Source organism: Pseudomonas sp. TE6283, from assembly GCF_054060555.1.
This window is the reverse complement of sequence record NZ_JBSSDH010000012.1, coordinates 111,644-161,518: the sequence shown is the minus strand read 5'-3', so window position 1 is coordinate 161,518 and position 49,875 is coordinate 111,644. Positions and strand designations below refer to the sequence as shown.

The window sequence follows — 49,875 nt, the reverse complement described above, 5'->3', positions numbered from 1 at the left end:
CCGGCCTTGCTCCCGGGAGGACCGCGCTGCAGGGCCCATCCTGGGCCCCAGCGCTTGACGGGCATCCATGCCCGTCACCTCCCTCCGCAAGGCCTACGTTCGGCCTCCTGAAGTCGCGAAGGTACGGGCGGCGCCTGGGCTGACGCAGCTGTCGCTAGTGGGCTGTGGTGTTAATCTTCTGATCGCCAAAGCTAAAGCTAAAGCCAAAGCCAAAGCCAAAGCCAAAGCCAAAGCCAAAGCCAAAGCTAGCCCGTATGGCGTTCGGAAGATCAATACGCTTAAGCGCGCTCACCACAAAGATCCAGCGCGAACCAATGCTCCGCCGCCTGTACATCCAGCCCCGCGCCCAACAGCGCAAACAGCTTGCCCAGCGCGGCCTCGCGGGTCATGCCACCGCCACTGACCAGCCCGGTGTCACGCAGGCGGCTGCCAGCGGCATAGGTGTCGAATACCACCGAACCTTCCGGACACTGGCTGATGGCAACGATCATCACCCCACCCTGGCGGGCGTCATGCAGGACGTCGAGCAGCGCCTGGTCGTCGGACGGCCCGGTGCCACTGCCGTAGCACTCCAGCACCAGTCCCTGGATACCGCTATCGAACAGGCCACGCAGATGTTCGGCGGCAAGGCCAGGGAACACCGGCATGACCGCCAGCTTGACCGGCTGGCGTGGCTGACGGTAGTCCAGGCGGGTCGGCAGCTCAGAAGTGTGTTCGCCCTCGCGATGGCGGGGCAACACGGTAAAGGCGTCGAACGCCTCGCTGCGCAGCTTCGAAGCGCGGCAGCCGTGCAGCAGCTGACCGTGGAAGTACAGCTGCACGCCGTCCTCCAGGCCGTTTTCGAACAGGTTCAGGGCTCCGACAAGGTTGGCCCAGGCATCGCTGTCCGGCGCGCCGGCCGGTAGCATGGAACCGGTCAACAGCACTGGTGCTGGCAGGCCCAGCAACAGGAACGACAGGGCCGCGGCGCTGTAGGCCAGGGTATCGGTGCCATGCAGCACCAGCACGCCGTCGTGGCCGTCACGCTCGACCGCCTCGACGATGGCGTCGCGCATCGCCAGCCAGTTGGCCTGTTGCATGTTGGCGCTGTCAATCAGCGGGTTCAGCTCACACAGCGACCAGTGCACCTTCGGCGCATCGCCGCAGTTGGCGAAGTGGTCACGCATGCGCGCTTCGAAGCCACCGGCCGGCGCGAGGCCTTCGGCGGTCTGCAGCATGCCGATGGTGCCACCGGTGTAAAGGACGAGAAGATTCTTGACTGCACGCATGGGAATTTTCCGTAGCGATGTAGCGAAGGAAGAGGCAGCCGCCCACGAACGGGGCGGCTGGGGCAGGGGAGAATATCAGCGCTGAGCGTGCGCCTGAACGGCAGCTTTGTCAGGGGCTGTTTCAGCCTGCGGATTGGCCGGCCAGGCGGCACGGTCCAGGTCCAGGTCGGTGAACTTGCTGGAGTCGAACACCGGCTGCTTGATGCCGGCCTTGCGCTGTGCGTCGTAGTCGCGCATGACGCGCAGGCCGACCTTGAACAGCATGGCCAGGGCGATCAGGTTGACGAAGGCCAGGCAGGTCATGGTGATGTCGGCGAAGGCGAACACGGTCGACAGGTCCTGCGTCGAACCCCACACCACCAGCGCCAGCACCAGGCCGCGGAAGGTCATCAGCACGGAGCGGTTGCGGCTGAGGAACTGCAGGCTGTTCTCGCCCAGGTAGTAGTTGTAGAGAATGCAGGTGAAGACGAACAGCGACAGCGCGACGCTGACGAAGATGCGGCCCCAGTCACCGACCACGGCGGCCAGCGAGTTCTGGGTCAGGACGATGCCGTCACCTTCGAAGCCCGGAGTGTAGAAACCCGACAGCAGGATCAGCAGTGCGGTGCAGGTGCAGATCACGAAGGTGTCGAGGAACACGCTGAAGGCCTGGACCACGCCTTGGGCGCCCGGGTGCTTCACGGCGGCCACGGCGGCGACGTTCGGCGCGCTGCCCAGGCCTGCTTCGTTGGCGAACACGCCACGCTTCACGCCCATGACGATGGCGCTGCCGAGCAGGCCAGCGAACGCAGGGTCGAGGCCGAAGGCGCTCTTGAAGATGGTTTCCAGCATGGCCGGGACGTGTTCGATCTGGGTGCCGATCACGTACAGGGTCACGCCGATGTAGGCCAGGGTCTTGACCGGTACCAGCAGGTCGGACACTGCGGCGATGCGCTTGATACCGCCGATGAAGGTCAGGGCCAGCAGGGCTGCCAGGACGATACCGGTGTGTTTCGGATCGAAGGCAAAGGCGTTCTGCAGCGAGTGGGTCACGGTGTACGACTGCAGGCCGATGAAGGCGAAGCCGTAGGTGACCAGCAGCAGGATCGAGAACACGATCGCCATGCTTTTCAGCTTCAGGCCGTGCTGGATGTAGTACGCCGGCCCGCCGCGGTACAGGCCGTCGCCATCGGCGCGCTTGTAGACCTGGGCCAGGGTGCATTCGAAGAAGCTGCTGGACATGCCCACCAGTGCGGTGACCCACATCCAGAACACGGCGCCCGGGCCACCGAGGGTCACGGCGATACCGACACCGGCGATGTTACCGGCGCCGACGCGCCCGGCCAGGCTCAGCATCAGGGCCTGGAACGAGCTCAGTTGGCCTGCCTGGCCGCGAAGGGATTCCTTGAAGACACCGAACATGTGGCCGAAATGGCGGAACTGGACGAACCGCGAGCGGATGGTGAAGTAACCGCCGAGTCCGACGATCAGCACGATGAGCAGTTTCCCCGAGAGGAAATCGTTGAGTGCTTCGAGCATTGGGAAATGACCTCGATTCTTATTCTTCGCGTGGAAAGACCAGCGGGCGGCAGGCGCACCGCTTTTCATTGGGGGCGCATGGTTGGCTATGACAACTGTGGTTACAATTTCGCGGGTTGCTCCGTTTTGGTGCGACTTGATGCTAGAATGGCGTCACTCGCATCATCCGGACCTGCGCATCATGGGCGATCATTTCGCTATCAACCTCAAATTGGCCTGTAGCCACTACCGCTCTATCTCCGAGGTTTGCCGGCAGCTGTCGATCAATCGCGCGCAGTTCAACAAGTACCTGAGCGGTCAGAGCCGTCCGACGGCTTACAACCTCAAACGCATCGGCGATTTCTTCGGCGTCGAGGATTACGAGCTGGGTCTGCCGGCCGAACAGTTCGCCCGCTTGATCGGCGCACGCACCCAGGAACAGCGTGTCGGTCCTCAGGACGACCCGATCAGCGAACTGTTCAAGCCGCTGCATAAAGAAGCCGGCAACCTGTCGCGCTATTGCGGCTACTACTTCGAATATTCCAACTGCATGTCGGTGCCGGGCTCGATCCTGGTATCGCTGGTGCATCTGTGGGAGGAGCGCGGCAGCTTTTTGTTCGAGCGCCAGGAACGCCAGGAGCGCAGCAGTGGCCTCGACCAGCACGCCGAGGTGCGTTGCCGCTACCTGGGCGCGGCGTTCCAGCTGCAGGACCGGATGTTCCTGATCGACTACGAGTCGCTGACCTTCAACGAGATGAGCCAGACGATTCTCATCCCCAGCTTCAAGAGCCGCATCAGCCGCCTGAACGGCCTCAAGACCGGGGTTTCCAGCGGTGACCGGCGCAATCCGGCGTGCACCCGGGTGGTGTGGGAATACCTGGGCGAGGAGATCAACCGCATCAACGCCTACCGGCAGATCAAGCTGTACCGCCCGGACGATCCGCGCATCGATGACGACATCCGTGATCGGCTGAGCGCGGGGATGGTCAGCAACGGGTTGTTCGAGATCGAGTGAGTCATCATTGATGTCGCATTTATTGCGCAATGATGCGTGGGAACGGGCTTGCCCCGCGATGGCGTCAGCACGACCAACGATGGCGCCCGATCGGACGCCATCGCGGGGCAAGCCCGCTCCCACGCAAGTACAGCAGTCTTCGACCCACTTCAATCGAGAATGAACGCCGCCACCGCATCGGCCACCTGGTCCGCGACCTCCGGCCGGGCACGCAGGTGCGCGGCGATGCCGTGGTCGCAGTCGGTGAGCATCAGGCATTCCACATGGGGCGCCGGCACCGAGCGCAGCAACGCGTGGGTGACCTCCTCGGGAATCGGGCTGTAGCGCTCGACGCCCGCCAGCCGCCGGGTACCGGCCGAGGTGCCGGGCCCCTGGCCGTGGACCCTGGAGTTGAGCCCGTCGTATTCGCCGATCACCAGCAGCACCCGGCCCTGGAACTGGCGCAGGAAGGCGTAGCTGTCGCAGTCGAGGAAGGCATAAGGCTTGCGGATGGCCTCGCTGAAGGCCGGCCCGAAGGGCGCGGCATGGGCCGCGTCGGGGTAGACCGCCGGGCAGATCAGCACCAGCTTGCGCACGCTGGGACGCTGGGCGGCCAGCTTCAGGGCTATGGACGCGCCCAGGCTGTGGCCGACCAAGGTGTCGCTGCGCGTGTCCAGATGCCGGTGAAAGCGCAGGGCCTCCTGCAGGTTGATGTCCAACGAGGCGTCCTTGGCCCCTGGTTCGCTGGCCAGGCTGTGGCCGGACAGGTTGCCGGTCAACGAGCCGATGCCCTGCTGCTGGAGGCGGTAGAGCAACGGGTTGAGGCGGGTGAAGTCGGAGCGTGCGCCGCCGACCACGAACACCGTGGGGGCACGCTCGGCGTCTGGCAGCAGCAGGCGTGCCTGCTGGCGATAGTCGGCAAAATCCTCGTAGATGAACCGCTCCGGGCCGGGTGCGGGCTCGTCGAATTGCCATCTGGCGCGCTGTGCAGTGTTCAGTTCGGCATCCATGTTGATCTCCTTGAACAGGCCTGGCGCAGTATAAGTAGCTGTCGGCAAAGGCGGAATACCGCCCCGGCCGGTGCCAATCGCCACGCGGCGCGCGCCAGGCCTTGCCTGGGTTGGACTTCCCCTGTCGGAAACAGCAAAATGAACCCCTTTCCTCCATCGACCAGACCGGACCTGTTGACTCTATGCGTATGCGCCTGATGCTGTTGGGTGGTGGCAATGCCCTCGGGCAAGCGCTGATTCGTCTTGGGGCCGAGGAAGATATCGCCTTCCTGGCGCCTCGCCCGCCGGAAAACGGCTGGGATCCGGCCAGCCTGACCCTGTTGCTCGACGAGCAACGTCCGCACGCCGTGGTCAACCTGGCCTATTATTTCGACTGGTTCCAGGCCGAGTCCGTCAGCGAGCAACGCCTGGCCCAGCAGGAGCGGGCGGTGGAGCGGCTCGCCGAACTGTGCCAGCACCACGAGATGATCCTTGTGCAACCGTCCAGCTACCGTGTGTTCGATGGCTCGCGCGCCACCGCCTACAGCGAGAAGGACGAGCCGGTGCCGCTCGGCCTGCGCGGCCAGGCGCTCTGGCGCATCGAGCAGAGCGTGCGCGCCATCTGCCCGCAGCATGTGCTGCTGCGCTTCGGCTGGCTGCTGGACGAGAGCATCGACGGCGCGCTCGGGCGCTTCCTGACCCGCGCCGAACAGCCCCAGGAATTGCTGCTGGCCGATGACCGCCGCGGCAACCCGACGCCGGTGGACGACGCCGCTCGGGTGATCCTCTCGGTGCTCAAGCAGCTCGATTGCCAGGCGCCGCTGTGGGGCACCTACCACTATGCTGGCAACGAGGCCACCACGCCGCTGGTGCTCGGCCAGGCGATCCTCACCGAGGCCACCCAGTGGCGCAAGCTGGCCGTGCAGGCGCCGACCGCCCAGGCCCACGCCGCCCGCCCGGATGCCAGCGAGGAGCCACAGCACGCGGTGCTGGCCTGCAAGAAGATCCTTCACACCTTCGGCATCAAGCCCCGCGCCTGGCGCGCCGGCTTGCCGCCCCTACTGGACCGATTCTACCGACATGGCTGACGCCCCCATCCTGATCACCGGCGGTGCCGGCTTCATTGGCTCCCACCTGTGCGATGCGTTGCTGGAGAAAGGCTACGCGGTGCGTATCCTCGACGACCTGTCGACCGGCAAGCGCAGCAACCTGCAGCTCGGCCATCCGCGCCTTGAACTGCTCGAAGGCGATGTCGCCGACGCCGCCCTGGTGGCCCGTGCCGCCACTGGTTGCCAGGCGGTAGTGCACCTGGCTGCGGTAGCCTCGGTGCAGGCCTCGGTGGAAAACCCGGTGAAGACTCACCAGAGCAACTTCATCGGCACGCTCAATGTCTGCGAGGCGATGCGCTTGAACGGCATCCGTCGCGTGCTGTTCGCCTCCAGCGCGGCAGTGTACGGCAACAATGGCGAAGGCCAGTCGATTGCCGAGGACACGCCCAAGGCACCGTTGACTCCCTATGCGGTGGACAAGCTGGCCAGCGAGCAGTACCTGGACTTCTACCGCCGCCAGCATGGGCTGGAGCCGGTGGTGTTCCGCTTCTTCAATATTTTCGGGCCGCGCCAGGATCCTTCCTCGCCGTATTCGGGGGTAATCAGCATCTTCTGCGAGCGCGCCACCCAGGGTACGCCGATCACCGTGTTCGGTGATGGCGAGCAGACCCGCGACTTCCTGTTCGTCGGCGATCTGGTCCAGGTGATGGTGCAGGCGCTTGAACAGCCGGTGGTGGAAGAGGGCGCGGTGAATATCGGCCTGAACCAGGCGACTTCGCTGAACCAGTTGCTCAAGGCACTGGAGCAGGTGGTGGGCGGTTTGCCGGCGGTCAGCTACGGTCAGGCCCGCTCGGGCGATATCCGCCATTCGCGGGCGGACAATTCGCGCTTGCTGGCGCGTTTCGCGTTCCCTGAGCCCACGCCGTTCGTCGAGGGGCTGGCGCGGTTGCTCGGCAAGGTCTGAATCCCCATCGCGGGGCAAGCCCACTCCCACGCCGCCATGGGGGCTGGTGGGAGCGGGCTTGCCCCGCGATGACATCACGAATGCCGGACCACCCGCCGCCGGCAATCCTCCGGCCGCACCTCTCGCCCATCCCGGGCCCGCACCTGCAGCGTCTCCAGCCCTTGGCCACGATCATCGACCAGTTGCGAACGTGACTCCCCCGCCGTGAACAGGTAGCGCTCCCCCCACTGACGCAAGCCGATCACGATCGGAAACACCGAGCGCCCCCGCTCGGTCAGCACATATTCCTTGTAGGCACTGCCATCCGAGGCCGGCTGCTGCACCAGCAGTTCCGCCTCCACCAGCAGCTTCAAGCGCGAAGCGAGGATGTTCTTCGCCAGCCCCAGGTTCTTCTGCAATTCGCTGAAGCGGCGCAGGCCGTCAAAGGCATCGCGCAGGATCATCAGCGCCCAGCGGTCGCCGAGCACCTCCAGGGCGCGGGCCACGGGGCATTGCTGGTTGTTCTCGTCGAGCATGGCGCGATCCTTGGGTGTCTAACTGGTTGCATAATAAAACCACTTTTGTTAAAAGGCCAGTTATGTGGTTTTAAATTGAAACCAGAATTGCAAGGGAGTCTTCGATGTCGACGCTCACCCGTGGATTGACGTTGTTGCTGGCAGCCGCATGCGCACTGGCCGTGGCCACGGTGTATCTCGCCCAACCGCTACTGGAGTCGATGGCGGCGAGCCTTGGGGTGAACAGCGCCCGCGCCGGCCTGATAGTGGGGATGACCCAGGCCGGCTATGCCTTGGGGTTGCTGCTGATCGTGCCGCTGGGGGATCTGCTTGATCGCAAGCAGCTGATCCTCGGCCAATTGCTGGTCTCGTCCGGCGCCTTGCTGGCCGTAGCCTTTGCCGTGGACTGGGCCGTGCTGCTGGCCGCAATGGCCCTGGTCGGCCTGGCTGCGGTGGTGGTGCAGGTGATGGTGGCGCATGCCGCCACATTGGCCACGCCCGCCGAACAAGGGCAGGCGGTGGGCACGGTGACCAGCGGCGTGGTGCTGGGCATCCTCTCGGCGCGCTTGGTATCGGGCGCAGTGGCCGACCTGCTCGGCTGGCAGGGTGTGTATGGCGTGGCGGCAGTGCTTGCGCTGGCGATGGCGGGGCTGCTCGCCTGGCGCTTGCCCGCTGCCAGGCCGCAGGGGCCGGGGCAGCGCTATCGGGCGCTGCTGGCATCGGTGCTGCGGCTGTATCGACATGACCGGCTGCTGCGCCAGCGCGGCCTGTTCGCGGTGCTGGTGTTCGCGGCGTTCAGTGTGCTGTGGAGCGCGATGGTGCTGCCCTTGAGCGCCGCGCCACTGGCGCTGGATCACACGCAAGTCGGACTGTTCGGACTGGCCGGCGTAGTGGGGGCACTGGCGGCAGCGCGTGCCGGGCGTCTGGCCGATCTGGGGCATGGACGGCGGGTGACTGGCTGGGCATTGGGTCTGCTGACCCTGTCGTGGCTACCCATCGCCTGCCTCGAGCAGTCATTGCTGGCGCTGGTAATCGGGATACTGATGCTGGACCTGGCCGTACAGGCAGTGCATGTGACCAACCAGAGCCTGCTGCTGGCGGGGCGCGGCGAGATGGCCAGCCGGCTGATCGGCGCGTACATGTGCTGCTATTCGCTCGGCAGCGGGGTGGGGGCGGTCGTGGCGACCTGGGTTTACGGACAGTGGGGCTGGGTGGCTGTGTGCGGGGTGGGGGCGGGGACAAGCGCGCTGGCCTGGGGCTATTGGGGGTATCTCTGGAGTGTCGAGACGATGCGTGGCGCGCCCGCTCCAGAGGGAGCAGGCGCGCCTGCGGATCAGAACTTGTAGCCGATACCGACCATGTAGACCCACGGATCGACATCGACGTCGACCTTGGTCTTGCCGACGCCCAGGGCGCTCGGGCCGTCGATGCTGGCCTTGGTGTCGATGTCGACGTACCAGACCGCGGCGTTGAGCAGCAGGTTGTCGGTGAGCATGTAGTCCATGCCCAACTGGCCGGCGATACCGACCGAGTCCTTCAGCTTCATGTTGCTGAAGCCCTGGGCCTTGCGGTCGCTGGTCAGGTCTTCATCGAAGAACATCGTGTAGTTGATGCCCACGCCGGCGTATGGCTGGAACTTCGAGGACGGCGCCATCGGGTAGTACTGCAGCGACAGGGTCGGCGGCAGTTGCTTGATGTCGGCCAGCTTGCCGTCCAGGCCAGGGCCGAGGCCCTTGACGCCGACTTTGTGCTGGAACGGGGTAGCGGCCAGCAGCTCGAGACCGATGTGGTCGGTGAGCATGTAGGCGAAGGCCAGGCCCAGCTGGGTGTCGCTGTCCAGAGTCGCCTTGGTGCCCGAGACCTTGGCGCCGTCGAGCTTGATGTCGCCGCTGTTCTCGTTGGGCGCGGTGGTGATGGCGCCGGCGCGGAGGATGAAATCCCCCGCCTGGTGGGCGTGGGCGACAGGGGCTGCAAGCGCCAACGCGACGAGCGAGGCACCGAGCAAGGACTTGTTCATGGAAGCTCCCAGAGGACGTGAGTAATCGAGTAGTCCAATGGTACGAAGCTGACTAAACAGAAAGTTTGACCCAGCTCAAAGAAGCCGTGCTATCGGGGTGACGCAGTGCTCACTTCAGCTCATAAGCGTAGATTTTCTCTGCTTCCATCTGGTAACCGGCGTCCGCCAGTTCGCTGCTGCTGGCCTTGACCTGCATCGTGCCCTCGATCCAGTACGGTTGGTACAGGTCTTCGATGCGCACGCCCATCTCGCTGAAGATATGCACGATCTGGTTCGACGGCGGTGGCGGCACATGGATGCAGGCGCCGTAGTAGGGCACCAGGAGGAACTCGGTGGTGCGGCCTTCGTCGCTGACTTCCAGCGGCACTATGTAGCCGGGAATCTTCACCTGCTGGCCGTCCAGGGCTTTCACCACCGGCGCGTTGGGCGCCTGCTGGCGGGCGGCGGGGGCGGCCTCGGCGGACAGCGCGTCGCTGATCTGCGACAGATCGTGCAGGGGCGTCAGTTGTGGCGGGATGACCGGCGCGCCCTCGGGGATCAGGGCGGGCCAGTCCAGTTCGCGCGGGTCGGCGGCCCAGAGGGGCAGCGAAGTCATCAGCAGGATCGTGAGCAGCAGATACTGAATGATCGGTGTTGCCCTCTTCGCGGGTTTACCCGCGAAGAGGGTGGTGAAGTCTAGGATCATGTCTGTCTCTTAAAGGTGGATCGACAAGCCATCGGCCAACGACTGCCGATAGGCGCGCCAGGCCGGCACGCTACCCATCAGCAGCGCCGCGCCGAGGATGATGGCCAGCAACGTCCACTCGTGGGCGCTCGGCCAGGCCAGTGGCAGGTATAGCCCATAGTTGGCTTGCACATAGCCCTGGGCCAGGGCTATGCCTGCGTACAGCAACCCCAGCCCGGCGGCGATGCCTGCCAGCGCCAAGGCCAGCGCCTCGAGCACCAGCAATCCGGCGATATGCCAGGGACGGGCACCCACCGATCGCAGGATGGCCATTTCCCGGCGGCGCTCGTTGAGGCTGGTGAGAATGGCCGTGAGCATGCCGATCAGGCCGGTGAGCACAACGAACAGCGACACCACGAACAAGGCCTGCTCCGCCGTGCCCATCAGGCTCCACAGCTCCTGCAGGGCCACGCCGGGCAGGATCGCCAGCAGCGGTTCGGCGCGGTATTCGTTGATCTCGCGCTGCAGGCTGAACGTAGCGATCTTGCTGTTGAGCCCGAGCATGAACGCGGTGATGGCCGCAGGCTGCAGGCCCATGGTGCGGGCCTGCTCGGCGCTGATGCGCCCGGCGCCACGGGCCGGCACGCCGTTGTGCCAGTCGATGTGGATCGCCTCCATGCCGGCCAGGCTGATGTGCAGGGTACGGTCCACCGGGGTGCCGGTGCGCTCGAGCACGCCGACCACGGTGAACGGCTTGTCGTCGTGCTTGACCAGGCTGATGGCGGCTACACCATGCGCCAGGACCAGCTTGTCGCCGAGCTTGTAGTGCAGCGCCTGGGCCACTTCGGCGCCGAGCACCACCTCGAACGGATCGTCGGCGAACGCCCGGCCCTGGTCGAGTGCCAGGTGCTGACGGCGGCCGAACTGGTAGTGGCTGAAATAGTCGGTGGTGGTGCCCATCACCCGGTAGCCACGGTGCGAGTCGCCCAGGGAGATGGGGATCGCCCATTTCACCCGCGGGTCGCTGGCGTAGTGCTGGTAGCTGTCCCAGCGGATGTTGTTGGTGGCGTTACCGATGCGAAACACCGAGTACAGCAGCAGGTTCACCGACCCCGAGCGGGCGCCGACGATCAGGTCGGTGCCGCTGATGGTGCTGGCGAAGCTGGCGCGGGCCTCGGTGCGCACCCGCTCGACGGCCAGCAGCAGGCACACCGACAGGGCGATGGCGAACGCGGTGAGCAGGGCGGTGAAGCGGCGGTTGGCCAGGCTGGCCAGGGCAAGGCGAAGCAGGTACATCAGGCCTCCCGGGGCTTGGCGGCGCGGTTGAGCTCGGCCAGGGACAGGTGCCGGTCGAACAGCGGCGCCAGGCTCTGGTCATGGCTGACGAACAGCAGGCTGGCACCCGCGTCGCGGCATTCGTCGAACAGCAGGCGGATGAAGGCCTCGCGGGTGTCGGCGTCGAGGGCCGAGGTGGGCTCGTCGGCAATCACCAGCTCGGGCTGGCCGATCAGCGCCCGGGCCGCGGCAACCCGCTGCTGCTGGCCGATCGACAGGCTGTCGGCGCGGCGGGCGAGCAGCGCCGGGTCGTCCAGGCCCAGATGGGCGAGCAGTTGGGCTGCGGCCTGGTCGATGCTGCCATGGCGCTGGGCGGCGCGGGCCGCGCGGCTTTTCGAGAAGCGGCAGGGCAGTTCGACATTCTCCCGCACCGACAGGAACGGCAGGAGGTTGAACTGCTGGAAGATGTAGCCGGTGTGATCGACCCGGAAACGGTCGCGGGCACCCTGGCCCAGGGCCGCAAGGTCCTGGCCAAGCAGGCGGATGCTGCCTTGTCCGGGGCGGTTGACCCCTCCCAGCAGGCCGAGCAGGGTGGTCTTGCCGCTGCCGCTGGGGCCCTTGAGGAACAGCGCCTCGCCGGGCTCCAGGCGAAATGCAGGGATTTCCAGCAGCGGCGCCTGGCCGGGCCAGGCGAACACCAGGTCATGCAGTTCGATCAGCGGCTGGTTCATTCAGAACGCGACCACGGCCTTGGCGGGGGTGGCCTCGATGCCTTTCTGGCCGTTGGGGCCGATCAGTTGCACGTTGATCTTCTGGGTCTGCGGGAAGGTCTTGAACAGCGGGCCGAGGTCGATCTGAGCGAGTTTGCCCGGGGTGGTACAGGTCAATTGATAATGGGCGTTGACGTCGGCGTGGGCGTGACCGTGCTCATGGCTGTCACCATCCTCGTCGGCCTGGGCGGCGTCGCCGAACAGCGGGCTTTCCAGCTCCTGGGCGTCTTCCTTGCAGCCGGCGGCCGGGGCAACGCCGAACAGTTTCAGGGGCTGTTCGAGCTGCTGGCGGGCAGCGGCGACCTTGGCCTTGTCGGCATCGTTGCTGGCCACGTGCTCGAAGCCGACAATGTTCATCGCCGGGCTGTCCAGTTCCAGCTCGAGGGTGTTGCCGTCGAGCACCGCGTTGAGCTTGGCCACGCCATGCTCGTGGGCACCGAGGGAGCCATGGGCGTGGTCATGATCGTGGTCGTCGTGGGCATGGGCCACGGCCAGGGGCAGCAGGGCGAAGGGCAGGGCGAGCAACAGACGACGCATGGACGGCTCCACAGGCGGTTTGGAAAAGATTATGTGATGTTATAACAATTTTTCTTGGCCACGCCAGCCTGCCTGGCACAGGTTTCATGTTCGTGGGAGCATGGCGACATCGAGACTGGAGGCAGGGTACCTATTGTGAGAATTCGTGGACAGATCGGTGAATGGCCGGTGGACCTGACCATTGAGCTGGCGCCGGAGGAGTGGGCGCAGCTGGGGCGTCGACTGGAAGTGCCGGCGTCTGTCGAGGCGGTGCCGGTCACCACCAGCCCGGCACCTCGGCAGGATGACGGACAATGGGCAGCGGCGCGTGACGTGCTGCGCCAGGCGGGGCAGATGAGCGGGCCGGCGCTGCTGGAGCGCCTGGAGGGGCTGGCCGGGAGCGTGGCGGCGGGCAAGCGGCTGCTGGTGCGCTTGCGCCACAGCAGTGAGGTGAAGGTGGAAAGCGGCGTGGATGCGCCGGTTTATCGCTGGGTGGGGTGAGGGGCTGCAAAGCAGCCCCAACAGCCTCAGAACAGCGCAGCGGACAGCTTGCGGCGATACAGACTGACCAGCGGGTGAGCGTTGCCCAGCAGTTCGAACACCTGCAGCAGCGCCTTCTGCGGCAAGCCGTTCTCGTAGGCGCGGTTGCGCTGGAACAGCTTCAGCAGCCCATCCATCGCGGCTTCGTACTGCTGGCGCGCCAACTGCTGGATGCACAGCTGGTAGGCCGCCTCGTCGTCCTGCGGATTCTGCGCCAGACGGCTCTTCAGCTCGGCGGCTTCCGGCAGGCTGGCGGCCTGGCGCAGGAAGGTCAGCTGGGCCTTGGCGCCGGCCAGGGCGGCCTTGTGCTCGTCGGTCTTGACCGCGTCGAGCACCACTTGGGCCTCGCCCAGTTCACCGCGCTCGGCCAGGCAGCGGGCGTAGAGGATCAGTGCCTCGGCATTGCTGTTGTCTTCACCCAGCAGCACCTGCAGCAGGGCTTCGGCTTCGCTGAAGCGGCTCTCGGCGAACAGTGCCTTGGCCTGCTCCAGCGGCGCGGCGGCGGGCGGCGCGGGCATCTGCACATGGGGTTCGAGCATGGCGCGGATGGCTGACTCGGGCTGGGCGCCGGCGAAACCGTCGACCGGCTGGCCGTCCTTGAACAGCACCACGGTCGGCAGGCTGCGGATGCCGAACTGGGCGACGACCTGTTGCTCGACGTCGCAGTTGATCTTGGCCAGCAGCAGTTCGCCCTGGTAGCCCTCGGCGATCTTCGCCAGCAGCGGCATCAGCGCCTTGCACGGCGCGCACCACTCGGCCCAGAAGTCGACCAGCACCGGCTTGTGGAAGGAGTTCTCGATGACCAGTTGCTGGAAGGTGGCATCGGTGGCATCGAAGATAAAGGGTGTTTCCTGGCTCATCGTGACTCTCGCAAATCCGTGAATGCCTCCACTATAAGGGCTCGCGGCTGGCGTGGTACAGGCTGACCCGGCGGAATTCGTGCGGCTCGGCCAGATCAGGCAGGGTCAGCGCCTCGAGCACCCCGAGCGGGCGGTACAGCGGGTGGCTGAAATCGCGCACCCGCGAATCGGCCACCAGCGCCTGGCGACCACGGCTGAGGAATTCGTCCAGCAGCGGCAGGTTGGCGCGGTCGTAGAGCACATCGGCGACCAGGATCAGGTCGAAGCGGTTGGCCTCTGCGAAGAAGTCGCTGCTGTAGCTCAGCGTCACACCGTTCAGCGCGGCGTTGGCACGGCAGGCGTCCAGGGCCAGCGGGTCGAGGTCGCAGGCCACCACCTCCAGCGCGCCGGCCCGGGCGGCGGCGATCCCGGCGATGCCGGAACCGGCGCCGAAATCCAGCACGCGCTTGCCGCGCACCCACTGCGGGCGCTCGGCCAGGTAGCGCGCCATGGCCAGACCGCTGGCCCAGCAGAAGCTCCAGTAGGGCGGCTCCTCGAGAATGCGCCGGGTTTCCTCGCGGGTGAACTCGCGGTCCATGTTCTGGTCGTCGATCAACCAGAGCTTCAGGTCGCACCCAGGCAGCTCGCTGACGATCAGGCGCGCTTCGCCGATCAGGCCGCTCAGGGCCTGTTGCAGGATTGCCGGGGCCATCTAGGGTGCCTTTTCGAAACGCAGCGGGCCGGTGGCCTGGGTCTGGGCCTGGGCAATGCGCACCGGCGGCAGGTGCAGGATCAGCTGGCCGGAGCGGCTGGCGCGGCCGCGCAGTTCGACCCGGGCACCGGCGGGGAAGGCTTCGGGGTTGAAGCGCAGGCGGTAGGGCAGGGCCTGGCCGGTGCCGCTCAGGGTGCTGCTGGCCAGCAGTTGCTGTGGCCGGCCGCGCTCGTCGATCACCAGCAGGGCCAGCTCCACGTCGGCGCCCGCCGGGATTTCCAGCAGGGTGCCGCTCAGCTCGCGCTGGTAGGCCGGCAGCGGGCCCAGGGGTTCGGTTTTCTTCGCCACCTTGGCCGGCACCGGGGCCGGGGCCTGTTCCGGCTTGGGGCGGTCGCTGCCGCAGGCGGCGAGCAGGGCGGCGCAACACAGCACGACGAGCGCTCGAGGGTGCATGGGGTAGTCCTTCACGGGCAGATTTGCATGGATGGTAAACCCTTTGGCTTGTCTTGCCAGTGCAATGCGCTACCATGGCCCTCCCTTTTTTTGTTGCCTGCCACCATGCACTGTCCGTTTTGCGGTGCCAACGACACCAAGGTCATCGACTCGCGTCTGGTCGCCGAGGGCGAACAGGTGCGTCGCCGGCGCGAATGCGTCGCCTGCGGCGAGCGCTTCACTACCTTTGAAACCGCCGAGCTGGTCCTGCCCCGGCTGATCAAGCAGGACGGCACGCGCCAGCCCTTCGACGAAGACAAGCTGCGCGCCGGCATGCAGCGCGCGCTGGAGAAGCGCCCGGTCAGCGTCGAGCGCCTGGAAGCGGCGCTGGCGCATATCAAGAGCCGCCTGCGTGCCACCGGCGAGCGCGAAGTGAAGTCGCTGGTGGTCGGTGAGATGGTGATGGCCGAGCTGCGCAAGCTCGACGAGGTGGCCTACATCCGTTTCGCCTCGGTCTACCGGCGGTTCCAGGACCTCGACGAATTCCGCGAAGAAATCGACCGCCTGGCCCGCGAGCCGGCTAAAGAGTAAGCATGTCCAGCCAAGCCATTCTCGACGCCCACTACATGGCCCGCGCCGTGGAACTGGCCCGCAAGGGCCTGTACAGCACCCATCCCAACCCCCGCGTGGGTTGCGTGATCGTGCGTGACGGCGAGGTGGTCGGCGAAGGCTGGCATGTGCGTGCCGGCGAGCCGCACGCCGAGGTCCATGCCCTGCGCCAGGCCGGCGAGCGCGCCCGCGGCGCCTGTGCCTACGTCACCCTCGAGCCCTGCAGCCACCATGGCCGCACGCCGCCGTGCGCCGAGGCGCTGGTCAAGGCCGGGGTGGCGCGGGTGGTGGCGGCCATGCAGGACCCCAATCCGCAAGTGGCCGGCAACGGCTTGCAGCGCCTGCGCGAGGCCGGTATCGAAGTCGCCAGCGGCGTGCTCGAGGCCGAGGCCCGGGCGCTCAACCCGGGGTTCCTCAAGCGCATGGAGCAGGGCCTGCCGTTCGTGCGCGCCAAGCTGGCGATGAGCCTGGACGGCCGCACCGCCATGGCCAGCGGCGAAAGCCAATGGATCACCGGCCCTGCGGCGCGTGCCGCGGTGCAGCGCCTGCGCGCCCGCTCCAGTGTGGTGTTGACCAGCGCCGAAAGCGTGCTGTTCGACAATGCCCGCATGACCGTGCGCGGCGACGAACTGGGCCTGGATGACGCGCTCACCGCCCTGGCCCTGTCGCGCCCGCCGTTGCGCGTGCTGGTCGACGGACGCCTGCGCTTGCCACTGGACGCGCCCTTCTTCCAGGCCGGCCCGGCGCTGGTGGTGACCGCCGCCGGTGAAGACCCGCGCTATGCGGCCGCCGGTCATGAACTGATCAATCTGCCCGGCAGCGAGGGTCGCGTCGACCTGCCGGCACTGCTGCGCACCCTGGCCGGGCGCGGGGTCAACGAAATCCTGCTGGAGGCTGGCGCCGGCCTGGTCGGCGCCTTCGCCCGACAGGGCCTGGTCGACGAGTACCAGCTGTTCGTCGCCGGCACCTTCCTCGGCTCCGACGCCCGCCCGTTGCTGGACTGGCCGCTGTCGAAAATGAGCCAGGCGCCGCGGCTGAAGATCACCGAAATGCGCGCGGTCGGCGATGACTGGCGAGTCACTGCCATCCCCCTGCCGCCCCCCGGCGTATAATGCCTGGCTTGCCTCGCGCAGCCCGTATCTAGGAGAACACCATGTTCACCGGCATCATCGAATCCATCGGCACCATCCGCAGCCTCACCCCCAAGGGCGGTGACGTGCGCGTCTACGTAGAGACCGGCAAGCTCGACCTGGGCGACGTCAAGTTGGGCGACAGCATCGCGGTCAACGGCGTGTGCCTGACCGCCGTCGAACTGCCCGGCGACGGCTTCTGGGCCGACGTCAGCGTCGAGACCCTCAAGCGCACCGCCATGGTCGATCTCAAGAGCGGCAGCCGGGTCAACCTGGAAAAGGCCCTGACCCCCACCACCCGCCTGGGTGGCCACCTGGTCAGCGGCCACGTCGACGGTGTCGGCGAGATCGTCTCGCGTGCCGATAACGCCCGCGCCATCCAGTTCCGCGTGCGCGCGCCCAAGGAGCTGGCCAAGTACATCGCCCACAAGGGCTCGATCACCGTCGACGGCACCAGCCTGACGGTCAACGAAGTCGATGGCGCCGAGTTCGAGCTGACCATCGTCCCGCACACCCTGTCCGAAACCATCATGGCCGACTACCGCGCAGGGCGTCGGGTGAACCTTGAGGTCGACCTGCTGGCCCGTTACCTGGAGCGTCTGCTGCTGGGCGACAAGGCCGCCGAGCCGAGCAAGGGCAGTGGCATCACCGAAAGCTTCCTGGCCGCCAACGGCTTCTTGAAATCCTGATTGAGAAGGGGGTGCCGCGTGGCGCTCAACAGCATCGAAGAACTGGTCGAAGACATCCGCCAGGGCAAAATGGTCATCCTCATGGATGACGAAGACCGCGAGAACGAAGGCGACATCATCATGGCGGCCGAGTGCTGCCTGCCCGAGCACATCAACTTCATGGCCAAGCACGCCCGTGGCCTGATCTGCATGCCGATGACCCGCGAGCGCTGCGAAACACTGAAGCTGCCGCTGATGGCGCCGCGCAACGGCTCGGGCTTCGGCACCAAGTTCACCGTGTCGATCGAGGCCGCCGAAGGCGTCACCACCGGCATCTCCGCCGCCGACCGCGCCCGCACCGTGCAGGCCGCCGCCGCCAAGGACGCCAAGGCCGAGGACATCGTCAGCCCCGGCCACATCTTCCCGCTGATGGCCCAGCCCGGCGGTACCCTGGCTCGCGCCGGCCACACCGAGGCCGCTTGCGACCTGGCGCGCATGGCCGGTTTCGAGCCGAGCGGGGTGATCTGTGAGGTGATGAACGACGACGGCACCATGTCGCGTCGCGCCGAACTGGAGGTGTTCGCTGCCGAGCATGGCCTGAAGATCGGCACCATCGCCGACCTGATCCACTACCGCATGATCCACGAACGCACCGTGCAGCGCGTTTCCGAGCAGCCGATCGAGAGCGAGCTGGGCCAGTTCAACCTGGTCACCTACCGCGACGCGGTGGAAGGCGACGTGCACATGGCCCTGACCCTGGGCAAGATCTGCGCCGAAGAGCCGACCCTGGTGCGCGTGCACAACATGGACCCGCTGCGCGACCTGCTGATGGTCAAGCAGCCGGGCCGCTGGAGCCTGCGCGCGGCCATGAGCGCCGTGGCCGAGGCCGGCAGCGGCGTGGTACTGCTGTTGGGCCACCCGCTGGACGGCGACGTGCTGCTGGCGCATATCCGCGAAAGCGCCGGCGATGCGCAGCCCAAGGCACCGACCACCTACAGCACCGTCGGTGCCGGTTCGCAGATCCTGCGCGACCTCGGCGTGCGCAAGATGCGCCTGATGAGTTCGCCGATGAAGTTCAATGCGATATCCGGATTCGATCTGGAAGTTGTAGAATACGTGCCCTCCGAGTGACTTGAGGCGGCCTGATCGCCCATAGACTCGAGTCAAAACCCTCCCGAGGCCGCCACAGCGCGGCCTCGCTCTTGAAGATGAGAACTCCGGAATGACCCTGAAGACCATCGAAGGTACCTTCATCGCCCCCAAAGGTCGCTATGCTTTGGTGGTTGGCCGCTTCAACAGCTTCGTCGTCGAAAGCCTGGTAAGCGGTGCAGTCGATGCCCTGGTACGCCACGGCGTCAGCGAAAGCGACATCACCATCATCCGTGCCCCGGGCGCGTTCGAAATCCCGCTGGTAGCGCAGAAAGTCGCCCAGCAGGGTGCTTATGACGCGATCATTGCCCTGGGCGCGGTGATCCGTGGCGGTACCCCGCACTTCGAATACGTGGCGGGCGAGTGCACCAAGGGCCTGGCCCAGGTGTCCATGGAGTTCGGTGTTCCGGTGGCCTTCGGCGTCCTGACCGTCGACTCCATCGAGCAGGCCATCGAGCGTTCCGGCACCAAGGCCGGCAACAAAGGTGCCGAAGCTGCCCTGTCGGCCCTGGAAATGGTCAGTCTGCTGGCGCAGTTGGAGGCCAAGTGATTAGCGACGAAAGCGATCGTTTCAACCCGCGCGATCCAAAACCTGCGGATGCCGGCAAGCCCTCGAAGAGCGCCAAGCGTCGCGAAGCCCGCAAGCTCGCCACGCAAGCGCTCTACCAGTGGCACATGGCCAAGCACTCGCTGAACGAAGTGGAAGCGCAGTTCCGGGTCGATAACGATTTCTCCGATGTCGACGGCGCCTACTTCCGCGAGATCCTGCACGGGGTCCCGGCGAAGAAGGCCGAGATCGACGAGGCGCTCAAGCCTTGCCTGGACACGCCGCTGGAAGAACTCGACCCGGTCGAGCTGGCCGTGCTGCGCCTGTCCACCTGGGAGTTCATGATGCGCGTCGACGTGCCGTACCGCGTCGTCATCAACGAAGGCGTGGAACTGGCCAAAGTCTTCGGCGCCACCGACGGCCACAAGTTCGTCAACGGCGTGCTGGACAAGCTGGCTCCGCGTCTGCGTGAGGCGGAAGTCAAGGCGAACAAGCGCTGATCGCGGCGCTGACCAGCCATGGGTGAGTTCGAGCTGATCCGTCACTACTTCGCCGCCGCGCCTTGTGCGCAGGGCGGCGAGTGCGTGGCCCTGGGGATCGGCGACGACTGTGCCCTGCTGGACCTGCCCGCCGGCGAGCAGCTGGCGATCTCCACCGACACGCTGGTGGCCGGTGTGCATTTCCCCGCCGTCTGCGATCCGCTGCTGCTGGGCCAGCGTTCGCTCGCCGTGGCGGCCAGCGACCTGGCGGCCATGGGCGCCACGCCCATCGGCTTCACCCTCGCCCTGACCCTGCCCGAATTCGGCCCGGACTGGCTGGCAGCCTTCGCCGATGGCCTCGGCCGCATGGCCCACCGTTGCCGCATGACCTTGATCGGCGGTGACACCACCCGTGGGCCGCTGAGCATCACCGTGACCGTGTTCGGCCGGGTACCGGCAGGCCAGGCCCTGCGCCGCAGCGGCGCGCAGCCGGGCGACCTGCTGTGCGTCGGCGGTTTTTTGGGCAACGCAGCGGGGGCCTTGCCGCTGGTGCTGGGCGAGCGCGAGGCGGCTGCCGAGGTGGCCGGTCCGCTGCTGGAGCACTACTGGTCGCCTTTGCCCCAGCTGCAACTGGGCGAGCGCCTGCGCGGCCTGGCCACGGCGGCACTGGATATCTCCGACGGCCTGCTGGCCGACTGCGGGCATATCGCCAAGGCGTCCGGCGTTGCGCTGGAGGTGAACCTGGCGCAGGTCCCCGTGTCTGCTCCTTTACAGGCTTTCCTCGGGCACGAGGCGGCAGTGCAGGCGGCGCTCACCGGTGGCGACGACTACGTGCTGGCCTTCACCTTGCCGGAAATCGCACTGAACTCCCTGGCCCGCGAGGTTCACGTCATCGGCCGTGTGCTGCAAGGCCAGGGCGTGACCCTGCTTGACCCGCAGGGCCAGGACATCACCCCCGTGCAGCGGGGCTATCAACATTTCAGGGAGACACCGTGACCGACCACCCCAACCAGGTGCCTGCGGAGTTCGTTCCGCCTTCGGTCTGGCGCAACCCGTGGCACTTCATCGCCTTCGGCTTCGGCTCCGGCACCCTGCCCAAGGCCCCCGGGACCTGGGGGTCGCTGGTGGCGCTGCCGTTCATCCCGCTGTGGCAGATGCTGCCCGACTGGGGCTACTGGTTGCTGCTGGGTATCAGCATGCTGTTCGGCGTGTGGCTGTGCGGCAAGGTGGCCAACGACTTGCGCGTGCACGATCACGAGGGCATTGTCTGGGACGAGATCGTCGGCATGTGGATCACCCTGTGGCTGGTGCCGGAAGGCTGGCAGTGGCTGCTGGCGGGGTTCCTGATGTTCCGCTTCTTCGACATCCTCAAGCCGTGGCCGATCCGCTGGGTCGACCGCCATGTGCATGGTGGGTTCGGGATCATGCTCGACGATATCCTGGCCGGCGTGTTTGCCTGGCTGGGCATGCAGGTTCTGGTGTGGGCGGTGGCCTGATACAGGGAGCGTTGCGATGGCCGTGAGGAGTGTGTTGCTGGCGTGGGTGCTGCTCTGGGCGGCACCCGGTGTCATGGCCCAGGAGCAGCAGGTGCGCCTGGTCAGCGAGGAGTGGCTCGACTACACCAACGCCGATGGCAGCGGGCTGGCCTGGGACGTGCTGCGCAAGGTGTTCGAGCCGGCCGGCGTCAAGGTCCAGGTGCTGAGCGCGCCATACAGCCGCTCGGTCGGCTTGGTGAAGCGGGGCGAGGCCGATGCCTGGGTCGGCTCCTACAAGGAAGAGAACGACGACAATCTCTATCCGCGCTGGCATTTCGACATGGACCATATCTATGCCCTGGGCCTGGCCGGCAAGCCGCAGCCGACACTGGAGACCATCGGCCAGTATCGCCTGGCCTGGGTGCGTGGTTATGACTACGCCAGCTACCTGCCGAACGTGCACAATTTCCGCGAGGTCCAGCGCCGCGAAGGGATCCTGCCCATGCTTGAGCATGACCGGGTGGATTTCTACGTCGATGCGCAGACCGAGGTCGAATATGTGCTCGGACAGGCGCCCGAGCCCCAGCGTTTTCGCAGCACCCACGTCGCCGAGCTGCCGCTGTACCTGGCCTTCACCCGCAGTGCCCAGGGCGAGGCCCTGCGTGACCTGTTCGACCGGCGCATGGCGCAACTGGTCCGTAGTGGCGAGCTGAAGCCGATCTTCGAGCGTTGGAAGCAGCCGTATCCGTTTACCAGCGATAGTCAGCCTCACTGAGTAGCGGGGTGTGAGAGCAGGCGTCAGCAACACCATAAGCATCGAACTTTTCGATCTTAAGCCACCCTATTCCTCCTGCGCACCTGCGCCGGGCTGCTGATACAATCGGCCGATCTGAAAAATCCTACTACCCAGGAGCACAACGTGCCCGTCGTCTTTGTTGCCGCCTCTAAACTCCCGACTCCCTTTGCGACCTTCACCATGCATGGCTTCCTCGACGAAGCCACTGGCCGCGAGCACGTGGTGCTCAGCCTGGGTGACATCGCGGACGGCGAGCCGGTGCTGGGGCGCCTGCATTCCGAGTGCCTGACCGGCGATGCGCTGTTCAGCCAGCGCTGCGACTGCGGCTCGCAACTCGAAGCCGCGCTGCAGGCCATCGCCCGCGAAGGCCGTGGCGTGCTGCTGTACCTGCGCCAGGAGGGCCGTGGCATCGGCCTGCTGAACAAGATCCGCGCCTACGAACTGCAGGACGGCGGCGCCGACACCGTGGAGGCCAACGAGCGCCTGGGCTTCGCCGCCGACCAGCGCGACTACGCCATGTGCCTGCCGATGCTCGAGCACCTGGGTGTGAAGTCGCTGCGTCTGATGACCAACAACCCGCGCAAGGTCAAGGCGCTGACCGACATGAGCATCAAGGTCGCCGAGCGCGTACCGCTGCATACCGGTCACAACCCGCACAACCGCCTGTACCTGGCCACCAAGGCCGACAAGCTTGGCCACATGATGGGCAACAAGCACCAGGGCGAGGTGCCACAGGCGTGACCCGCGGCGAGGTGAAGCGGCGGCTGGCCCTGGCCTGGTGGCAGTACCTGGCCGTGGGCCTGTTGCCGTTGCCGATAATGGCCTGGGCGTTCGGAGCAGGAGAGCCGCTGATCCCGGTGCTGGCCATGCCCTTGTTCATCGCCGGGGCTGCGACCATGTTCCTCAGCCTGCCGCGCTTCGGCGCCTACAAGCGGGCGTTGATCGCCACCGACAAGCAGCTGGGCACGCCGGATGAACCCGCTGCCTGGATCGAGTTGGCGCGGGTCAGGCGCCTGGCCATGCTGTTCGCCTGCTTCCCGGCCTGGGTCGCGGCGCTGTCGGTGCTGGTCGGGCTGGAGGCGGTGCCGCAGATCCTTCTCGCCCTGTCCACCGTGGTGGTGCTGTATCTCTACCGTATCCCGCGCCAGCTCGGCTGATGCGGGCGTCCCTCGCCTTCCTCGCATTGCTGTGCCTCGGCACCTTGGCCGATGCCGAACCGCGTGTGGTCAGCCTGGCGCCATCGATGACCGAGATTGTCCTCGAACTGGAAGCCGGCGACCTATTGGTGGGCCTGCTGGACGCGGGGGAGCGTCCGCCGAGCCTTCAGGCCCTGCCCTCGGTCGGGCGCCATGGCCAGCTGGACATGGAGCGTCTGCTCAGCCTAAAGCCTGACCTGCTGCTGCTCTGGCCCGGCAGCGTCGCGCCGGCCCAGCGCGACCAGCTCAAGCGCCTGGGTATCGCCACATTCAGTGGCGAGCCCGGCAACCTCGACCAGTTGATCGAGCAGATCGAAGCCATTGCCCGGCGCCTTGGGCGGGACGAGCAGGGCCATGCCTATGCCGCCGGCCTGCGTGAGCGACTACAAGCGCTGCGCGAACGCTACCGGCGCGACACGCCGCTGCGGGTGTTCTACCAGGTCTGGGACGAGCCGCTGTACACCCTGGGCGGGCGCCAGGTGGTCAGCGATGCCTTGCGCGTCTGCGGGGCGCGCAATGTGTTCGACGACCTGACCCAGCCCGCGCCGCAGGTCAGCGTGGAGTCGGTGCTGCTGCGCGATCCCGAGGTGATCCTGGCGGGTGACGCGGCGCAGCTGGCCAGCTGGCGTCGCTGGCCGCAGATGAGCGCCGTGCAGGAGGAAGGCTTGCTGGTGGTACCGGACAAGGGCCTGGAGCGGCCCAGCGGGCAGATGATCGAGGCCACCGCCCGGCTGTGCGCGCTGTTGGAGGCTAGAGGGACGGGGTCCAGGTAAGGCTCAGCAGCCAGGTGCGGCCTTCTTCGCGGTAGCCGTAGTCGGCCCCCTGATGGTTGTACAGGGTACGGCTGTAACGCTTGTCCAGCAGGTTGTCGAGCTTCAGGTCGACCTTCAGTTCGCGGGTGGCTGCCCAGCCACCGCGAATGCCCAGCAGCCCGTAACCGCCGATGGGGGCTTCGTTGGTTTCGTCGTTGTAGCTGCCGCTGACGGCTTGCCAACTGGCGCCGACATTGAAGCGGTCGAATTGACGATCGATATCCAGGCTCAGGGTACGCCTGGCGCGCCGGGCGAGCGTATGGCCGTTCTTTTGGTCGCGCGGGTCGATCAACGCCAAGCCTAACTGTGATGTCCAGGCTCCCCATTGCTGGTCCAGCGCCATCTCGAAGCCATTGATGCGGGCCTGGGCAACGTTGCGCATGGCATCGGCCGCTTCGTCGTAGCTGATGGCGTCTCGCAAGTCGGTACGATAGAGCGAGGTTTCCAGGCGGCTGCTGTCGGTCAGTTGGCTGCGCCATTGCACTTCATAGGACTTCGAGTGCTCCGGCTTGAGGTCTGGGTTGCTGAACCCGGGGTAGTAGAGGTCGTTGAATGTAGGGGCACGGAACCCCTCGCTGTAGGACAGCAGCAGGTCATTGCGGGCGTTCAACGGCAGCGTCAGGCTGCCGCTCCAGGTGGTCTGGCCGCCGAACTGCTGGTTCTTGTCATGGCGCACGCCAAGTTCGGTCGAGAAGTAATTGCCCTGGAACCGGTGCTGGGCGAAGGCTGCGCGGTTCCAGCGGCTGTCCTCGTTGAAGTCGGTGCTCGCATGTACCCGGTCTTCGTACCACTCGCCACCCAGCAACAGGCTGTTGTAGTCATTCAGCGTCAGATCGTTCTGCCAGGTGACCTGGTCACGGTAGGTGTTGAACGGTGAGCTTTTGTGCGTGAGCTTGTCGCGGCTGTCATCGCGGTTTTCACTGTGGGCCACTTCCACTCGGGAGTGCCACTGCTCGGCCAGTTGGGCGTCAAGGTAGCTGCCCAGGCTGCTGACGGCGAAGTTCGAGTAGGGCATCTGCGGGCTGCCGCCACGAGGCTCGTCGAACTCACGACGCCCACGGTTATCGAGCAGATTCAGGCCCGCCTCGAAACGCTCGTTGAAGGCATGGCTCAGGCTCAGGTTGAGCGAGCGGTTGCGGTAGGCGTCCTGGTCGCCATCGCTGGCATACGACGGTCCGGTCGAGTCGATACCGGCGGTTTCGTCCAGGCTGGCGCCGAGATTGAAACGTGTTGCGTCGTCGCCGCCCGACAGCCCCAGGCTGCGTAGCCAGGTCTGATTGCTGCCGGCGGCCAGGCGCAGGCGCGGTTGCAGGCCCGGGTCGCCGCCACGACGGGTGAAGATCTGGATCACCCCGCCAATGGCGTCGCTGCCGTAGACCGCCGAGCGCGAGCCGCGCAGCACTTCCACACGTTCGATCTGGTCGACGTCGAGAAACTGCAGGCCACTGTCGCCAGAGGTGGCGTTGGCGATGCGCACGCCGTCGACCAGCACCAGGGTCTGGGCAGCCTTGGTGCCGCGGATGAAGATGCCGGGCAGGCTGCCGCGACCGCCGGTGGGCGCAACCTGCACGCCGGGGACACGGGCGAGCAGGTCGGTGACACCGCTCGGCTGCAGGCGGTCGATATCGGCACGGGTGAACACTGTGTTGGCGGCGCTGGTGGCGGCGCGTGACTCGACCTGGCGGCTGGCGCTGATCAGCACGTCGGGAAGCTTCAGGGCGTCATCGCGGGAGGGTTCGGCGGCCAGGGCGGCGGCGGGGAGGCAGAGCAGGAAGAAGGCGCGGATCTTCATGGGCAGTTCCATTGCGATCGCGGGGCAAGCCCGCTCCCACGAGACCTGTGGGGTCTTCGTGGGAGCGGGCTTGCCCCGCGATTGGGTTTTACAGGCCGAGCTTGGTCATGCGGGCGGTGACGGCCGCCTGTATACCAGCCACATCCAACCCGCATTCAGCCAGCATCTGCGCCGGCTTGGCATGCTCGACATAGATATCCGGCAGACCCAGGTGCAGCAGCGCCTTGACCACGCCCTCGCGAGCCAGGAACTCGCCAACGGCAGCACCGGCGCCACCCATGATGGCGTTCTCCTCGATGGTCACCAGCAGCTCATGGCTGGCGGCCATCTCCAGCAGCAGGGCCTCGTCCAGCGGCTTGACGAAACGCATGTCGACCACGCTGGCGTCGATCTGCTCGGCCACCTGCAGGGCCTCGGCCAGTTGCACGCCGAACACCAGCAGGGCGACCTTGCCGCCCTGGCGACGGACCACGCCCTTGCCGATCTCCAGCGGCTCGAGGTCGCCGCTGATCGGTGCATTCGGGCCGGTGCCGCGCGGGTAGCGCACGGCGGCCGGGCCCTTGTAGTGGTGGCCGGTGCTGAGCATCTTGCGCAGCTCGTTCTCGTCGCTGGGGGTCATCACCAGCATGCCGGGGATGCAGCGCAGGTAGGACAGGTCGTAGGCGCCGGCGTGAGTCGGGCCGTCCTCGCCGACCAGGCCGGCGCGGTCGATGGCGAACAGTACATCGAGGTCCTGCACCGCCACATCGTGAATCAGTTGGTCGTAGGCGCGCTGCAGGAAGGTAGAGTAGATCGCCACCACCGGCTTGGCGCCTTCGCAGGCCATGCCCGCGGCAAAGGTCACCGCGTGCTGTTCGGCAATGGCGACGTCGAAGTAGCGCTCGGGGTAGCGTTCGCTGAAGTCGACCAGGTCCGAGCCTTCCTTCATCGCCGGAGTGATGCCCACCAGGCGGTTGTCGGCGGCGGCCATGTCGCACAGCCACTGGCCGAACACGGCGGAATACTTCGGCCCGCTGGCCTTCTTCGGCGCCACCGGCTTGTCGGCCGGCTCCAGCTTGGTGATCGCGTGGTAGCCGATCGGGTCGACCTCGGCCGGGGCGAAGCCCTTGCCCTTCTTGGTGACCACGTGCAGGAACTGCGGGCCCTTGAGGTCGCGCATGTTGCGCAGGGTGGCGATCAGGGTCGGCAGGTCGTGGCCGTCGATCGGGCCGATGTAGTTCCAGCCCAGTTCCTCGAACAGGGTACCGGGCACCAGCATGCCCTTGGCGTACTCTTCGGTGCGGCGGGCGATCTCCCAGGCGCCGGGCAGGCGCGACAGCACTTTCTTGCTGCCTTCGCGCATGCTGGCGTAGGTGCGGCTGGAGAGGATCTTGGCCAGGTAATTGGACAGGCCGCCGACGTTGCGCGAGATCGACATGTCGTTGTCGTTGAGGATGACCAGCATGTCGGCATCCACTTCCTGGGCGTGGTTCAGCGCCTCGAAGGCCATGCCGGCGGTCAGTGCGCCGTCGCCGATCACGGCGATCGACTTGCGTGGGTCGTTCTGCAGGCGGGCGGCGATGGCCATGCCCAGGGCGGCGCTGATCGAGGTGCTGGAATGACCGACGCCGAAGGTGTCGTATTCGCTCTCGCTGCGGCGCGGGAAGGCGGCGATGCCGTCCTTCTGGCGCAGGCTGAGCATGCGCTCGCGGCGACCGGTGAGGATCTTGTGCGGGTAGGCCTGGTGGCCGACGTCCCACACCAGCCGGTCATCCGGGGTGTCGAAGACGTAGTGCAGGGCGATCGTCAGCTCGATGACGCCCAGGCCCGCGCCAAAATGCCCACCGGTCTGACCGACGGTGTAGAGCAGCTCCTGGCGCAGCTCGTCGGCCAGGGTCTCCAGGTCGGCTTCGGCCAGCCGGCGCAGGCCGGCGGGCGTGTCGGCGCGGTCCAGCAATGGCGTGACCGGGCGTTCGCGGGGGATCTCTTGAAACGTCGTGGGCATCAGGCGTGTCGTTATAGGTGTGAAGACGCGGCAGTTTACCCCATTGTAGGAAAAGCTGCCCATTCGGACGGGTGTATGAGGGCCACCGATGCGGAAGAGATCCTGTAGGGGCGGCCTTGTGTCGCGATAGGGCCGCGTAGCGCCCCCGGCAATTTCTGCCTTGATGCTGAAATCTGGGGCTGCTTTGCAGCCTTTTCGCGACACAAGGCCGCTCCTGCAGGGGGATGTGTCAGGCCTTAGTGGCGGCGTTCGACGATGTAGCGGGCCAGGGCCCGCAACGGCTCAGCGTTGTCGCCGAAACCTGCCAGCGCGGCCAGCGCCTGGTCGCGCAGCTCCAGGGCATAGGCCTTGGCCGTTTCCAGCCCGAGCAGCGCCGGGTAGGTCGGCTTGTCGCGGGCGATGTCGGCGCCCTGGCGCTTGCCCAGGGTGGCGGTGTCGCTCTCCACGTCAAGAATGTCGTCCTGCACCTGGAACGCCAGGCCGATGGCCTGTGCATAAATCTGCAGGGCATCGAGCTGGGCCAGATCGGCGCGGGCGCTGGCCAGGGCGCCAAGGCGCACGCTGGCTTCGATCAGAGCGCCGGTCTTGTGCCGGTGCATGTATTCCAGGGCTTGCTGGTCCAGCTTGACGCCCACCGAGCCCAGGTCGATGGCCTGGCCGCCGACCATGCCGGCGGGGCCGGCGGCTTTGGCCAGGGCCTGGACCATCTGCAGGCGGAGAGCGTCGGACTGCGGGCTCAGGCACGGGTCGAGCAGGGCACTGAAGGCCAGGCTCTGCAGCCCGTCGCCGGCGAGGATCGCACAGGCTTCATCGAACGCCTTGTGGGTGGTGGGCTGGCCGCGACGCAGGTCGTCGTCGTCCATCGCCGGCAAGTCGTCATGCACCAGCGAGTAGGCGTGGATCAGTTCCACCGCGCAGGCCGCGCCGTTGGCATGCTCGGCAGGCACGCCGAAGGCTTCGCAGGCGGCATAGGCCAGCAGCGGGCGCACGCGCTTGCCGCCGTTCATCACGCTGTAGCGCATGGCGGCATAGAGGCGTTCGAGTTCCTTCGACGGTGCCTGGAACAGCGGTTCGAGGGCGGCGTCGACCCGTGCCTGGGCGCTCTGCTGGTACTGGGCGATCATGCCTCGGGCTCCGCGTCGAACGGCTGGGCAGCCAGTTCGCCGTCACGCTCCAACAAGATCTGCACTTTCTGCTCGGCCTGGGCCAGGGCGCCCTGGCAATCGCGGGTCAGGGCGATGCCCTGCTCGAAGGCGGCCAGCGACTCTTCCAGCGACAGTTCGCCGTTCTCCAGGCGTTCGACCAGGGCTTGCAGGTCGGCGAGGGATTGTTCGAAATCGATGGAGGTTTTTTTGCGGGCCATGGCGACTGTCTCGGTGGCATTCAGAACGGCGCGACACTAGCAGAGCGGGGCAGGGGGAGCAAATTGCATGGGCCTATCGTTCGTCGCATTTTGTTGCACTTGTTCGGTGCGAGCCATCTTGCAATCGGCGATGCAATCGAATTGTGGGGGTGACGGCCCTCTGCCATAATCCGCGCGCTCTGGCCCGAGGGTCAGGGACCTTTCTTCCCGACGTCATGTAATGGACTACGTTGTGAGCTTCCTCTCGATCGAATTCGGCCTCTGTTTCACGCTGTTCTTCATTCTTTATTGGAGCCTGTGCTGGAGCGTGCGGTTGCAGAACCTGCTGCTGCTGACCGCCAGCTATGGCCTGGTGGCGAGCTTCAGCCTGCAGTCGTTGTACATCCTGCTGGGCTACAGCGCGCTGGTGTACCTGCTCGGCCTGCTGGCGGGGCGCTATCCCGGGCGCTGGTTCAGTCGCGTGCTGCTGCTGACCCTGGTGCTGGGCTGCTTCTACCTGTTCAAGTACCAGGAGTTCTTCGTCGGCGGCGCCCAGGGCGCCCTGGCGGCGGCCGGGTTCGAGGTGTCGCTACCGCTGCTGGAAGTGCTGGTGCCGATCGGGCTGTCGTTCTATACCTTCCATTCGGTCAGCTACCTGGTGTCGATCAACCGCCGCGAACTGGCGCCGGCGGCGCCGCTGGACCTGGCCCTGTACCTGGCGTTCTTCCCCAGCCTGGTGGCCGGGCCGGTCAACCGTGCCCTGCACATGCTGCCGCAGATCCGTCCGCCGGCCATGCGCCAGGTGCTGGAGCCGCAGCGGGCGCTGGGGTTGATCGCGATGGCGGTGGTCAAGCTGTTCTTCCTCAGCGCCTGGCTGGGCAGCGAGTGGGTCGACCCGGTGTTCGACACCCCGGGCAGCGCCAGCCCCGAACAGGTGCTGTTGAGCGTGTACGGCTACAGCTTGCTGATCTACTTCAACTTCAGCGGCTACACCAACCTGGTCACCGGTATCGCCCTGCTGCTGGGCTTTCGCCTGCCGGACAACTTCGACGCGCCGTACGCCGCGCACAACCTCAAGGAATTCTGGGGGCGCTGGCACATCAGCCTGTCGCGCTTCATCCGCGACTACGTGTACATCCCGCTGGGCGGCAATCGCAAGGGCGCATGGCGCGGCAACCTGAACATGCTGCTGGCGATGCTGGTGTCCGGCCTGTGGCACGGGGCGAGCGTGAACTTCATCATCTGGGGCGCGCTGCATGGTGTCGGCCTGGCCATTTCCAAGCTGTTCAGCCAGTGGTTTCCGGGCTTCGCACGGCTGCCGGGCTCCGGCCTGCTGGCGCGCCTGATGACCTTCCACTACGTGGCCTTCGCCTGGATCTTCTTCCGCAGTCCGACGCTGGACGGCGCGCTTGAGATGCTCGTCGACATCGGCCAGCTGAGCCTGGCGGGGCTGAACAGCGCCACCGGCCTGATGCTGCTGGCCTGCGTGCTGTTCGTGGCCAGTTATCCACAGTGGCTGGTGCTGTTGCGCCAGAGTGGCGCGCTGTTCCAGCGCCTGCCGTGGCAGCTGTATCCGATCCCGCTCGGGGTCGGTGTGTCGCTGGTGATTTTCGCTTCGCAGTCGGGCGTGCCGGGGTTCATCTATGCAAGCTTCTGATAGCAAACAGCTGTTCCAGGTGCAGATGGGCGCCGCCCGTGGCTTGTATGCGATCGTGGTCACCACCGCATTGCTGTTCTGGCTGAACCAGGACTCGATCAAGCTCTACTGCCAGCAGAAATACCACCAGAGCTGCGAGATACCGCTGCTGGGTCAGATGCCGGCCTGGCGCATGGGGGCGCAGTTGACGGCCATGCTGGAGGCGCAACGCGATGGCCTGCTCGAGCAGTGGCTGCCCGCACAGCAACTGGTCGAGGGGCCGGCGGTCGAGGTGCTGCCCGCACCGCTGCCGGTGGTCACGGTCGATCTGGAAACCCCGGCGGCCGTGGCCAAGCCGTTGCCACCGGTGTCGACGCCGGCGCATGTGCAGCCGACGCCTGCGCCGCTTCATGCGCCAGCCCCCGTCGTTGTCGCCCAGCCTGCGCCGCCCGCGTCTGCACCCGCGTTGCTGCAGCCGGGTACCGTGGCCTCGCTGGCCGCTGGCGACGACGTGTTCCTGGTCGGCGACTCGCTGATGCAGGGCGTGGCGCCGCACCTGGCCAACAGCCTGCGCAAGCGCTACCAGATCCGCACCTTCAACCTCAGCAAGCAGAGCACCGGCCTTGCCTACCCGGGCTTCTTCAACTGGCCGAAGACCGTGGCCGACACCCTCGACCATGAACCGAACGTGCGCCTGATGGTGGTGTTCCTCGGCCCCAACGACCCCTGGGACATGCCCCAGGGCAAGGGCAAGCCGTTCCTGCGCTTCAAGTCGCCGGAGTGGGAACTCGCCTACCGCGCCCGTATCGATTCGATCCTCGAGCAGGCCCGCACGCACAACGTGCAGGTGATCTGGGTCGGGCCGCCGAACATGGAGAAGGCGCGATTGTCCACGGCCATGGGCTACCTCAGCGGGCTTTACCAGGAGCAGACCGCGCTGTTCGGCCAGCACTATGTCTCGGCCAACCCGATCCTCGGGTACACCGACGCCAACTTCTCGTATACGGTGCAGACACCGCAGGGCAAGCGGGTCAAGGTGCGGGTCGACGACGGCATTCATTTCACCATCACAGGCCAGAAGATGATCGCCGAACAGGTTCTGTCGCTGATCAGTTTTCCGGGCCTGACCGTTACAGGACATTGAGATGCGCCAATGGCATCACCTGCTGGGCCTGGCCCTGCTGATCAGCGCCGCGCCGGGTTGCAGCACCGGCGCCAACAGCGTGAGCGCCCAGCCCACGGCCCGGCCAGCCGTCGCGCCAGCCACCCGCCAGGACGGCAACCTGGCCTTGCTCGCCGGCAAGCTGCGCAATGCCGGCCGGGCGCCGGTCGCCATCGTCCAGCTGGGAGACTCGCATACCGCCGCCGACCTGTTCAGCGGCGAGCTGCGCAAGCTGTTGCAGGCGCGCTACGGCGACGGTGGCATCGGCCTGGTGCCGGCCTCGCCGGTGCCGGGGATCCGCAACGACCGGGTGATCATCAAGAGCGAGAAGCGCCAGTGGGAGCTGGTGTCGGCGCGCAACCAGCAGAGCTCGCAGTTTCCGTTGGGGGGCTACCTGTCGCTGCCGTTGGCCAATCGCGCCAGTGTGGTGCTGCAGGCGCGGGACGAGGATCGCCAGCGCTACAAGGTCTCGGCGCTGTACCAGTCGAGCGCCAGCGCCAGCCTCTTCGTCAATGGCGGCCAGCGCCGCGTGTTGCCGGCCAGCAATGGCCAGTGGCGCTTCAGTCCGGCCTACGCCAATGTCGGCCTGCCGGTGCAGCTGAGCGTCGAGGGCGGCAGGGGTGTCGCTTTGGGTGGCTGGTACATCCAGGGCCAGAAGAATGCCGGGGTGACCTACTCGGCGCTGGGTATCAACGGCGCGCGCCTGGACGTGGTGGACAAGTGGCAGCCGGGCTGGCGCGACAGCCTCAAGGCCGTGCGGCCTGACCTGATGATCCTGGCCTACGGCACCAACGAAGCGTTCGACGACAAGCTCGACCTGGCGCTGTACCAGACGCAACTGGACGCGACCCTCACGGGCCTGCGCAAGGACCTGCCGCAGGCGGCGATCCTGCTGGTCGGTCCGCCAGACTCGATCAAGCAGCGCAAGGCGCGCAGCTGTGCGGCGCGCCAGCCGCAACCGCTGGCCTCGGTGATCCGTATCCAGAAGCAGATGGCGCGCAAGCACAAGGCGCTGTTCTGGGATTGGCAAGGGTTCATGGGTGGGCCGTGCTCGATTGCCGGCTGGCAGGCAGGTGGGCTGGCGCGGCCGGATCTGGTGCACCTGACGGCGGATGGTTATCGCAAGAGTGCGGCGGGGTTGTATGAGTTTCTGAAGGGGCCTTTGGGGTTGCGTTGAGGCCTGGCCTCATCGCGGGGCAAGCCCGCCCCCACGGTGGTCGGGGGCGGGCTTGCTCAGGTATCAGGCCGGCTCGGCCTGCAACTCGACCATCGCCTCGCGATAGCGCGCCAGTTCCTCGATGGTCAGCACCGGCAGGTTGTACTGCCGCGCATACACCGCCACCTGCTCGCCGCGGGCCATGCTGCCGTCGGGGTTCATCAGTTCGCACAGCACCGCTGCCGGGCGCAGGCCGGCCAGGCGGGCCAGGTCCACCGAGCCTTCGGTGTGGCCGCGGCGGGTCAGCACGCCGCCATCGCGAGCGCGCAGCGGGAACACATGGCCTGGGCTGACGATATGACGTTCCTGCGCGGTCGAGCGCAGCGCGGCCTCGATGGTGGTGATGCGGTCCTGTGCCGACACGCCGGTGCTGACCCCTTCGGCGGCCTCGATGGTGACGGTGAAGCCGGTGCCATGGCGGGCTTGGTTGTTCTGCACCATCGGCGCCAGCTGCAGGGCATCGACGGTGGCTTCGTCCAGGCACAGGCAGACGATGCCGCTGCAGTCGCGGATCATCATGGCCATGGTCTGCAGCGAAAGGTTCTCGGCGGCGGCGACGATATCGGCTTCGTCCTCGCGGTCGTCGTCGTCGAGCAGCAGCACGGGGCGCCCGGCCTGGAAGGCGGCGATGGCGGCACTGACGTTGGGGAATTGCGTGTTGAGCATGGTGGACATGAAACGCTCCTCGTGAATGATCGATGAACGTCTCGGGGCGAACATAATGCGCGCGCAGGGGCGCCCGGACGGACCCTGCCAAACGCCTTCTTTCATCCGGACTATGACCGTCGGCTCTGGAGTCGCACCAGATCTGCTGACCCCCGGCATGGCCGGGGCGCTCGCGGGCTCATCTTTCGATTTACCGCCGGTGGGGACTTTCACCCCGCCCTGAAGACCGGCCAAGCATACAGCACTGTGCTAGCGGGCTGGCAAGCCCTACGACTTTAGTTGCTGCCAGTCCAGCCCGAAGCGCGCCAGGTACTTGCGCAGGCGGTCGGCGTCGTTGGGGTTGGCCTTCTCCTGGCGCGATATCGCGAACAGCTGACGCCCGGCTTCTGACAGGCTCGGTGCGCGGCGGCAGACGTCGATCACCGCCTGTAACTGCACCTGGTCGAACAGGTCGAGTGCGCGGTCGGCCAAAAGTGGCTCGCTGGCCGACTCCAGGCCCCATGCATAGCGTAGCCGGGCAATCTCTTCCTCGACCATTTCCTCATCGATACGCCCGCTGTCGGCCAGGGTCGCCATGCGCGTGATCGACGCCGACAGCTCGCGGAAGTTGCCGGCCCAGCGGGCCTCGCCGGCATGGGCGAAAGCCAGGTAGCGGCGCTTGGCCTCGAGGTTGAAACGCACCTGACGCCCTTGTTCGCGGGCATGGCGCTGCAGTTCGAAATCGAGGTTCGGCTCGATGTCCTCGCGGCGTTCGGCCAGGCCCGGGAGGGCGAAGGTCCACAGGTTGATGCGGGCGAACAGGTCTTCGCGGAACGAGCCGTCGGCGACCTTGGCGCGCAGGTCGCGGTGGGTGCCGGCGATCAGCTGGAAGTCGCTTTCCACTTCGCGGTCCGCGCCCAGCGGGAAGAAGCGTTTTTCCTCGATGGCCTTGAGCAGCATGGCCTGCTCATCAGCGCCCAGTTCACCGATCTCGTCGAGGAACAGCATGCCTCCGTCGGCGGCGCGCAGCAGGCCGTCGCGGGCGTGCTGGGCGCCGGTGAAGGCGCCCTTGGCGTGGCCGAACAGGGTCGACATGGCGCCGTCGCCGCGCAGGGTGGCGCAGTTCACCTCGATGAAGCGCCCGCCCAGCTGATGGCGCCCGCGCTTGAGCTCATGGACGCGGCGGGCCAGGAATGACTTGCCGGCGCCGGTCGGGCCGACCAGCAGCATGGGGGCCTTCGAGCGCAGGGCGACCCGCTCGATCTGTTCGATGGTGCGGTTGAAACCCTGGTTGCGCGTGGCGATGCCGGACTTGAGCAGTGACTGCCCCTCGACCTGCTCGCGGCGAAAGCGCGAGGCGATCGGGTCGTAGCGCGACAGGTCGAGGTCGATCAGGGTGGCGATGCCGGCCGGGTCACCGTTTTCGTCCTGCTTGCGCGAGGGCGAGGTCTGCACCAGGCGCGCTGGCAGGTAGCGCGCCTCGGTGAGCAGGAACCAGCAGATCTGCGCGACGTGGGTACCGGTGGTGATGTGCACTAGATAGTCCTCGCGCTCGGTGTCGAAGGTATAGCCGCTGGCGAAGTCGTGCAGGGCGCCGTAGACCTCCTCGAAGTCCCACGGGTTGCGCAGCGCAAGCGGGTGCAGGCGCACTTCGGTGCCGGGCGAGACCTGCTGGATGTCGGCGCGAATCCGCTCGGCCAGGCCGAGGTCGCGGGCGCCGGGGCCGTGGATAAGTTCCAGGCGGTCCAGGGGCAGGTCGGCTTGCTGGCACAGGCCGATGGTTGGCCGCCAGCGGTTCCAGCGTGCGGCGCCCTTGCCGTTGCGGTCGAGGGTGGTGCCGAGGAAGCCGATGGCGACGAGAGGCTTGCGCATCCTTGATTATCCTAAGAGATAAATTGCTATCCGATGATATACGAAAAATTGGATGTCCATGGATGCTTTCAATTGTGCGCAAGTGAGCAATATAAAAATAAATCTATATAAAACAATAAATTAGATAATTTATCGATGCCAAATGAAAACCTGGCACGCCGCTCGCTATATCCCTCTCGACCGCATCGCCAGGCAGGCCCTCGGGACAGGGGAACCCCCCACCGGTGCACGTACCCACCTTCAGGTGTCGGTGTCGTGCATGCCGCCGCCGCAACGACCGGTCATTGCTGCGCTGGGCCCCTGGAAAGGCCGGCGCAGACGCTCGCCGGGCAAAGCCCCGGCACTACCCTCCTAAGGTAGCTGTAACCGCAACACCCGCCGGTGGGGCACAGGCAACGCAAGCAGGGCCAGGACGGCCCGTCACTGCGAAGGACGCCTGGCCCGCCGCTGGCCCACCCGGCTCGCCGGCCGGGCCTGGCGCAACGAGGGTGGTCGCTGGAGCAACGCTCCCGGCCCCGGACTCCGCCAGGCTTCGCTCGCGACGCCCGCTGGGTTGGCGACCCCGGCACTCAAGGACATTGGAAAAGGATGAGCAAGATGAAACTGTTGAAACGCTTTGTGGTGAAGAAAAACGAACGCGGCCTGTTGATGAGCGAAGGCGACTTCGTGTCGATTCTCGAGCCTGGCCAGTACCAGCGTTTCGACTGGCAAGACCGGCTGGCGGTGAGCACTTTCAGCCTTCAATCCCCGCTGTTCGACCATCCGCTGGCGCAATACCTGCGTGGGCATGAACCAGCACTGGTCGAGCGGTATTTCGAAACCATGGACTTGGCCCCGCACGAGGCCGGACTGCGTTTCGAGGACGGTCGCCTGGTCGAGTTGCTGGCACCGGACAGCCGACGGCTGTACTGGAAAGGCCAGGTCGAGCACGGCTTGCAGCGCGTCGACCTGAACCAGGGCCGTCGCCTGGACGACGAACTGGTGAGTCGCCTGAAGCGCCCCGGCGTGGCCGGCACGGATCTGGTGCTGCTGGCGCTGGTGCCGGCCTTCCATGTCGGCGTGTTGAAGATCGACGGCGTGGTGGCCGGGTTGCTCGAGCCAGGCCGGCATGGCTACTGGCGCTGCGGCAGCCAGGTAGAGGTGGAGATGGTCGATACCCGCCTGCAGGCGCTGGAGGTCAACGGCCAGGAGATCCTTACCCGCGACAAGGTCAGCCTGCGCCTGAGCCTTGTGGCCAACTGGCGCTACACCGATGTGCTCGTTGCTCACGGGCAGATGAGCAAGCCGGTGGAGCATCTGTACCGCGAGCTGCAGTTCGGCTTGCGTGCGGCAGTGGGTACTCGCACCCTCGACGAGCTGCTGGAAGACAAGCAGTCCATCGACGGTAGCGTCGCCGAGCACCTGCTGGCGCACCTGCAAGGAAATGGCCTGCAAGTGAGCAGCCTGGGGGTGCGCGACATCATCCTGCCGGGCGAAATGAAGACCCTGCTGGCGCAGGTGGTGGAGGCGGAAAAGGCCGCCCAGGCCAACGTGATCCGGCGCCGTGAGGAAACCCAGGCGACCCGTTCGCTGCTCAACACCGCCAAGGTGATGGAAGGCAACCCGACGGCCCTGCGCCTGAAGGAACTGGAAACCCTGGAACGGGTGGCCGAGCGCATCGACCGGATTTCGGTGTTCGGTGGTCTGGATCAGGTATTGAATGGAATGGTCAGCCTCAAGGCGGGTTGACCCTTTGCGACACGACGCAGCGCAACAAGGAACAAGGCAATGAACATACTCGAAGTGGCGGGCGGCAAGCCGATCAAACTGTGGACCGACGGTGTGCCGGTCGAGGACGACGCCCGCAAGCAATTGATGAGTACGGCGAAGATGCCGTTCATCTTCAAGCACCTGGCGGTGATGCCGGATGTGCACCTGGGCAAGGGCTCGACCATCGGCAGCGTGATCCCCACCGTGGGCGCGATCATTCCGGCGGCGGTGGGCGTGGACATCGGCTGCGGCATGATCGCCGCACGCACCTCGCTGCACGCCCGCGACCTGCCGGACAACCTGCACGGCCTGCGCACGGCCATCGAAAAAGCCGTGCCCCATGGCAAGACCTTCGGTCGTCGTGACCAAGGCGCCTGGGACAATGTGCCGAACCAGGCCGACCAGGTATGGAGCGGCCTGGCCGGGCGCTTCAAGGCGATCACCGACAAGCACCCGCGGCTGGAGAAGACCAACAACCGCCAGCACCTGGGGACACTGGGTGGCGGCAACCATTTCATCGAAGTTTGTCTGGACGAGGCCGACCGGGTCTGGTTCATGCTGCACAGCGGATCGCGTGGTGTGGGTAACGCCATCGGCAACCTGTTCATCGAACTGGCCCAGGCCGACATGCGCCAGCACATGGTCAACCTGCCGGACCGGGACCTGGCGTACTTCGAGGAAGGCAGCCGGCATTTCGCCGACTATGTCGAGGCGGTCGAGTGGGCGCAGGACTTCGCCCGGCACAACCGCGAGCTGATGATGCAGGCGGTGGTTGCCGCCACCCGCAAGGTGCTGGGCAAACCGTTCGAGGCCAGCCTCGAGGCGGTCAACTGCCACCACAACTATGTGCAGAAGGAACAGCACTTCGGTCGTGAGGTGCTGGTGACCCGCAAGGGCGCGGTGTCGGCGCAGAAGGGCCAGCTGGGCATCATCCCCGGCTCCATGGGCGCCAAGAGCTTCATCGTCCGTGGTCTGGGCAACGAGGAGGCGTTCTGTTCGTGCAGCCACGGCGCGGGCCGGGTGATGAGCCGTACCAAGGCCAAGAGCCGCTTCACCGTCGAGGACCAGCAGCGTGCCACCGCCCATGTGGAGTGCCGCAAGGACAAGGATGTGATCGACGAGATCCCGATGGCCTACAAGGACATCGATGCGGTGATGCAGGCCCAGCGGGAGTTGGTCGAAGTGGTGCATACCCTGCGTCAGGTGGTGTGCGTGAAAGGTTGAAATGGGCGCCCTATGGCGCCCTGTACAAGGAACGAAGACATGTATCAGGACGACCCCCACCCATTGCCCGAGGCCATGCGTGCCCGGGTGCTCGATGAATTGCAACGTATCGAGCGCGAGCACGAGGTGACCGTGCTCTATGCCTGCGAGTCCGGCAGCCGTGCCTGGGGCTTCGCTTCGCCGGACAGCGATTATGATGTGCGCTTTGTCTACGTGCCGCGCAACGACTGGTACTTGCGGGTGGACGAGCCTCGCGATGTGATCGAGCGGCCGCTCTGCGACGAACTGGACATCAGCGGCTGGGAGCTGCGCAAGACCCTGCGCCTGATGCGCGGCGCCAACCCGAGCTTGCTCGAGTGGCTGGGCTCGCCGCTGGTGTACCGCGCCGACGCCGAAGCTACCGGGCGTTTGCGCGAGCTGGGCGAGGCTTTCTACTCGCCGCGCGCCGTGCGCCACCACTACCTGTCGATGGCGCGTAAGAACCTGCGCGGCTACCTGATGGGCGAGACGGTGCGTTTCAAGAAGTACCTGTATGTGCTGCGGCCGTTGCTGGCGGTGCGCTGGATCGACCAGGGGCTGGGCATGCCGCCGACGGCGTTCGCCGCGCTGTTGGCGCGTACCGTCGATGACCCGCGACTGCAGGCGGCGATCGACGCGCTGCTGGCTGTGAAGCGCCGCAGTGGCGAGGCCGAGCACGGACCGCGGGATGAGGTGTTGCATGGGTTCATCGAGGCCGAGCTGGCGCGGGCAGGAGAGGCGCGGGAAGTACCGGTGACGAGGGGGGACACCGGGTTGCTGGATGATTTTCTGCGGGACACCGTGCGCCAGGCTGGATGACGGCTCACTGAGCCGACCTGGACATCCTGTCCATCACGAACCGCAGCGATGCCGGCAGCATTGGCCCGTGGTCCAGGCCGTCGAATGGCTGGAAAGTCGCTGACAATCCCTTCACTCCGGCCAGACTGGCCACCAGCGCCCGGGCAGGTCGTTGCACATCGCCCTGCAGCGGCCCTCGGGGGTTGGCCGGTTCCCGCGTGCCGCGCATCAGCAGCAGGCTGGGCTGGTGGCTGCCCAGCCGCTCCTGCAACCCGTGCATCTCGGCCTCGATGGCGCCGTCGTTCCACCATAACGATGGGCTGGCCGCCGCATAGTCGCTGAACAGCCACGGACGGGTGAACAGTGTGTGCAGCGTCAACAGCCCGCCATAGGAGTGGCCCCAAAGTGTCTGTCGTTGCGGGTCGACGGGCGCCACAGCGGCGACCATCGGGCGCATGCGTTGCTCCAGCAGATCGAGGAATTCATCGGCGCCACCGCTGGCCTGGCCGGTCAGGGGATCGCGTTGCTCGGCCAGCCCGGGCACCACGGGGGTGTAGTCGTAGGTACGGGCGGCACGCTCGATGCGTTGGTCAGTCTGGTAGCCGATGGCGACCAGCAGCGGTGCCTGGCCGCCGGCCAGCGCCTGCAGTTGCTCTGGCTCAAGGGCGCTGATGGCGGCGTTGCCGTCGAGCATCCATAGCACCGGGTAACCGCTGGCGGGGGCCGGGCGCCGGGGCTGGCCGATCCACAGGCGGTAATGGCGCTGGCCGTCGCGCGAATCCAGGTCGAGGTGGCTGAAGCGATAGGCCAGGTCCTGGCGCTGCAGCAGGGTCGTGTCCATCTTCTGCTCGGGTTGCGGCTGGGCCAGGGCCGAACCGCTCAGCACCAGTGCCAGGACAAGGGTAAGGATCTTCATCGGGCGTTCTCGTGAGGTCATCCATTGACAGGCCGCCGCGGCATCGTCGGATGCAACGGCGGCACGGGTTCAGAAGGAGGCGGTCAGGCTGGTGTAGAAGGTGCGCCCGGGTTCGTTGTAGGTGGCCGCGCCCGCACCCTCGATACCGTTCACCGCCTGGGCGTTGCCGGCCCGGTACAGGCGTTTGTCGAACAGGTTGTCGATGCCGGCGGTCACGCTCAGGTTTTTAGTGAGTGCATAGGTGCCGCTGGCGCCGACCAGGGCGTAGGGGGCCACCTGGTCGTTGGCGGTGCCGGTGACCCGCTTGCCCTGGTAGTCATACTTCTTCGGTGTCTGCTTGCCGTACCAGGCCACGCTCAGCTGCAGCGACAGGTCATCGGAGGCTTGCCAGTCGAGCATCGAATTGAGGGTGTAGGCCGGGGTCACCGACAGGGTCTCGCCAGTGGTCTTGTTCTTCGATTGCAGCATGTAGGTGAAGTTGTTGCTCCACTTCAGCTGTTCGCTCAGCGGGATGGTCAGGGTGCCCTCGAGGCCCTCGACCAACGCCTTGGGAATGTTCTCCCACTGGTAGAGGGTGGCGTTGGCGTTGGCGCCGACGCCACCGGATGCCTGGCCGATGCCGCTCAGGCCCGAGTCGATCTTGTTCTTGTAGTCGTTGCGAAAGTACGTCAGGCCGGCGACCCAGCCGTTGTCCTGGAACTCGATGCCCAGTTCCTTGTTGACGCTGGTCTCGGCCTGCAGGTGCGCGTTGCCCTGCAGGTAGCAACTGGTGGTCTGCCCGTAGCACCCCTGGCCACGGCTGTAGAGCAGGTAGTCGGGGTTGAGCTGGTACAGGTTCGGCGCCTTGTAGGCGCGGGCGATGCCGGCCTTCAGCGTCAGGGTGTCGCTCAGCGCGTGGGACAGGTTGAGCGACGGGCTCCAGTTGTCGCCGACGATGCTGTGGTGATCGAAGCGCAGCGCCGGGGTGAGCATGGTGCCGGGCAGCAGTTCGATGTTGTCCTCGGCGAACAGCGAGAAGATCTGCGCCTGGCTGCTGGTGCTGCGGCCGCTGCTGGCCAGGCCGGGCACGCCGCCGCCTTCGCTGGTGGTCTGGGTGTTGGCGCTGGGGTCGTCCAGTTTCTGCTGGCTCCACTCGCTGCCCAGGGTCAGGGTCTGGTCGCGCCAGGCGTGCAGTGGCAGGTTGAGCTCACCGTGGGCGGTCAGGTCGCGCAGCGTCGATGTGTAGAAGTCGGTGTTGCTGAAGATGCCTTCGGTGCCGCCGGCCAGGCCTTCGTTGATGCGCTGGTTGCGGGTCTTCTCGTATTGCAGGAAGGCCATGCTGCTGCCGAAGTCCCAATCGCCACGGTGGGTGATGGCGAAGTTCTCGCGGTAGAGAATGTTGGTCTCCTTGCCGAGCATGCTTTTGACGTTGGCGTTGGAGTTGGTGTTCTGCGTATCGCCCGCGTACAGGTTGCCCTGGCGGCTGAAGCCGGCTTCGAGCTCCAGGGTCTGTTCCGGCGTCAGGCGCCAGCTCAGCAGGCCGTTGAGGTCCTTGTTGCGCACGCCTTCGCGGCCGGCGGGCAAGGTACCGGCCTGGGTGCCGGTGCGCGCGGACTGGTGGCCGGCGTTGATGTCCCAGTCGTCCGCGTCGGTCTTGGCCACGTTGCCGTAGACGCGGTAGCTCAGGGTGTCGGCCAGTGGGCCGTTGAGGCCGAAGCTCACGCGCTTGGTGGCGCCTTCGTCACCGTGCTGCGGGAAGTTCTGGTACACGGTCATGTTGCCGTGGGTTTCGCCCGTCGGTTGCTTGGTGATGATGTTGATCACCCCGCCCATGGCGCCGGAGCCGTAGCGTGCCGCCGCCGGGCCGCGGATCACCTCGATGCGCTCGACCTGGTCGGCAGGTACCCAGTTGGTGTCGCCGCGCGAGTCGCGTTCGCCGCGCCAGCCGTAGCGCACCGAGCTGCGGCTGCTGACCGGCTTGCCGTCGACCAGGATCAGGGTGTTCTCCGGCCCCATGCCGCGGATGTCGATCTGCCGGTTGTTGCCGCGCTGGCCGCTGGTGGAGTTGCCGGTCAGGTTGACCCCCGGCATGGTGCGGATGATCTGCGACAGGTCGTTGGCCGGTGGGCGTTTCTGGATGTCCTCGGCGGTGATGACCGACACACCCGGTGCCTGCTTGGTCTCCTCCAGGGCGGTGGCCACCACGTTCTGGCTTTCCAGCACGATCGGTTCTGGCTGGTTGGCGGCCTGCACGGCGCTGCTCAGCAGGCAGCTGGACAGCAGCAGGAAGGGGGCGAGAGGAAGCGGTCGGGGCGACATGTGTGATCTCCGGCACGGCGGGCTGAATTCAAGAGATCACAGATGGTAATAACTCTTATTTGAGAGTAAAGCGCATTAACTTTCTAAACACTTTCGTTGGCCGGCAACAGTAGGTGCAGGCACAGGCCGGGATGCCCATTGCTCGCCCACAGGCGCCCGCCCTGCAGATCGATGGCGCGCCGGGCGATGGCCAGGCCCAGGCCGAAGCCGGCGCCGCTGCCGGGCAGGCGGCGGTAGGGCTGGAAGATCTGCTCGAGTTCATCCTCTGGTACTCCGGGCCCTTGGTCGCGCAGGCACAGGTGCCAGAAGGCGCCCTCGCGCCAACCGTCCAGGCTGACCCGGCCAGTGGCGGGCGAATGGCGGATGGCGTTGCGCAGCAGGTTTTCCAAGGCCTGGGCCAGGCTGTCCAGGTGCGCCTGCACCTGGCAGTCGAGGCCGAGCGAGCAGGGCAGCCGTTCGACCGGCCAGCCGCTTTCGAAGCAGCTGTCCTGGACCAGCGCCTCCCAGACCGAGAGCACCAGTACCGGCTCGGTCGCCAGTTGCGGTTGCTCGGTGTCCAGCCAGGCCAGGTCGAGGGTGTCCTCCAGCAGTTTCTGCATGTCGTCCACCTCGCGATCAAGGCGCTGGCGCAGCAGTTCCGCCGGCAATTCGCTGTCGTGGGCGATGCGCAGGCGTGCCAGCGGCGTGCGCAGTTCGTGGGACAGGGTACGCAGCAGCAGGCGTTGCTGGTCGAGGCTTTTGCGTAGGCGCACGGCCATGTGCTCGAAGGCCTGGGCCAGCTCGCCCAGTTCGTCGCGGCGTTCCTGCAGAGGCAGCCCGGGGCCATCCAGGTCATCAGCCCGCAGGGCGTCGGCGCGATCGCGCAGGCGGTTGAGCGGCACGACCAGGTGGCGGTACAGCGCCAGGCCCAGCAGCAAGGCGAGCAGGGCGGGGGCCACGCCGTGGGTGATCACGTGGGTCCAGGGTGTCAGGCCGGTGGGCAGCAGGTGTTCTGGGAGCTGGATGACCAGGCGGCCGTCCTCGGGGTGTTCGGGGAACGCAATGCTCACGTACGGCAGCTCGTCCTGCAAGCGCCGGCTCATCGGCCAATCGAGCTTGCGCATGAAGGTCAGGCGGCTGGCTTCATCGGCGCTCAGCGGGGTAGTGCCTAGGCTCTGCAGATGAGGGCCGATGATGGCGACCCAGGTGTTCTCATCGGCTTCGAGCCGACGGCGCAAGCGTTCCACGCCATCGGCGCCTTCCGCGCGCCAGGCCTGCTCGGCCTGTTCGGCGAAGCCGGCGAGGAACACCCGGTCGGCGGGGGCCAGGAAGTAGGTGCTGCGTTCGACCGACAGACCCCAGGTCCAGATCAGCCAGGTCAGCAGCAGGCAGAAGCACACCTGCAACAGCGCCAGTTTCCACAGCAGCGGATGACGGCGCATCAGGTGCTGCCCGCATCGACCAGGATATAGCCCTGGCCGCGCACGGCCTGGATTTCCAGGTGGCTGGCGCCGATGGCGGCGAGCTTGCGGCGCAGGTTGCACACATGCACATCCAGGCCGCGGTCGAGGCGGGTATAGGCCCGGTGCAGGACGCTCTGGTACAGGAATGCCTTGCTCAGCGCTTCGCCGGGATGGGCTTGCAGGGTCACCAGCAAGCGGTATTCGGAACCGGTCAGCCCGGCACTGCGGCCATGGTGGGCGACATCATGGTTGGCGCCATCGAAGGTCAGCGTGCAGGCGTGGCGCGGCGCGGGCGGGCGTCGATCCAGCGCTACCCGGCGCAGCAGGGCATCGACCCGGGCATCCAGCTCGGCCAGGCTGAAGGGCTTGGGCAGGTAGTCGTCGGCGCCGCGGGTGAAGCCGCTGATGCGGTCCTGCTCGGCGCCCAAGGCCGACATCAGCATCACCGGTACCGCCTGGTGCCGGCGCAGTTCGTCGAGCAGGCTCAGACCATCGATTCCGGGAAGCATGATGTCCAGCAGCAGCAGGTCGAAGGGGGCCTGCTGCATCGTGTTCAATGCCTGGGTGCCGTTCTCGCAGGCCAGGACGCTGAAGCCGCGGCGCAGGAAATGCTGTTCCAGGTCCTGGCGCAGGCGAGGGTCGTCTTCGGCTAGAAGGAGCTTGGGCGGCACGGACATGACCTTGATGAGAATTCGTTGCAAATACGAATCATCCCATTGGCGATGGTGCCGGGGCAATGGCCGGATGCTGGCATTTCGTCGCGTGGTCGAGGCTTTTGGCCCCTGTTTCAGCGACTGATGAACATCCCGACGGCTTCGCTGCGCACACGCAGGCCATGGCTCTCGCCCAGCATGGCCAGGGCCAGTGGCAGGTCATCGACCGGGAAGCTGCCGGAGACCCGCAACTCGGCCACGGCCGGGTCGCAGACCAGGCGCTGGTCGCTGTAGCGCATCAATTCCTGGGCCCACTGCAACAGCGGCATGTCGTCGGCCACCAGCAAGCCATTGCGCCAGGCCAGCTGGGTGTCGCGGGCGGTTTTCACCAGGCCGAGTTGGTCGCGGTCGAAGCGCACCTGCGAGCCTGCGTGGATGACGGTGCCACTGCCGGCCTCGGGGGTGACGCGCACGGCGCCCTCATAGACCGCGAGCTGAGTCTCGCGAGGGAGTTGGCGCACGCTGAAGCGGGTGCCCAGCGCCTGCATCAGGCCATGTTCGCTCCGCACCCGCAACGGCCGCGACGGGTCCGCGGCGGTGACGATGTACGCCTCGCCACGGCGCAGGTGCAGCAGACGCTCCTCGGCCGAATACACCACTCGCAGCTCGCTGTGGCTGTTGAGAGTGACCTGGGTGCCATCGCTCAGCAGCAGTTCGCGGCGTTCGCCCACTGCGGTCTGGTAGTCGTTACCCTCCTGGGTCTGCCGCCATACCCACCAGCCCAGCGGGGCCGCGCCGATCAGCACCAGAAGGCCACGCAGCACGGTGCGCCGGCTGCTGTCCTGCGGGCGAACGAGTGTCTGCCGGGCAAGGGTCGGTGGCAGGGTGCCGAGGCGGGTCAGCAGGCGCTCCGCGCGCCTCCAGGCGCGTTCGTGGTCCGGGTCGCGGCGCCGCCAGCGTTCCAGTTCGAGCTGTTGCGCTGGCGTCAGCGGGCCTTCCTGCATCAGCAGCAACCAGGCGGCGGCCTTGGCGAGCACGGCCTGGGCAATGGCGGGTTGGTCACTCATCGGGCATCTGGCTCAGGCAGGCCATGTAGCCCTCGTGGATGTACTTCTTCACCGTTGGCAGCGCGATGTTCAGGGCCTGGGCAATGTCTTTCTGTTTCATGCCGTCCAGGGTGGCCATCAGGAACGCCTGCCTGACCCGTGGGCGCAGGCTGTCGAGCACCGCGTCGATCTCATGCAGGGTCTCGAGGATGACGCTCTGCTGCTCGGGTGACGGCTGCAGCGCCTCGGGCACCAGCGCCAGCGCTTCGAGCCAGGCCTGTTCCAGCGAATGGCGGCGGCGCCAGCTGACCAGCACGCAGTTGGCGATGCGTGTCAGGTAGGCGCGCGGCTGGCGCAGGGTGTCAGGCTGGTTGCTGTCGCGGCTGGCGAGCAAGCGCACGAAGATGTCCTGGGCCAGATCGTCGGCCACGCCGCGCCCCCAGGAGCGCAACCGGTACGCCAGCCAGCCGCGCAACCAGGCGTGGTGCTCGATGTACAGCGTGGTGACGGCGCACGGCTCGGCGGACTGGGACCGGATCTTGAAAAGGGTCATGGCTGGGAGGCGTCAGGGCGTAAATGCAAACAATTATCACTAAATTTGGCTGAATCACAAGATCAAGTGAAAATGCGAATCGCACGCATATACCTTTTTCGCCGTCATGCGACAGAAGGGGTGCAAGCCCGCATCGAGTGCCGGGCACTGACCTTACGAGCGAGAAAAGCATGCCCGCAATTCGTCGGCTTTCCCCTGTTTCGCGTCCTACGCAACGTTTGTCCCCGATCAGCTTCGCCGTGCGTTGCGCGATGCTCGGCTGCCTGATGGGCACGGCTTCGACCCTGGCCCAGGCCGCCGATACCCCGGCCGTGGCGTCCACCCGGCTCGACGATGCCACGCCGCGCGACTATGACATCGCCCAGGGGCCGCTGGGCACCGCGCTGGGCGTGTTCGCCAGCCAATCGGGCCTGCTGTTGTCCTATGACCCCGAGCTGACCCGCGGCCGCGCGGCGCCGGCGCTCAAGGGGCGCTATACCGTGCAGGAAGGGGCCCGGCGCCTGCTGGCCAACAGCGGCCTGCAACTGCTGCCGAACGCGCGGGGCGCGTACATCCTCATCCCACAGGCCCAGGCATCGGCGACAGCGACGGAGTTGACGCCGACCATGGTCGCGGCCAGCGAGCTGGTTGACCCGCAGCGCGACACCTACCGCGCGCCGCGCTCTACGGTGCACCTGTCGCGCGAAGACCTCGATCGCTTCAGCACGGTCTCGGTGGGTGACATGCTCAAGGGCGTGGCCGGCGTGCAGGTGGGCGACAGCCGCAATGGTGGCGCGCTGGACGTCAACATCCGCGGCATCCAGGGGCAGAGCCGGGTGGCGGTCAGGGTCGATGGCTCGGAGCAGGCGGTGGATGTCTACCGGGGCTACGGCGGTACCCAGCAGCGCAGCTACATCGACCCCGACCTGATCAGCAGCGTAACCGTGAACAAGGGCCCCAGCACCCGCTCGGGAGCGATCGGCGGCTCGGTGGAGATGAAGACCATCGGCGTCGAGGACATCCTGGTCGATGGCAAGGATGTCGGCGTGCGCCTGACCGGCAACCTGTGGAACAACGGCGTGGAGCCCGAGCACCGCAACCGCAACGCCAGGGACGAGGACCTGAGCGCGGTACCGCGCGACCAACGCGGCAGCCTGTTCGGTTCCAAGGCCGAGTCCGGCAGCGCCGCCTTCGGCTACTCCCATGAACGCTTCGATCTGGTGGCGGCCTATGCGCACCGCAACCAGGGCAACTACTTTTCCGGCAAGAAGGGCCAGGACCGCTACCGGCTCTACGACCGCGACGGTGACGAACAGCCGAGCGTCGCCAACACCTACAACGCCGGCGAGGAGGTGCTCAATTCGTCGTCCGAGACCGACTCCTACCTGCTCAAGACCACCTGGCGGCTGGCCGACGACCATACCCTGGACCTGGGCTACCGCCGCTTTGACGGGCACATGGGCGAGATCATGCCGTCGGACATCTTCCGCTACGGTACCGCCGGCATCTACCAGTACCCCACCAGCGAAATCCGGATCGACACCTACACCGCCCGCTATCACTACCTGCCCGAGGGCAATCCGTGGGTGGACCTCACCAGCAGGCTGTGGATGACCGACTCGAAGACCAGCACCTTGAGCGCAGCCTGGATGGCGCCCAAGTCGCAGCTGTACCGTACCGACCGCGCCTGGTCCCGCCAGGACAATCGCCGCATCGGCGGCGACCTGAACAACGTTTCGCATTTCACCACCGCCCACGGCGATTTCAAGCTCGACCTGGGTGGCGCCTTCCAGCTCGAGGACCTGCAGCCGCAAAAGAGCGTGGTCTCCACCCAGCACGACATCAACGCCAACCGCATGCTGCGTGACGCGTCGCGCCAGGAGTTCAGCTTCAACGGCAACCTGGAATTCAAGCCCACTGAAACGCTGACGCTGTGGGGCGGTGGTCGCTATGCCCACTACCAGACCAAGGACAACACCGTGCTGGCCGAGGCGCGCCGCGAGGAGCGGGAAATGCGCTGGATCACCGCCAGCAGCCCGGGGCACTGGGGCAGCATGATGTGGTTCCCCGACCAGAACGGCCAGTACACTGACGCCACCGACCCGCGCCTGAACAACGGCATCGTCTTCGAGAACAGCAACGAGCCGTTCAATGGCGTGCCGTTCAACGAGTCCGGCGCGACCAATGTTCAGGTCCACCCCGAAGGCATCAGCAACGTGGTCACCGGCTACGACTACACCCCGCAGGGCAAGAGCCGCGGCGGTGGCTTCGCACCGGCCTTCGGTATCAATGTCGAGTTCCTGCCGGACACCTTCGTCTATGCCTCCTACACCGAGGGCCTGCGCCTGCCTTCGCTGTTCGAGACCAGCCAGGGTACCCAGCAGGTCACCCCGGGCAAGCACCTCAAGCCCGAGCGCTCGCGCAGCTGGGAAGTGGGCGTGAGCGCCTTGCGCAGCGACCTGCTGACCGCGGGCGACGAGGCGTCGGCCAAGCTGGCCTGGTTCGATAACGACATCAAGAACTACATCACCCGCTACTACGACCCGAGCCCGGGCCTGTGGGGGCAGATGACCTTCAGCAATACCGACAGCTTCCACACCCGTGGCCTGGAGCTGCAGTCGCACTACGATGCCGGACGCGTGTTCGCCGGCCTTTCGGCCACCTATTACCTGATGACCGAAACCTGCGACGCGGCCTTCGCCGCCAAGCTGCGCGCCAGCGCCAATCGGTACCAGCGCACCCACGATACCCCGGATTGCACGTCGGGCAGCTACATGGGCTCGTACACCAACACCCAGAACCCGCCACGCCTCTCGGCCAACCTGCTCGGCGGAATGCGTTTCTTCGACGAGGCGTTGACCGTGGGCGGGCGCATGACCTACAGCTCGGGGCCGACCGCGCAGATGGACAAGCCCTGGCAGACTGGCGCGACCACGCCGCAGATCGACTACCGCTCGGTGGCGTTGTTCGACCTGTTCCTCAAGTACAAGCTGCTGGAGCACACCGAGCTGAATGTATCGGTGCAGAACCTGACGGATCGTTACTACCTGGACCCGCTGGCGCAGAGCTTCATGCCGGCACCGGGACGGACCTGGCGGGTAGGGATGGTGGCGCGCTTCTGAGGGGCATGCGGCTATTCGGCAGGCATTAAAAAGCCGGCTTGTGGCCGGCTTAACTAGTATCCATTAAAATTCCGCAATGTTCAGCGAAGCCTAGTGTTTAAGGGGCTTTCAGCCTATTATTCGTCCAGTTTCTTCCGATAGTCATCGCTTTTATCCGCTTCCAAAGTGTGGGTCAAGGTGTGGGTCGTGAGGTGTGGGTCAGGATTTTGGAGGCTGTATGGGCAAGCTGGCTGGCAAGACCGTCGAGTCCTTGGTAAGGGCTGGGGTTCCGGGTAAAACCAATGATGGTGAGGGGCTGTATTTCCAGATAAGCAAAGCCGGCGCATCGAGCTGGATTTTCCGCTACAAGCTGGAAGGGAAGGGCAGGGAGATGGGGCTAGGCCCGTATCCAGCTGTGACACTTGCCGAAGCACGACAACTAGCAGCCGCCCAGCGCAAGGTTTTAGCTGCTGGTGCTGACCCGCTCGCTGCTCGTGATGCTGCCCGCGAAGCGAAGCGAGAGGCTGAGCGTCAGGCTCAGGCTCGCCGAATTACGTTCGAGACATTG

The 49,875-nt window shown here is 66.2% G+C and carries 49 protein-coding genes and 1 riboswitch (1 of these 50 running past the window's edge); of the genes, 25 read left to right on the top strand and 24 right to left on the bottom strand.

The genetic code is table 11. The features are described 5' to 3' along the window. Positions 1-278 precede the first annotated feature (278 nt). Together ACVWZ5_RS17335 and ACVWZ5_RS17330 are read right to left on the bottom strand one after the other, a co-directional pair. Entirely contained in the window at positions 279-1,268 is a 990-nt protein-coding gene (locus tag ACVWZ5_RS17335; RefSeq protein WP_062575351.1) for an asparaginase, read from the bottom strand. A gap of 75 nt (positions 1,269-1,343) precedes the next feature. Then, positions 1,344-2,786: an alanine/glycine:cation symporter family protein gene (locus tag ACVWZ5_RS17330; RefSeq protein ID WP_280070973.1), complete on the bottom strand. Its 1,443-nt coding sequence runs from the start codon at positions 2,784-2,786 to the stop codon at positions 1,344-1,346. A gap of 181 nt (positions 2,787-2,967) precedes the next feature. Between ACVWZ5_RS17330 and ACVWZ5_RS17325 the strand changes: the two genes are divergently transcribed. Next, positions 2,968-3,780 carry a helix-turn-helix domain-containing protein gene (locus ACVWZ5_RS17325; RefSeq protein ID WP_062361865.1) on the top strand — a complete coding sequence of 271 codons (813 nt, stop codon included), beginning with the start codon at positions 2,968-2,970 and terminating at the stop codon, positions 3,778-3,780. A 149-nt stretch (positions 3,781-3,929) separates the two neighbouring features. Here ACVWZ5_RS17325 and ACVWZ5_RS17320 read toward each other — a convergent pair whose 3' ends face one another. Then, complete coding sequence (locus ACVWZ5_RS17320; protein WP_301142250.1) at positions 3,930-4,769, bottom strand: alpha/beta hydrolase; 840 nt, start codon at positions 4,767-4,769, stop codon at positions 3,930-3,932. 182 nt (positions 4,770-4,951) lie between these two features. On the opposite strand from ACVWZ5_RS17320, the gene ACVWZ5_RS17315 reads away from it, so the two are divergent. Beyond that, a complete protein-coding gene (locus ACVWZ5_RS17315) occupies positions 4,952-5,836 on the top strand; it encodes a sugar nucleotide-binding protein (RefSeq protein WP_062575348.1) in 885 nt (294 codons plus the stop codon). Next, complete coding sequence (locus ACVWZ5_RS17310; RefSeq protein ID WP_028690263.1) at positions 5,829-6,761, top strand: NAD-dependent epimerase/dehydratase family protein; 933 nt, start codon at positions 5,829-5,831, stop codon at positions 6,759-6,761. Before ACVWZ5_RS17315 ends, ACVWZ5_RS17310 begins: the two co-directional genes overlap by 8 nt. A 74-nt stretch (positions 6,762-6,835) precedes the next feature. On the opposite strand, the gene ACVWZ5_RS17305 is transcribed toward ACVWZ5_RS17310, so the two are convergent. Further along, the gene (locus ACVWZ5_RS17305; RefSeq protein ID WP_062575347.1) at positions 6,836-7,276 is read right to left on the bottom strand and encodes a winged helix-turn-helix transcriptional regulator; all 441 of its coding nucleotides are present in this window, start codon (positions 7,274-7,276) and stop codon (positions 6,836-6,838) included. A 104-nt stretch (positions 7,277-7,380) separates the two neighbouring features. Here ACVWZ5_RS17305 and ACVWZ5_RS17300 point away from each other — a divergent pair, with 104 nt between their 5' ends. Beyond that, positions 7,381-8,601, top strand: coding sequence for an MFS transporter (locus ACVWZ5_RS17300; protein ID WP_258800544.1), 1,221 nt, complete (start codon positions 7,381-7,383; stop codon positions 8,599-8,601). Here ACVWZ5_RS17300 and ACVWZ5_RS17295 read toward each other — a convergent pair. The 5 genes from ACVWZ5_RS17295 to ACVWZ5_RS17275 form a co-directional block, all read right to left on the bottom strand. Next, positions 8,589-9,272 carry an OmpW/AlkL family protein gene (locus ACVWZ5_RS17295; protein WP_028690266.1) on the bottom strand — a complete coding sequence of 228 codons (684 nt, stop codon included), beginning with the start codon at positions 9,270-9,272 and terminating at the stop codon, positions 8,589-8,591. The genes ACVWZ5_RS17300 and ACVWZ5_RS17295 overlap by 13 nt on opposite strands. Positions 9,273-9,381: 109 nt before the next feature. Next, the gene (locus ACVWZ5_RS17290; protein WP_036985990.1) at positions 9,382-9,867 is read right to left on the bottom strand and encodes a DUF3299 domain-containing protein; all 486 of its coding nucleotides are present in this window, start codon (positions 9,865-9,867) and stop codon (positions 9,382-9,384) included. A gap of 99 nt (positions 9,868-9,966) precedes the next feature. Beyond that, on the bottom strand, positions 9,967-11,232 hold the full coding sequence (locus tag ACVWZ5_RS17285) for an ABC transporter permease (protein WP_457340754.1): 1,266 nt from the start codon (positions 11,230-11,232) through the stop codon (positions 9,967-9,969). Then, on the bottom strand, positions 11,232-11,942 hold the full coding sequence (locus tag ACVWZ5_RS17280) for an ABC transporter ATP-binding protein (RefSeq protein WP_062575345.1): 711 nt from the start codon (positions 11,940-11,942) through the stop codon (positions 11,232-11,234). The genes ACVWZ5_RS17285 and ACVWZ5_RS17280 overlap by 1 nt, the downstream gene beginning before the upstream one ends. Continuing rightward, the gene (locus ACVWZ5_RS17275; RefSeq protein ID WP_062575344.1) at positions 11,943-12,518 is read right to left on the bottom strand and encodes a DUF2796 domain-containing protein; all 576 of its coding nucleotides are present in this window, start codon (positions 12,516-12,518) and stop codon (positions 11,943-11,945) included. Between the two features lie 135 nt (positions 12,519-12,653). On the opposite strand from ACVWZ5_RS17275, the gene ACVWZ5_RS17270 reads away from it, so the two are divergent. Next, complete coding sequence (locus ACVWZ5_RS17270; RefSeq protein WP_062575343.1) at positions 12,654-12,998, top strand: hypothetical protein; 345 nt, start codon at positions 12,654-12,656, stop codon at positions 12,996-12,998. Positions 12,999-13,024: 26 nt separating this feature from the next. On the opposite strand, the gene trxA is transcribed toward ACVWZ5_RS17270, so the two are convergent. The 3 genes from trxA to ACVWZ5_RS17255 are packed head-to-tail and all read right to left on the bottom strand — an operon-like array spanning position 13,025 to position 15,041. Further along, a complete protein-coding gene (gene trxA, locus ACVWZ5_RS17265) occupies positions 13,025-13,897 on the bottom strand; it encodes a thioredoxin (RefSeq protein ID WP_096049237.1) in 873 nt (290 codons plus the stop codon). A 31-nt stretch (positions 13,898-13,928) separates the two neighbouring features. After that, complete coding sequence (locus ACVWZ5_RS17260; RefSeq protein ID WP_457340753.1) at positions 13,929-14,588, bottom strand: class I SAM-dependent methyltransferase; 660 nt, start codon at positions 14,586-14,588, stop codon at positions 13,929-13,931. Beyond that, the gene (locus ACVWZ5_RS17255) at positions 14,589-15,041 is read right to left on the bottom strand and encodes a YbaY family lipoprotein (RefSeq protein WP_028690274.1); all 453 of its coding nucleotides are present in this window, start codon (positions 15,039-15,041) and stop codon (positions 14,589-14,591) included. 105 nt (positions 15,042-15,146) lie between these two features. Here ACVWZ5_RS17255 and nrdR point away from each other — a divergent pair, with 105 nt between their 5' ends. From nrdR to ACVWZ5_RS17195, 12 genes are all read left to right on the top strand, one after another. Next, a complete protein-coding gene (gene nrdR / locus ACVWZ5_RS17250) occupies positions 15,147-15,611 on the top strand; it encodes a transcriptional regulator NrdR (protein WP_009685710.1) in 465 nt (154 codons plus the stop codon). Between the two features lie 2 nt (positions 15,612-15,613). Next, the gene (ribD, locus tag ACVWZ5_RS17245) at positions 15,614-16,741 is read left to right on the top strand and encodes a bifunctional diaminohydroxyphosphoribosylaminopyrimidine deaminase/5-amino-6-(5-phosphoribosylamino)uracil reductase RibD (RefSeq protein WP_062575340.1); all 1,128 of its coding nucleotides are present in this window, start codon (positions 15,614-15,616) and stop codon (positions 16,739-16,741) included. A gap of 41 nt (positions 16,742-16,782) precedes the next feature. After that, positions 16,783-17,448, top strand: a complete 666-nt coding sequence (locus tag ACVWZ5_RS17240) for a riboflavin synthase (protein WP_028690276.1) — start codon at positions 16,783-16,785, stop codon at positions 17,446-17,448. 18 nt (positions 17,449-17,466) lie between these two features. Continuing rightward, on the top strand, positions 17,467-18,558 hold the full coding sequence (ribBA, locus tag ACVWZ5_RS17235) for a bifunctional 3,4-dihydroxy-2-butanone-4-phosphate synthase/GTP cyclohydrolase II (RefSeq protein WP_062575339.1): 1,092 nt from the start codon (positions 17,467-17,469) through the stop codon (positions 18,556-18,558). A 91-nt stretch (positions 18,559-18,649) separates the two neighbouring features. Continuing rightward, positions 18,650-19,126 (top strand): 6,7-dimethyl-8-ribityllumazine synthase, encoded by a 477-nt coding sequence (ribH, locus tag ACVWZ5_RS17230; RefSeq protein WP_003255395.1) that lies wholly within the window; start codon positions 18,650-18,652, stop codon positions 19,124-19,126. Next, the gene (nusB, locus tag ACVWZ5_RS17225) at positions 19,123-19,623 is read left to right on the top strand and encodes a transcription antitermination factor NusB (RefSeq protein WP_062575338.1); all 501 of its coding nucleotides are present in this window, start codon (positions 19,123-19,125) and stop codon (positions 19,621-19,623) included. The genes ribH and nusB overlap by 4 nt, the downstream gene beginning before the upstream one ends. Before the next feature lie 18 nt (positions 19,624-19,641). Continuing rightward, positions 19,642-20,598, top strand: coding sequence for a thiamine-phosphate kinase (gene thiL, locus ACVWZ5_RS17220; RefSeq protein WP_062575337.1), 957 nt, complete (start codon positions 19,642-19,644; stop codon positions 20,596-20,598). Then, positions 20,595-21,098, top strand: a complete 504-nt coding sequence (locus ACVWZ5_RS17215; protein WP_023632630.1) for a phosphatidylglycerophosphatase A family protein — start codon at positions 20,595-20,597, stop codon at positions 21,096-21,098. The genes thiL and ACVWZ5_RS17215 overlap by 4 nt, the downstream gene beginning before the upstream one ends. Positions 21,099-21,114: 16 nt before the next feature. After that, positions 21,115-21,852 carry a substrate-binding periplasmic protein gene (locus ACVWZ5_RS17210; RefSeq protein ID WP_062575336.1) on the top strand — a complete coding sequence of 246 codons (738 nt, stop codon included), beginning with the start codon at positions 21,115-21,117 and terminating at the stop codon, positions 21,850-21,852. 144 nt (positions 21,853-21,996) lie between these two features. Next, complete coding sequence (ribA, locus tag ACVWZ5_RS17205) at positions 21,997-22,614, top strand: GTP cyclohydrolase II (protein ID WP_023631163.1); 618 nt, start codon at positions 21,997-21,999, stop codon at positions 22,612-22,614. Next, entirely contained in the window at positions 22,611-23,030 is a 420-nt protein-coding gene (locus ACVWZ5_RS17200; RefSeq protein ID WP_062575335.1) for a hypothetical protein, read from the top strand. Before ribA ends, ACVWZ5_RS17200 begins: the two co-directional genes overlap by 4 nt. Next, positions 23,030-23,842, top strand: coding sequence for a cobalamin-binding protein (locus ACVWZ5_RS17195; RefSeq protein ID WP_096049242.1), 813 nt, complete (start codon positions 23,030-23,032; stop codon positions 23,840-23,842). The genes ACVWZ5_RS17200 and ACVWZ5_RS17195 overlap by 1 nt, the downstream gene beginning before the upstream one ends. Here the strand turns inward: ACVWZ5_RS17195 and ACVWZ5_RS17190 are convergent. The 4 genes from ACVWZ5_RS17190 to ACVWZ5_RS17175 all read right to left on the bottom strand — a co-directional run bounded on the left by ACVWZ5_RS17190 (position 23,820) and on the right by ACVWZ5_RS17175 (position 29,020). Next, positions 23,820-25,685, bottom strand: coding sequence for a TonB-dependent receptor domain-containing protein (locus tag ACVWZ5_RS17190; protein WP_096049243.1), 1,866 nt, complete (start codon positions 25,683-25,685; stop codon positions 23,820-23,822). The two genes, ACVWZ5_RS17195 and ACVWZ5_RS17190, sit on opposite strands and share 23 nt — an antisense overlap. A gap of 76 nt (positions 25,686-25,761) precedes the next feature. Beyond that, positions 25,762-27,657, bottom strand: a complete 1,896-nt coding sequence (dxs, locus tag ACVWZ5_RS17185; RefSeq protein ID WP_280070721.1) for a 1-deoxy-D-xylulose-5-phosphate synthase — start codon at positions 27,655-27,657, stop codon at positions 25,762-25,764. Between the two features lie 236 nt (positions 27,658-27,893). Further along, positions 27,894-28,781: a (2E,6E)-farnesyl diphosphate synthase gene (ispA, locus tag ACVWZ5_RS17180; protein ID WP_084941818.1), complete on the bottom strand. Its 888-nt coding sequence runs from the start codon at positions 28,779-28,781 to the stop codon at positions 27,894-27,896. Next, on the bottom strand, positions 28,778-29,020 hold the full coding sequence (locus ACVWZ5_RS17175; protein ID WP_028690287.1) for an exodeoxyribonuclease VII small subunit: 243 nt from the start codon (positions 29,018-29,020) through the stop codon (positions 28,778-28,780). Before ACVWZ5_RS17175 ends, ispA begins: the two co-directional genes overlap by 4 nt. A gap of 220 nt (positions 29,021-29,240) precedes the next feature. On the opposite strand from ACVWZ5_RS17175, the gene ACVWZ5_RS17170 reads away from it, so the two are divergent. The 3 genes from ACVWZ5_RS17170 to ACVWZ5_RS17160 are packed head-to-tail and all read left to right on the top strand — an operon-like array spanning position 29,241 to position 32,974. Further along, positions 29,241-30,656, top strand: a complete 1,416-nt coding sequence (locus tag ACVWZ5_RS17170; protein WP_084941819.1) for an MBOAT family O-acyltransferase — start codon at positions 29,241-29,243, stop codon at positions 30,654-30,656. Continuing rightward, positions 30,643-31,779, top strand: a complete 1,137-nt coding sequence (locus ACVWZ5_RS17165; RefSeq protein ID WP_062575329.1) for an SGNH/GDSL hydrolase family protein — start codon at positions 30,643-30,645, stop codon at positions 31,777-31,779. Before ACVWZ5_RS17170 ends, ACVWZ5_RS17165 begins: the two co-directional genes overlap by 14 nt. 1 nt (position 31,780) lies before the next feature. Further along, on the top strand, positions 31,781-32,974 hold the full coding sequence (locus tag ACVWZ5_RS17160; protein ID WP_062575328.1) for an SGNH/GDSL hydrolase family protein: 1,194 nt from the start codon (positions 31,781-31,783) through the stop codon (positions 32,972-32,974). Positions 32,975-33,037: 63 nt separating this feature from the next. Here ACVWZ5_RS17160 and ribB read toward each other — a convergent pair whose 3' ends face one another. Together ribB and rtcR are read right to left on the bottom strand one after the other, a co-directional pair. Continuing rightward, the gene (gene ribB, locus ACVWZ5_RS17155) at positions 33,038-33,688 is read right to left on the bottom strand and encodes a 3,4-dihydroxy-2-butanone-4-phosphate synthase (protein ID WP_062575327.1); all 651 of its coding nucleotides are present in this window, start codon (positions 33,686-33,688) and stop codon (positions 33,038-33,040) included. A gap of 80 nt (positions 33,689-33,768) precedes the next feature. Next, a riboswitch (FMN riboswitch) is annotated at positions 33,769-33,910 on the bottom strand. A 36-nt stretch (positions 33,911-33,946) separates the two neighbouring features. Next, positions 33,947-35,530 (bottom strand): RNA repair transcriptional activator RtcR, encoded by a 1,584-nt coding sequence (rtcR, locus tag ACVWZ5_RS17150; RefSeq protein ID WP_457340752.1) that lies wholly within the window; start codon positions 35,528-35,530, stop codon positions 33,947-33,949. A 597-nt stretch (positions 35,531-36,127) separates the two neighbouring features. On the opposite strand from rtcR, the gene ACVWZ5_RS17145 reads away from it, so the two are divergent. Genes ACVWZ5_RS17145 through ACVWZ5_RS17135 form a run of 3 tightly spaced genes read left to right on the top strand, consistent with a single transcriptional unit; the run spans position 36,128 to position 39,340 of the window. Next, positions 36,128-37,258, top strand: a complete 1,131-nt coding sequence (locus ACVWZ5_RS17145) for a slipin family protein (protein WP_062575790.1) — start codon at positions 36,128-36,130, stop codon at positions 37,256-37,258. 39 nt (positions 37,259-37,297) lie between these two features. After that, entirely contained in the window at positions 37,298-38,503 is a 1,206-nt protein-coding gene (locus ACVWZ5_RS17140) for an RtcB family protein (RefSeq protein ID WP_186600267.1), read from the top strand. Positions 38,504-38,542: 39 nt separating this feature from the next. Next, complete coding sequence (locus ACVWZ5_RS17135; protein WP_457340751.1) at positions 38,543-39,340, top strand: nucleotidyltransferase domain-containing protein; 798 nt, start codon at positions 38,543-38,545, stop codon at positions 39,338-39,340. Between the two features lie 4 nt (positions 39,341-39,344). On the opposite strand, the gene ACVWZ5_RS17130 is transcribed toward ACVWZ5_RS17135, so the two are convergent. The 6 genes from ACVWZ5_RS17130 to ACVWZ5_RS17105 all read right to left on the bottom strand — a co-directional run bounded on the left by ACVWZ5_RS17130 (position 39,345) and on the right by ACVWZ5_RS17105 (position 46,227). Beyond that, entirely contained in the window at positions 39,345-40,235 is an 891-nt protein-coding gene (locus ACVWZ5_RS17130; protein WP_457340750.1) for an alpha/beta hydrolase, read from the bottom strand. A 69-nt stretch (positions 40,236-40,304) separates the two neighbouring features. Beyond that, a complete protein-coding gene (locus tag ACVWZ5_RS17125; RefSeq protein ID WP_280070715.1) occupies positions 40,305-42,533 on the bottom strand; it encodes a TonB-dependent siderophore receptor in 2,229 nt (742 codons plus the stop codon). Between the two features lie 83 nt (positions 42,534-42,616). Beyond that, positions 42,617-43,954, bottom strand: a complete 1,338-nt coding sequence (locus ACVWZ5_RS17120; protein WP_062575322.1) for a HAMP domain-containing sensor histidine kinase — start codon at positions 43,952-43,954, stop codon at positions 42,617-42,619. Then, on the bottom strand, positions 43,954-44,646 hold the full coding sequence (locus ACVWZ5_RS17115) for a response regulator transcription factor (protein ID WP_062575789.1): 693 nt from the start codon (positions 44,644-44,646) through the stop codon (positions 43,954-43,956). Before ACVWZ5_RS17115 ends, ACVWZ5_RS17120 begins: the two co-directional genes overlap by 1 nt. A gap of 116 nt (positions 44,647-44,762) precedes the next feature. Then, a complete protein-coding gene (locus ACVWZ5_RS17110; RefSeq protein ID WP_260270529.1) occupies positions 44,763-45,695 on the bottom strand; it encodes a FecR family protein in 933 nt (310 codons plus the stop codon). Then, the gene (locus tag ACVWZ5_RS17105) at positions 45,688-46,227 is read right to left on the bottom strand and encodes a sigma-70 family RNA polymerase sigma factor (protein WP_084941825.1); all 540 of its coding nucleotides are present in this window, start codon (positions 46,225-46,227) and stop codon (positions 45,688-45,690) included. The genes ACVWZ5_RS17110 and ACVWZ5_RS17105 overlap by 8 nt, the downstream gene beginning before the upstream one ends. Before the next feature lie 170 nt (positions 46,228-46,397). Between ACVWZ5_RS17105 and ACVWZ5_RS17100 the strand changes: the two genes are divergently transcribed. Together ACVWZ5_RS17100 and ACVWZ5_RS17095 are read left to right on the top strand one after the other, a co-directional pair. Next, positions 46,398-49,328, top strand: a complete 2,931-nt coding sequence (locus tag ACVWZ5_RS17100; protein ID WP_457340749.1) for a TonB-dependent receptor domain-containing protein — start codon at positions 46,398-46,400, stop codon at positions 49,326-49,328. Positions 49,329-49,545: 217 nt separating this feature from the next. Beyond that, a protein-coding gene (locus ACVWZ5_RS17095; RefSeq protein WP_457340748.1) for a tyrosine-type recombinase/integrase crosses the window boundary here: on the top strand, positions 49,546-49,875 show its 5' portion. Its footprint extends 912 nt past the window's final position; the window shows 330 of its 1,242 coding nt (coding positions 1-330); the start codon lies at positions 49,546-49,548; the stop codon falls past the right edge of the window.

Bases quoted from the DNA above. Each gene is read 5' to 3' on its own strand.
- nrdR (WP_009685710.1), top strand. From the start codon at position 15,147: ATGCACTGTCCGTTTTGCGGTGCCAACGACACCAAGGTCATCGACTCG.
- ACVWZ5_RS17315 (WP_062575348.1), top strand. From the start codon at position 4,952: ATGCGTATGCGCCTGATGCTGTTGGGTGGTGGCAATGCCCTCGGGCAA.
- ACVWZ5_RS17100 (WP_457340749.1), top strand. From the start codon at position 46,398: ATGCCCGCAATTCGTCGGCTTTCCCCTGTTTCGCGTCCTACGCAACGT.
- ribB (WP_062575327.1), bottom strand. From the start codon at position 33,688: ATGTCCACCATGCTCAACACGCAATTCCCCAACGTCAGTGCCGCCATC.
- ACVWZ5_RS17195 (WP_096049242.1), top strand. From the start codon at position 23,030: ATGCGGGCGTCCCTCGCCTTCCTCGCATTGCTGTGCCTCGGCACCTTG.
- ACVWZ5_RS17320 (WP_301142250.1), bottom strand. From the start codon at position 4,769: ATGGATGCCGAACTGAACACTGCACAGCGCGCCAGATGGCAATTCGAC.
- thiL (WP_062575337.1), top strand. From the start codon at position 19,642: ATGGGTGAGTTCGAGCTGATCCGTCACTACTTCGCCGCCGCGCCTTGT.
- ACVWZ5_RS17130 (WP_457340750.1), bottom strand. From the start codon at position 40,235: ATGAAGATCCTTACCCTTGTCCTGGCACTGGTGCTGAGCGGTTCGGCC.
- ACVWZ5_RS17310 (WP_028690263.1), top strand. From the start codon at position 5,829: ATGGCTGACGCCCCCATCCTGATCACCGGCGGTGCCGGCTTCATTGGC.
- ACVWZ5_RS17105 (WP_084941825.1), bottom strand. From the start codon at position 46,227: ATGACCCTTTTCAAGATCCGGTCCCAGTCCGCCGAGCCGTGCGCCGTC.
- dxs (WP_280070721.1), bottom strand. From the start codon at position 27,657: ATGCCCACGACGTTTCAAGAGATCCCCCGCGAACGCCCGGTCACGCCA.
- ACVWZ5_RS17300 (WP_258800544.1), top strand. From the start codon at position 7,381: ATGTCGACGCTCACCCGTGGATTGACGTTGTTGCTGGCAGCCGCATGC.
- ACVWZ5_RS17255 (WP_028690274.1), bottom strand. From the start codon at position 15,041: ATGCACCCTCGAGCGCTCGTCGTGCTGTGTTGCGCCGCCCTGCTCGCC.
- ACVWZ5_RS17190 (WP_096049243.1), bottom strand. From the start codon at position 25,685: ATGGAACTGCCCATGAAGATCCGCGCCTTCTTCCTGCTCTGCCTCCCC.
- trxA (WP_096049237.1), bottom strand. From the start codon at position 13,897: ATGAGCCAGGAAACACCCTTTATCTTCGATGCCACCGATGCCACCTTC.
- ACVWZ5_RS17305 (WP_062575347.1), bottom strand. From the start codon at position 7,276: ATGCTCGACGAGAACAACCAGCAATGCCCCGTGGCCCGCGCCCTGGAG.
- ACVWZ5_RS17170 (WP_084941819.1), top strand. From the start codon at position 29,241: ATGGACTACGTTGTGAGCTTCCTCTCGATCGAATTCGGCCTCTGTTTC.
- ispA (WP_084941818.1), bottom strand. From the start codon at position 28,781: ATGATCGCCCAGTACCAGCAGAGCGCCCAGGCACGGGTCGACGCCGCC.
- ACVWZ5_RS17290 (WP_036985990.1), bottom strand. From the start codon at position 9,867: ATGACTTCGCTGCCCCTCTGGGCCGCCGACCCGCGCGAACTGGACTGG.
- rtcR (WP_457340752.1), bottom strand. From the start codon at position 35,530: ATGCGCAAGCCTCTCGTCGCCATCGGCTTCCTCGGCACCACCCTCGAC.
- ACVWZ5_RS17275 (WP_062575344.1), bottom strand. From the start codon at position 12,518: ATGCGTCGTCTGTTGCTCGCCCTGCCCTTCGCCCTGCTGCCCCTGGCC.
- ACVWZ5_RS17160 (WP_062575328.1), top strand. From the start codon at position 31,781: ATGCGCCAATGGCATCACCTGCTGGGCCTGGCCCTGCTGATCAGCGCC.
- ACVWZ5_RS17280 (WP_062575345.1), bottom strand. From the start codon at position 11,942: ATGAACCAGCCGCTGATCGAACTGCATGACCTGGTGTTCGCCTGGCCC.
- ACVWZ5_RS17260 (WP_457340753.1), bottom strand. From the start codon at position 14,588: ATGGCCCCGGCAATCCTGCAACAGGCCCTGAGCGGCCTGATCGGCGAA.
- ACVWZ5_RS17110 (WP_260270529.1), bottom strand. From the start codon at position 45,695: ATGAGTGACCAACCCGCCATTGCCCAGGCCGTGCTCGCCAAGGCCGCC.
- ACVWZ5_RS17285 (WP_457340754.1), bottom strand. From the start codon at position 11,232: ATGTACCTGCTTCGCCTTGCCCTGGCCAGCCTGGCCAACCGCCGCTTC.
- ribH (WP_003255395.1), top strand. From the start codon at position 18,650: ATGACCCTGAAGACCATCGAAGGTACCTTCATCGCCCCCAAAGGTCGC.
- ACVWZ5_RS17165 (WP_062575329.1), top strand. From the start codon at position 30,643: ATGCAAGCTTCTGATAGCAAACAGCTGTTCCAGGTGCAGATGGGCGCC.
- ACVWZ5_RS17325 (WP_062361865.1), top strand. From the start codon at position 2,968: ATGGGCGATCATTTCGCTATCAACCTCAAATTGGCCTGTAGCCACTAC.
- ACVWZ5_RS17145 (WP_062575790.1), top strand. From the start codon at position 36,128: ATGAAACTGTTGAAACGCTTTGTGGTGAAGAAAAACGAACGCGGCCTG.
- ACVWZ5_RS17240 (WP_028690276.1), top strand. From the start codon at position 16,783: ATGTTCACCGGCATCATCGAATCCATCGGCACCATCCGCAGCCTCACC.
- ACVWZ5_RS17210 (WP_062575336.1), top strand. From the start codon at position 21,115: ATGGCCGTGAGGAGTGTGTTGCTGGCGTGGGTGCTGCTCTGGGCGGCA.
- ACVWZ5_RS17140 (WP_186600267.1), top strand. From the start codon at position 37,298: ATGAACATACTCGAAGTGGCGGGCGGCAAGCCGATCAAACTGTGGACC.
- ACVWZ5_RS17175 (WP_028690287.1), bottom strand. From the start codon at position 29,020: ATGGCCCGCAAAAAAACCTCCATCGATTTCGAACAATCCCTCGCCGAC.
- ACVWZ5_RS17295 (WP_028690266.1), bottom strand. From the start codon at position 9,272: ATGAACAAGTCCTTGCTCGGTGCCTCGCTCGTCGCGTTGGCGCTTGCA.
- ACVWZ5_RS17330 (WP_280070973.1), bottom strand. From the start codon at position 2,786: ATGCTCGAAGCACTCAACGATTTCCTCTCGGGGAAACTGCTCATCGTG.
- ACVWZ5_RS17135 (WP_457340751.1), top strand. From the start codon at position 38,543: ATGTATCAGGACGACCCCCACCCATTGCCCGAGGCCATGCGTGCCCGG.
- ribD (WP_062575340.1), top strand. From the start codon at position 15,614: ATGTCCAGCCAAGCCATTCTCGACGCCCACTACATGGCCCGCGCCGTG.
- ACVWZ5_RS17335 (WP_062575351.1), bottom strand. From the start codon at position 1,268: ATGCGTGCAGTCAAGAATCTTCTCGTCCTTTACACCGGTGGCACCATC.
- ACVWZ5_RS17125 (WP_280070715.1), bottom strand. From the start codon at position 42,533: ATGTCGCCCCGACCGCTTCCTCTCGCCCCCTTCCTGCTGCTGTCCAGC.
- ACVWZ5_RS17120 (WP_062575322.1), bottom strand. From the start codon at position 43,954: ATGCGCCGTCATCCGCTGCTGTGGAAACTGGCGCTGTTGCAGGTGTGC.